We start from the raw sequence: 56,215 nt of genomic DNA, 5'->3' as shown, positions 1-56,215 counted from the left end.
GCGGACTACGCCCTAACCCCGAGCGTGGCCATCGTCGACCCCGCGCTGACCACCGGCCTGCCGCCGCACGTCACCGCCGACACCGGCTTCGACGCCCTCACCCACTGCATCGAGACCTACGTCTCCGTCTACGCCAACGACTTCACCGACGGGCTCGCCCTCCAGGGCATCCGGCTGATCTTCGAGAACCTCGAGGAAGCAGTCGCCCACGGCGCGGACAACCCGCTCGCCCGCGAGAAGATGCACAACGCGGGAACCATCGCCGGGATGGCCTTCGGCTCCGCCTTCCTCGGCGCCGTGCACGCCATGGCCCACACCCTCGGCGCCACCTTCCATGTCGCCCACGGCCGCACCAATGCCCTGCTGCTGCCGCACGTCATCCGCTGGAACGGCTCCGCCCCGGCCAAGGTCACCGGCTGGCCCAGGTATGGCAGCTACCTCGCCCCCGAGCGCTACCAGGCGATCGCGCGGATGCTCGGCCTGCCCGCCGCCACCCCCGGGCAGGGCGTCGCCTCCCTCGCGGCGGCGGTCGAGGAACTGCGCGACAGGGTCGGCATCCCGCGCTCCTTCAAGGACGCCGGGGTCGACGAGACGGCCTTCCTGGCAGCCCTGCCGCAGCAGGCCATGAACGCCTACGAGGACCAGTGCGCCCCCGCCAACCCCCGGATGCCGCTGCTCGCCGACCTGCAGCAGCTGATGCGCCGGGCCTACTACGGCGACCAGGCGTGAGCCTCCGGACAGGAGAGAGGACGATCCGATGACCACCTCGCAGAACCACGAGCGCACCGCCGGCGCCTGGGACGGCTTCCACGGCGGCCTGTGGCGCGACGCGATCGACGTCCGCGACTTCATCCAGCACAACTACACCCCCTACGAGGGCGACGCGGCCTTCCTCGCCGGACCGACCGAGCGGACCCTCGCCGTGTGGCGGCAGATCACCGACCGCTTCCCCGAGGAGCGCGCCAAGGGCGTGTACGACGTCGCGTACGACGTCCCGGCCGGGATCACCGCGTTCGCGCCCGGATACATCGACCGGGAACGGGAGTTGATCGTCGGCCTGCAGACCGACGCCCCGCTCCGGCGCGCGATCATGCCGTACGGCGGCTGGCGGATGGTCGCCGGCGCGCTGCGCACCTACGGCTACCCCGTCGACCCGGGGCTGGAGAAGGTCTTCACCCGGTACCGCAGGACCCACAACGACGGCGTGTTCGACGCCTACACCCCCGAGATCCTCGCCGCGCGCAAGGCCGGCGTCGTCACGGGCCTGCCGGACGCGTACGGCCGGGGCCGGATCATCGGCGACTACCGCCGCGTCGCCCTGTACGGCGTCGACCGGCTGATCGAGGCCAAGCGCGCCGAGAAGGCCGAGCTCGACCCGGCGCCCGCCGACCCCGCCCGGCTGGAGGAGACCATCCGGGAGCGCGAGGAACTCGCCGAGCAGATCCGGGCGTTGGGCGAGCTCAAGCAGATGGCCGCCGCCTACGGGTACGACGTCTCGGGGCCGGCCGCGAGCGCCCGCGAGGCCGTCCAGTGGCTGTACTTCGCCTACCTCGCGGCGGTCAAGGAGCAGAACGGCGCCGCGATGTCGCTCGGCCGCACCTCCACCTTCCTCGACGTCTACCTCCAGCGCGACCTGGAGCACGGCGAGTTGACGGAGAATCAGGCTCAGGAGCTGATCGACGACTTCGTCATCAAGCTGCGGATCGTGCGCTTCCTGCGCACCCCCGAGTACGACGAGCTGTTCTCCGGCGACCCGACCTGGGTCACCGAGTCGATCGGCGGCATGGGCGCTGACGGCCGCACCCTGGTCACCCGCACCTCCTTCCGCTACCTGCAGACGCTCTACAACCTGGGCCCGGCCCCCGAGCCCAACATGACCGTCTTCTGGTCGCCGAAACTCCCGTACGGCTTCAAGGAGTTCTGCGCCCGCGTCTCCATCGACACCTCCAGCATCCAGTACGAGTCCGACGAGCTGATGCGCCCGCGCTTCGGCGACGACACCGCCATCGCCTGCTGCGTCTCCGCCATGGAGGTGGGCAAGCAGATGCAGTTCTTCGGCGCCCGGGTCAACCTCGCCAAGACCCTGCTCTATGCGATCAACGGCGGCCGCGACGAGCGCACCGGCGCCCAGGTCGGCCCGGCCACCGCCCCGGTCGGCGAAGGCGTCCTCGACGACGGGGAGGTGCTCGCCCGGCTCGACCGGCAGATGGACTGGCTCGCCGAGACGTACGTCCACGCGCTGAACGTCATCCACTACATGCACGACAAGTACGCCTACGAGCGCCTGGAGATGGCCCTGCACGACCGGGACGTCCGGCGCACCATGGCCTGCGGCATCGCCGGACTCGCCGTCGCCGCCGACTCGCTGTCCGCGATCAGGTACGCGAAGGTCACGCCCGTACGGGACGGGACCGGCCTGGTCACCGACTACCTGGTCGAGGGCGAGTTCCCCGCGTACGGCAACAACGACGACCGGGCGGACGAGATCGCCGTCCGGCTGGTCGAGGACTTCATGGCCAAGGTGCGCAAGCACCCCACCTACCGGGGCGCCGAGCACACCCAGTCCGTGCTCACCATCACCTCCAACGTCGTCTACGGCAGGAAGACCGGCAACACCCCGGACGGGCGCCGGGCCGGCGAACCGTTCTCGCCCGGCGCCAACCCGATGAACGGGCGCGACCGCCACGGCTACGTGGCCAGCGCCCTGTCCGTCGCCAAACTCCCGTACGACCACGCCGAGGACGGCATCTCGCTCACCAACACCGTCACCCCCGACGCCCTCGGGCGCACCCCCGACGATCGGGTGCGGAACCTGGTCGGCGTGCTGGACGGTTTCACCGCCTGCCATGGGTTCCACATGAACGTCAACGTCCTCGACCGCGACACCCTGCTCGACGCCATGGAGCACCCCGAGAAGTACCCGCAGCTGACCATCCGCGTCAGCGGCTACGCCGTCAACTTCGTCCGGCTCACCCGCGAACAGCAGCTCGACGTGATCGGCCGCACCTTCCACGACGCGCTGTAGCGCCGTCCTCGCCGTGTGGTGCCGGCACCCGCTGTCGGCACCACACCTCCACCGGAGACCCCCATGACCTCGCCACCGCCCGCCGGAAGGCTCCACTCCTGGGACCTGTCCACCGGAGTCGACGGCCCCGGTACCCGCTTCGTCGCCTTCCTGTCCGGCTGCCCGCTGCGCTGCCTGTACTGCCACAACCCCGACACCTGGCGCCGGCGGGACGGGCGGCGCGTCGAGGCGGAGGAGATCGTCGCCGAGGCGGCCAAGTACGTCCCGTTCATCCGCGCCTCCGGCGGCGGCGCCACCGTCAGCGGCGGCGAACCGCTGCTCCAGTCCGCCCTGACCGGAGAGCTGCTGCACCGCTTCAAGCACGAACTCGGCCTGCACACCGCGCTGGACACCTCCGGCTTCCTCGGCGTCCGGGCCACCGACGACCTGCTCGCCGACACCGACCTCGTCCTCCTCGACATCAAGTCCTGGGACCGCGTCCTCTACCGGCACCTCACCGGCCGGCCCCTCGCCCCCACCCTGGCCTTCGCCCGCCGCCTGGCGGACCTCGGCAAGGAGGTCTGGGTCCGCTTCGTCCTCGTCCCCGGCCTGACCGACCCGGCGGAGAACGTCGAGGGCGTCGCCGCCTTCACCGCCTCCCTCGGCAACGTCACCCGCGTCGACGTCCTGCCCTTCCACCGCCTCGGCCTCGCCAAGTGGCGCGCCCTGGGCCTGACCTCCACCCTGGCGGACACCCCACCGCCCACCGCTGATCAGACGGCCCGCGCCCGCGCCGCCTTCGAGGCCCACGGCCTGCGCACCGCCTGACCGACCCGGACGTAGGGGGGCGAGCCCTCGGCTTCGAGTCGACGGCGATGTACGGGGAGGAGTCCCGCAACCCCAAGCGGATCGTCCCCCGGGCGACGCTGGCGGTGGTGGTCGGGCTCGGCGTGCTCTACACCTTCGTGGCCTGGACGGTGGTGGCCGGCAACGGCGCCGGGGCCGTCGACGTCGCGGCCGGGGCAAGCCCGCTCGACCTCTTCCTCGCCCCCGCGCGGAGGCTCCTCGGCCCCTGGGCGGGGCCTCGCCGACCACCTCACCTGGGACGTCGACGACATCGATGCGCTGGCCTTCTGACAACGGCAGGTCGTTCGAAGGGTCGTGGCGGAAGGGTTTGAGAGTTCTCGCTCGGCCCGGCTTCCGGTTCCACCCCGTCGCGCGGGAGCCAAGAGCTGATGCGAATCTGGCACTGATGCTCCGAGCCGGAGGAGGATCGTCATGTCATCGGAGTCAGAAGATCCTCGGCAGGAAGCGGTGTCCGGAGGCGCCCGCCCCGAAGATGCAACCGAGGCCGAGGAGGGTGTCGAGGAGAAGGCCGAGCAAGGAGGCTCTGCCGACCGTGGGAGCCAGGGGAGTCCATCCAGCGAGCGGCGTCGGACACGGATTATCGAGTGGCTGAGTTCGATTGTAGGGTCAGCAATTGTCTCGGGTATTCCTATTCTGCTTTCCTGGAAGGCGTCAATTGGGGTGCATCCCGCTTCCGGCTTCCAGGTTGATTGGAGATGGCTTGTCATTGCTGCGGGGTTGATTGCTTTTCTGATATATGCGGCGGCGGCAGGGAATCCCTTCGGATTCCTTGGTGGAAGACTGTCGGAGGCCATTGGGAATTATTCGATCGTATCGGTGCTCTCTGTTTCATCTCTTGTTCTCACCGGTGTTGCATGTGCGCTTGTCGCCCTGTCGAACAGATTTTTTGCAGGCGTCGTCCTCATCTTTTTCGCCTTCCTTCGGTGTTGCGCCAGAATCATCTTCGATGGGCCTGTCGTGTGGCCATCACGGCTGGCCAGCCACCTGCGGATGGAAGTCTTCCTTCACATGGTCATGATCATCGCCTTGGCCATGGGCAGCTGCTTGATGATATCCGGCATTCCCCGTCCCGGGTTCACTTTCGCCAGTCGGGTCGCGATATGCGGGACAATCATGCTCGCGGCGTTGGTGGCGATCAACAAGGTCGCGTCTCGCGCACGGAAGGTGTGCACGGAGATTGTCCGCGAAGCCGACTGCGTGATGGCAGGCGTGCCTGGGATCAAGGCGCATCTCGAGGCGCCCGATCCTGCCGTCCCGAACGATCGGCGCCATGAGCTGTCGGCGGCGATTGATCGGCTTGACCTGGCTCTTGGGACGAGAATCAGCACCGGATTCAAGCGGCTCGGTGCCGAGGTGATCCATCCGGACAAGAAGGATGACCTTGTTCTGAGGTTGAAGGATATTGCTCAGGGCGTCCTGGCGGGTGGTGATCTTCGTACGGTCGCCCAGGTCAGGGGAATTCGGGCCGCGTGTGAGCCCTGGGTTGATGTCTCCCTTTAGAGGGGTCAGCGGACGAGGACCCGCTCGCCCGAGCGTGGCACCACGGCCGTCCAGCCGAGTTCGCGGTCGATCCGGTCGCGCAGCGCCTCCGAGCCCTCGGGCTCGCCGTGGACGAGGTAGTCGGTGCTCGGTGGCGGGGCGGTGCGCAGCCACTCGATGATCTCGGGGGCGTCGGCGTCGGCGTGGGCGGAGAAGGCGGGGACGTTGACGACCTCGGCACGCACCGGCACGTAGCTCCCGTACATCTTCAGCGCCCGCGCGCCACCCTCGGCCCGGAGGCCGGGGTCGGCACCGACGTCCGTTCCGAGCAGGGCCGGATCACCCTGACCGGCGGGCTGCCCGACACCGTCTCCGCCGCCGTCCTGGAGTGCTTGGTGCGTTCCGTGCCCGGCGTGGTGGGCGTCGAACTCCGGCTCACAGCCGCAGCGTGACCCGGGGCGGCCCAGAAGCCCTGCTCCTGGTGCCCGCCCAACGCCGTCCCGCACGGCCGACCCGGTGCGCCGAACGGCGGGGACGCGCAGAATCGGTGGTGTCACCGCCCGCGCATCCCAGGAGCAGGCCATGGACACGCCCCGGCCCGTACGGGTGTTCCTGCTGGACGACCACGAGGTCGTCCGGCGCGGCGTCCGCGACCTCCTGGAGGCCGAACCGGACATCGAGGTGGTCGGCGAGGCGAGCAGCTGCGCCCAGGCCCTGGCCCGGGTGCCGGCGCTGCGTCCGGACGTGGCCGTCCTCGACGTTCGCCTCCCGGACGGTGACGGGGTGACCGTCTGCCGGGACCTTCGCGACAGGATGTCCGAGCTCGTCTGTCTGATGCTCACCTCCTTCGACGACGACGACGCCCTGCTCGACGCGATCATGGCCGGGGCCGCCGGGTACGTCCTGAAGCAGGTCAAGGGTGCCGACCTGGTCAGCGCGGTGCGCACGGTGGCCTCCGGGCAGTCCATGCTGGACCCGGCCACCACCCGCAAGCTGATGGAGAGCCTGCGCCACCACGAGGAGAGCGCGACCGATGTCGCTCTCGCCGGGCTCACCCCTCGCGAACGCGAGATCCTCGTCCTCGTGGGGGAGGGCAAGACCAACCGGCAGATCGGCCAGGAGCTCTACCTCGCCGAGAAGACGGTGAAGAACCACGTCTCGCGGATGCTCGCCAAGCTGGGCGTCGAGCGCCGCCTCCAGGCCGCCGTCCTCGCCGCCCACGCCGAGACCGAGTCCGAGCAGCACCAGCGCCAGCAGCCACACCCACAGCCGCACCCGCGCTGAGCCCGTCCGGCCCCGGACGTTGAGTCGAACGGCCCACGCGCGGCCCCCGGCCCCGGCCGCACGGTGGAAGTGCCCCACTCCACCCGGTCGAGGAGCCCGCGATGATGTACTGGAACAACGGCATGAACGGCTGGGGCATCGGCCTCATGACCGTCGGCATGCTGCTCTTCTGGGGCCTGGTGGCCTTCGGCGTGGTCGCGCTGGTGAGGTACCTCGGGCGTTCCGAGCAGCACCGTGTGGCCGGTCCGCCGCCGCCCTCGACCCCACCGCCTCCGACGTCATCGCCCGAACGGCCCACACCGGAGCGGCTGTTCGCGGAGCGCCTCGCCCGCGGCGAGATCGACCCCGACGAGTACCGCAGCCGCCTGGCCACCCTGCGCGGCGACGGTCCGCCCGCCTGACGCCGTGGAGGCCGTCATGCCCACCCTCGCTCTCGACGCCGCCGCCCTGGAGAAGCTCGTCTCCGCCGCGGTCGCCGCACCCTCGATCCACAACAGCCAGCCCTGGCGCTTCCACCTCCAGCCGGCCACCTCGATCCTCGAGGTCCGGGCCGACCGCACCCGGGCCGTCCCCGCCGCCGACCCGCAGGGCCGGGCCCTGCACATCTCCGTCGGCACTGCCGTCCTCAATTTGCGGGTCGCCGCCCGCCGCCTCGGCTGGGCGCCCGAGGTGCGCCTGCTGCCCGACCCGGCCGAACCGGACCTGCTCGCCGCCGTCCGGCTCGACGGGGTGGCCGCCGCATCCGTCCCCGACACCGAGAAGCTGTACCGGGCGATCTTCCACCGGCATTCCATCCGCACCCCGTTCACCGGCGAACCCGTCCCGTCGGCCGTCCTCGACGAACTCGCCACCGCCGCCCGCGCCGAGGACGCCACCCTCCACCTGCCCGACCAAGCGGAGACCGCCCGCCTGCTCCACCTCACCGCCGAGGCCGAGCGCCGCAACACCACCGACGACGCCCAGCGCACCGAGAGCCGCAGCTGGATCCACACCGGTGACGCCCCGCCCTACGGCATCCCGCTCGCGGCACTCGGCCCGCAGGACCTGGCCGGCCACCTGCCGATGCGCGACTTCGCCGCCCTCCGCGCCGCCGAGCACCAGGCCCCGGCCCGCTTCGAACGCGAGCCGCGGATCGCCGTCCTCACCACGGAGCACGACAGCCCCGAGGACTGGCTGCGCGCCGGGCTCGCCCTGGAACACGTCCTGCTCGCCGCCACCGTTCACGGCGTCCGGGCCTCCCTGCTGCACCAGGCGATGGAGTGGCCCTACCTCCGCTGGGAGGCCCGCGACCCGCATCAGGGCCCCGGCCACGCCCAGATGCTGATCCGCCTCGGCTACGGCCCCGAGGGCGCGCCCACGCCCCGCCTGGCGGTCGGTGCGGTGCTGGACCGTGGAGAACCGACGCCCGACGCCTAATCGTCGGGTAGCGGGACCCGCCAGACCAGCTCGGTGCCGCCCTCGGGGCGGGTGCGGGCGGTGAAGGTGCCGCCCAGGGCGGCGGCGCGGTCGGCGAGGTTGGCGAGACCGCTGTGGCGGCCGTGTTCGGGCAGCCCGATCCCGTTGTCCGTGACGGCGAGGGTCAGTTTGTCGTCGGCGGTCGCGGAGACCTCGACGGCGTCGGCGTTCGCGTGGCGAGCGGCGTTGGAGAGGGCTTCCTCCAGGACGGCGACGGCGGCGTCCGCGATCTCGGCGGGGACGGTCGCGTCGAGCAGGCCGCTCATCCGCAGGGCCGGGGCGAACCCGAGGGAACGCGTGGCGCGTTCGACGACCTCGACGAGGCGGGCGCGCAGGCCGCTCGCCGCAGGGCCGGACTCGCGCAGGCGCAGGCCGAAGATGGTGGCGCGGATGGTCCTGGCGGTCTCGTCGAGGTCGTCGATCGCGCGCAGGACGCGGTCGATGGCCTCCGGGTGTTCGATGAAGCGGGTGGCGCCCTGGAGGGTCATGCCGGTGGCGAAGAGACGCTGGATGGCCAGGTCGTGGAGGTCGCGGGCGATCCGGTCGCGCTCCTGGAGGAGGGCCACCTGCTCGGAGTCGCGGCGGCGCTCGGCGAGTTCCATGGCCACCGCCGCCTGTCCGGCGAAGCCCAGCAGGGGCCCGGACTCGCCCTCCTCGAACAGCGGCGAGCCAGCTGCTCGGGCCAGCATCAGCACGCCCCGGACGCCGCGATCGGCGGTGCCGATCGGAACGGCGGCGGCCGGGCCCAGCCCCTCCCAGCGCGGCGGTCCGGCCGTGATCCTCGGGTCTTTCCGGACGTCCGGGCTGACCACGAGCCCGCCGGTACGGACGGCCGCGCCGACGAAGGACCCCTCCACCGGTAGCACCAGGCCCCGGTGCCGCTCCTCGCCGAGTCCGACCGCGATCCGCACCTCCAGCTCCAGGCCCTCGCGGAGTGGCACAGCGACGACGGCGAGGTCCGCGCCTGCGAGCTCGGTGGCCCGGGCGAGCAGCAGGTCCAGCACCTCCTGCTCCGCGCTGCCCGACAGCAGGCTGCTGGTGACCTCGGCGCTCGCCTCCAGCCAGCGCTGCCGCTGCCGAGCCCGGTCGTAGAGCCGGGCGTTGTCGATCGCCACCCCGGCGGCGACGGCGAGGGTGGCGAGCACCGATTCGTCCTCGGCGTCGAACTCGCCGCCACCGCGCTTCTCGGTCAGATAGAGGTTGCCGAACACCTTGTCCCTGATCCGGATCGGCACCCCCAGGAAGGAGCCCATCGGAGGGTGGTCCGCCGGGAACCCGTAGGAGGCCGGATGGTCGGAGATCCGGGCCAGCCGCAGCGGCTCGGGGTGGCGGATCAGCTCGCCGAGGATTCCGTGCCCGGACGGCAGATCGCCGATCTGCTCGACTTGCGCGTCCGTGACACCGACCGGGATGAACCGGGACAGCCGCTGGTCCTCGCCGATCACCCCGAGCGCGCCGTATTCGGCGTCCACCAGGGTGACCGCCGCCTCCACGATGTGCCGCAGGGCCTGGGCCAGCTCCAGGTCGCGTCCGACCGCCAGCACCGCCTCCAGCAGGCTGTGCACCCGGTCGCGCGTCCCCCGCGCGGCGTCCAGCCGCGCCTGGAGCTCCTCCAGCAGCTCGTCGAGCCGCAGCTTCGGCACGGGGGAGTCCGACTCCGATGCGCTGCTCTCCGGTGCGCCGGCCAAGGGATCCTCCGCGGCTCGCCCGATGCCTCTGACCAGCCTAGGGTCGGAGCCGGCGCCGCGTCGGGTGTGACAGGGCCCATCGGCCCAGCGGGAGGACCCACCGGGCCCCTGGTGAGCGGCCTTGCCGTGTCGAACGCTGGAGGAGTAAGCGGAACACCGAGCTCCGATGATCCGGGGCTCCACCTCCGGAGGAGTGAATACGGCATGAAGGCGCTCACCTACCACGGACCCGGCCGCCGTACCTGGGGCGACGTTCCCGACCCGGTCGTCCGCGACCCGGAGGACGCCGTCGTCCGGGTGGACGCGGTGACCATTTGCGGCACCGACCTGCACATCCTCAGAGGCGACGTCCCCGAGGTCGAGCAGGGCCGCGTCCTCGGCCACGAAGCGGTCGGCACCGTCACCGACACCGGCCCGGGTGTCCGTACGGTCGCGGTCGGCGACCGTGTCCTGATCTCCTGCATCTCCGCCTGCGGCCGCTGTGCATACTGCCGCACCGGGACGTACGGCCAGTGCACCGGTGGCGGCGGCTGGGTGCTCGGCCACCTCATCGACGGCTGCCAGGCCGAGTCCGTCCGCACCCCGTTCGCGGACACCTCCCTTTACAAGCTGGCGGACGGTGTCGGCGATGAGGACGCCCTGCTGCTCGCCGACATCCTGCCCACCTCGTACGAGGTCGGCGTACGCAACGGCCGGGTTGGCCCGGGCGACACCGTCGTGATCGTCGGCGCCGGGCCGATCGGCCTTGCCGCTGTCCTCACCGCCCGGCTCTACAGCCCGTCCCGGATCATCGCCGTCGACCTCGCCCAGAGCCGCCTCGACGCCGCCAAGCGCTTCGGCGCGGACACCACGCTGACCGTGGCCGAGGCCACCCCGGAGGCCGTACGCGCCCTGAGCAAGGACGGACTCGGCGTGGACGTCGCGATCGAGGCGGTCGGCGTGCCCGAGTCCTTCGAGCTGTGCGCCCGCCTGGTGCGGCCTGGCGGTCGGGTCGCCAACGTGGGTGTCCACGGCAAGCCGGCCGTCCTCCACCTGGAAGACCTCTGGATCCGCGACGTCACCATCACCACCGGCCTGGTCGACACCGACAGCACTCCGCTGCTGCTCGACCTGTTGGCTGCCGGCCGACTGGACGTCGCAGGGCTGGTCACCCATCGCTTCGGTCTTGACGAGATGCAGGAGGCGTACGACGTGTTCGCCGACGCGGCCGACACCGGGGCCCTCAAGGTCGCGCTCTTCCGGACGTGACTTCTCTTCAACTCATAGGAGCAGTTGCCATGGACGACCACCCCGACCCCGTAGGTGTCGCCCGTCGAATCCTCGAGCGCTGCCGTCAACTCGGCCTCAGCGAGCAGGTGCTGTGCCAGCGTGCCGCCATGGCTCCGTCCTATCTGCGGCTTCTGTTGCAATCCGGGCCGGAGTTCGATCCGGACGCCTTCGTCCGTATCGCCACCGCGCTCGGAACGACCTGGCCGGAGCTGGCCTCGGACCACCGGCCCGACGCCCCGCCGGGGCAGGCCGGGCCCGGCTCGCGCCCGATGCTCCGGCACCTCACGGAACCGGAATGCTGGGAGCTGATCGGCACCCACGGCGTCGGCCGGATCGGCCTCCCCGGCGGGCCGGCGCCGGTGGTGCTCCCGGTCAACTACGTGGTGGATGTGAGGACGATCGCCTACCGCACGACCCCCGGGGGCGCCGCCGCCCCGCCCGAGGGTTCGCCGGTCTCGTTCCAGGTGGACCACATCGACGACCGCCGGATCCGGGGCTGGAGCGTCCTCCTCCACGGTGAGGCCCACCGTATCGAGGACCCGGAGGAGGAGCAGCGCCTCTCGACGCTGCCGGGCGCCACGCCCTGGGCAGGCGGCTCCCGCCCGCTGTGGGTCCGCATCCGGTCGAACGAGATCACCGGCCGCCGGATCGGTACGGCGTGAACGCCATTCCGGCGGTCAGCAGCGTCCAATTCGGTTGACGGAAGCGGCGGTTCGCAAGGCGATCAACGGTGCTCCTGTGGCAGGGTCTGACGGGTGTTCTCGGACTACGCGGTTGTCCGTGACAACCCCATCTACACATGTGTGACGCCTGAGAGCCTTCGACGGCTGGCCGACTCCGCGTCGTACGACGAGCAGGCGGCGGCGTTCGCGTCGATCGCGCTGCGGAACGAGTCGGTTCGGGCGGTACTGGAGCGCCTGGCCGGGCTGGACGGCTTGCCGCCGTGGTACCTGACGGCGGGGTCGCTGTTCCAGACGGTGTGGAACACGGCGGCCGGCCGTGAGGACCTGCGGGCCGTGCGCCGGCACCGACCGGCACTACACATGCGCCACCTGCGGCAAGAGCGGCGACAACCGGCACAAGAACCAGTGCCACCGCTGTGCGATGCCCGGAGAACTGCGTGCTGCGTTCGGCGACACGGCGTGCGAGACGTTCCTCGCTCCACTCGTAGCGGCACTCCAGCAAGTCGCCAACCCGCCCTCGGTGATGAACCGGCTGCACCGGGAGAACAGCGGCGCCGCTCTCCTGCGCGAACTGCTCGCCGGCGGATACCCGCTGACCCGCGAACTTCTGGACACCTTCCCCAATCGGGTCTCCGCCCTGTATCTGCGCAACCTCCTGGTCCAGTCCGGCATCCTTCCCGGCCGCGACGAGCGGATGGCCCACCGTGATCGAGCAAGGCGCCAAGTTGGGCATCGATGTCGAGGTCGTCCAGCGGAATCCGCAGGTCAAGGGGTTCACGCCGGTTCCCAAGCGATGGGTGGTCGAGCAGACCCTGGGCACGCTGATGCTCCACCGGCGGTTGGCCCGCGATTACGAGGCCCTCCCGGCCAGTTCGGCCTCGATGATCTACTGGTCGATGACCGGCATCATGACCCGCCGACTCACCGGCGTAGCCGCACTGACCTGGCGAGATCCACCCAAAGCGAGTGGGGGCACGCATGCGCGAGCTGCTGGAGAAGATCGAGGCCCGGCAGGTCGCGGCCCGTGATCAGGCCGACCAACTCCGCGAACAGATCGCCTTCCACCGCCCACACGGCGCTCGCGGCGGCCAGACACCCTACGAACGCCTCAAGCAGAAGACCGAGACCCAGGTGTAACCGAGCTCCAGCAGATGCACACCTAGTGCCGCGTCAGGCGACCCCTGCTCGACGAGCCCCCCGACGGCCCGGAGGCCGGGCCGTCGGGGGGCTCGGCCGACGCACCGTCAGCCGATGCCGGTCACAGGATCGTGAACCCGGTTTCCGGAGAGCATGCGCGGCAGGTCATGCCTTGCCAGTCAGGCGCCAGATCTGGTTCCTCTTGTTGGCCAGGTTGCTCGCCGGGTCGCAGGTCCACTGGTGGATGAGGGCGCCCGGGGTGGCGGAGACGCCGCTGACGTCGACGCACTTGCCGCTGTGGACGGCCAGGAGCTGGTAGTCCTGGCTGTTGCCGAGTGCGGTGACAGGCTGGAGGGTGAACATCTGGTTGGTGCCGCCGCTGCAGGTCCACTGGATGACGGCGGCGTCGTCCGCCGTGGAAGCGCCCGAGACGTCGAGGCACTTGCCGCTGAGCTCGTTGACGACGGTGTAGGTGTTCGCGCGGCCGGCGACCGGCTTGAGGTCGAGCATCTGCTGGTAGCCGCCCTCGCAGTTGTACTGCTGGTACTGGGTGCCGTCGGTGGTGCTGAGGTTGGTGTCGTCCAGGCACTGGCCGCTGTGCTGGACGACGGCGACGGTGGAGACGGTGGTGTTGGACGGCGGCAGCAGGGTGACGGTGTAGCCGTCCTTGGCGTCCGTCCAGGGCACGTTCACCGAGGCCGAGTTGTTGCTCACGGTCAGGGTCTGATCGGAGACCGTCACCGGTCCGGTCACCGCGCCGCCACCGTTGTTCGGTATGCGCTGGACGATCGCGCGCACCTGGCTGTTCTCCACCACCGAGGTGGTGTCGAGGCGGTTGAGACTCACGGTGACGTTGCCGGTGTTGCCGTTGTCGCCCAGCAGGATCTTCGCGTTGCGCGCGGCGTTGTCCTTGGTCGCCAGCCCGTCGGTGTTGGCACCGGGGGTGAGGTTGACGATGTTTCCGGTCTGGGAGCCGTAGTACCGGTAGAGGAACCACTCGCCCTTCGGCAGGTACTGACCGGAGCTGTTCTTGGTGAGCAGGCCGGCCGCGTAGTCGTGCAGGCCGGGGCCCCCTCCCCAGTTGGAGCGCAGGCCATCGGCGCCGGCCCGCTCCAGGCGGCTGATGAACCAGCCGCCGCCACCGGGGTTCTGCTGCTCGGTCCCGGCGTACTCGTTGATCTGGTACGGGCGGGTGTTGGTCAGGCCTGCGGCGGCCAGGATCGCGTTGGCGTTGCTGACGGCCGGGACGGGGTCGTGCGGGATGGCGTGCCAGCTGTAGATGTCGGGGGCGACGTTGTTCGCCTTGACGTGGTTCAGGTAGGTGGTCCACCAGGAGTTGGACGGGTCGGGCGCGTTGGCCACGCTGGGGCCGACGATGAGCTGCCCGGGAACGTTGGCCCGCACGGCGGCGTAGAACCGCGACCACATCTGCAGGTACTGACTCTGGGACCGGCCCCAGAAGCCGCTGAGGTCCGGCTCGTTCCACAGGTCCCACTCCACCGTCATGTTGCTGGCCTTGACGTCGGAGATGAGCTGGCTGACGAAGCTGTCGAACTTGCTCCAGTCGCCGTTGTCACCCGGAAAGGGCTGAGTGGTGGTGCCGTCGGCGCCCCACAGGTCGTGCGGCAGGATGACGAACGTGCCGCCGAGGGCGACGGTACGCCGGTACTGGGCGAGGGTGGCGTTCCAGCGGGTCTGGTAGTCGGCGAGGCTGGTGGCGTAGCCGCCGCCGTTGAGCTGGGCGCCACCGGCCCGCTCGGCGTGCCACTTGATGTCTCGGAAGAAGTGGTCCGGCGGCAGCGACCCGTCCGGGGTCAGCCCGTAGATCGTGCCCGAGGCGCGGTAGCCAGGGGCGGCCCCGGTGGCGGAGAAGTCGACGCTCACGCCGGTGTCGGCGGCGTGCGCGCTGGTGACGGGGACGATCCCGGCGGCCAGGGTGGTGAGCAGGCCGACGAGGCTGACGGCCAGTCTGCGGCGGTGCGGTTGCATGGCGGCTCTCCCGACTGAATGGGGTGGGGGGTGGTTTCGGCGACCTACCGGTGCGGTGAGCTCCGGCGGTCGTCGCTCTGGGGGTGGCTGCGCCTGGTGCGGTCCTCGGCCAGGAGCAGGGGCAACCGCTGGCGGTGCGGGCGCTGAGGCAGGTGCGGGTGCAGGCGCGGTCGCGAAGTTCTTCGCCGATGGGGGTGTTGACGTCTCGGCGAAGCCGTTCTTCTCGCCGAGGGCGCGATTCCTTCACGGGGTGAGGCAGAGGAAGGAATGTGCCGATTGTTATCGCTAACAGCTAGCGAGGGCAACACGCCTGAGGCCTTGGAGGCTCTGGAGCGCCGCAACGGGCATCACTATGGTCACGCACCGACGCGGCGTCAAGACATCACACCTCACTATTGTTAACGCACACATATCCCCGATTCCAGGAACCCCGACACCGGGGCATGCGGAATCAGGGGCGGCGCGCGACCCAGGCGTCCCGCCACCGGTGACCGCACTGCTCCCGGCCGTGGGGCGCATCACTCCTGACGGATCATCGGCCCGAGCGAATCCGCGGGAGCCGCGCCGGTGCTGTGGCGCAGCGAGATCGGGGGGCTCATCAGGATGTGCTGGGCCGGAGTCGACGGATTGCCCATGATCTCGACGAGCAAGGACATGGCCCGTGCGGCCATCTGATCGCTCGGCATGTCCGCCGCCGTGAGTGGGGGGCGGAAGTCCTCCGCCCACTGGTTGGCGACGACGCCGGTGAGGGAGAAGTCTCTGGGGATTGCCAATCCCGCTTCCTCCAGCGCGCGTTGGACCCCCGGAAGTGCGGCCTCGTTGATCGTCGCGAGTGCGGTGACCTCGGGATGCTCTGCGAGCAGGCCGGCGATGCACTCCTGGCCGGAGCGGGCGTCATCGCCGCACAGCAGTTCGATCCCCCGAAGGCCGAGTTCGGTGATCGCCTGCTTGAAGCCGGCACTGGCCCGGTGACCCGGCGCGTAGCCGGCGGCGACGAGTTCGGGAGAGCGGTTCAGCAGGGCGATGTGGCGGTGCCCGAGGTCGGAGAGGTGCCGAACGCAGTGGTGGATCAGCCCGGCGTAGTCGACATCGACCCAGAACATGCCTGGGTCGTTCTCCGGGTGGCCGATGCCGACGAACGGCATGCGCGCCTCCCGTAGGCGGTCCACGCGGGCGTCCTCCAGGCGGATCTCCATGAGGATCACACCGTCCACGCGGCTCTCCGACACCAGCCGCTCGAAGGAGCGGTCGTGGTCACCGCCCGACGGGGAGAGCAGGACGTCGAGGTCCGCCTTCGCGGCCGCGTCGACCACGCTGCCCACGAAGTCCAGTTGCATGTGTGTGAGGCGGCTGCTGGCCGGCGGGATCACCAGGCCGATCGTGCGGGTCCGGCCTTCGGCGAGGGCGCGGGCCGAGGCGTTCGGGCGGTAGCCCAGTTCGTCGATGACGGACTGGATGCGCTTGCGCGTGGCCTCGGAGACAGGCCGCTTGCCGCTCAGCGCGTAGGAAACCGTGCTGCGTGACACTCCTGCGCGGCGTGCGATCTCGCCGATGTTCATTCCGCTCCCTCGTGGCCCTGTCGTGGCCGCCATCCTAGGGCTGAACGAACCGGTTCGACTACACGTGGCACAGATGCGTCCTGACCGGCGGTGTCACACGCCTACGGCGAGACCTAAACGGGACGGCCGTGCAATTGGTAACGCTCACATGTCTCTTGACGGCAGCCACAGCTCGGCCTAGGTTCCCAGTCGAACCGGTTCGCGAAACCGGTTCGACACCTCCGCGTAACGCATCCGGAGCTTCCGCCCGCTTCCTCTGACCCAGCAACGCCGCAGGTCGGAAAGGGACACGCGCCATGAACAGAACCGCCTCTCGCAGACTCGCACTCGCCTCCTTGGCCGTCGCGGTCGTCATCACCGGCGCCTCGGCCTGCAGCGGATCCGCGGGCTCGTCCGACGCGGCTTCGGGGACCTACACGATCTGGGACCCGTACCCGCAGTTCGACTCCGGCTCCGACTGGGCGAAGCTGCTGAACACCTGCGGCACGCAGGCCGGTGTGACGGTCAAGCGCACCGCGTTCGACACGAGCGACCTGACCAACAAGACACTCCTGGCCGCGCAGCAGGGCAAATCGCCGGACGTGCTGATCGTCGACAACCCGGTCGTGTCCACGCTGGCCGAGGCCGGTGTGCTCACCGGCACCGACGAGAACAGGATCGACACCTCGCAGGTCCTGCCCAACCTGCTGGGCGCCGGTCAGAACGGTGGCAAGACGTACGGGACGCCGATCGGCGCGAACACGCTGGCCCTGTATTACAACAAGAGCGTCCTCCAGGCCGCCGGGGTCGACCCGGCGGGCATCAAGGACTGGGCCTCGCTCAACGCCGCCCTGGAGAAGGTGAAGGCCACGGGCAAGAAGGGGATCACCTTCTCCGCCATCGGCACCGAGGAGGGCAGCTTCCAGTTCCTGCCCTGGTACTGGGGCTCCGGGGCGCAGCTGACCGACGTCTCCTCGGACCAGGCCGTGTCCGCCGTGTCGCTGTGGCAGAACTGGCTCAAGAGCGGCTACGCGCCCAACTCGGTCATCAACAACACCCAGACGACCAGCTGGCAGGAGTTCGCCACCGGGCAGTTCGCCTTCGCCGAGAACGGCACCTGGCAGCTCGCGAACGCGAAGAAGGCCGGCTTCGACTACGGGATCCTGCCGATCCCCGCCATGAACGGCGGCACCGCCGCGGCACCCACCGGCGGCGAGTTCGTCACGGTACCGGTGCAGGGCGACAAGGCCCGCTACGGCACCAGCGCCAAGCTGGTGTCCTGCCTGACCAGCGCGGAGAACCTGGTGGCCACCGACACGACGTTGTCCTACGTGGCTCCGGCCAAGGCCGTCCAGGACAAGCAGGTCGCCGCCGACCCCGACCTGACGGTGTGGGCGCAGGCGGTCGCCGCCGCCAAGGGCCGCACCAGCGACAACCTGGGCACGAAGTACCCCAAGATCTCCGAGCAGCTGTGGGGTGCCGTGCAGTCCTCGTTGACCGGTGCCAAGTCGCCGAAGGACGCCCTGAGCGCCGCCCAGGCCGCGGCCACCAAGTAATCCGGCAACCCCGGGTTCCGCCGCAGCCGCGCGGGCCCGTCCACGGAGGACCTCTCGCTGATGACCGACACCACGCAGACGGCGGCGGCTCCGCCCGGGCGGGCCCGACGGGGTGCGAGGACAGCCGCACCCGCACCGGCCGCCTCCTCCGGGAAGGCGCCGGGAGGCAGGCCGCGCTCGCAGCAGTGGACCGCCTGGGCGTTCCTGGCCCCGGTGGTGATCTACCTGGCCGTCTTCTACGCCTACCCGCTGTACCGCAACATCGACCTGTCCCTGCGCAACTACACCGTGCGGTCGTTCGTCCAGGGCGACGCCCCGTTCACCGGACTCCGGAACTACGCCGACGTCGTCCACGACCCGACGTTCTGGCCGGCCCTGGTGCACACGGTGGTCTTCACCGGCGTCTCGCTGTTCTTCCAGTACGCGATCGGGCTCGCGCTCGCGGTGTTCTTCGTCAAGCACTTCCCGCTGTCGTCCGTCCTGCGGGCGCTGTTCCTGGTGCCGTGGCTGCTGCCGCTGATCGTGTCGGCATCCACCTGGTCGTGGATGCTGAACAGCGACTCCGGTGTCGTCAACGCGGTGCTGCACACGTTCGGCGTCGGCCCGGTCAACTGGCTGACGTCGCCCTCGTGGTCGCTGCTGTCGGTCATCGTCGCCAACATCTGGATCGGCGTCCCGTTCAACCTGGTCGTGCTCTACAGCGGGCTGCAGACCATCCCCGATTCGCTGTACGAGGCCGCGGCCCTGGACGGCGCCAACGCCTGGCAGCGGTTCTGGCGCATCACCTTCCCCCTGCTGCGTCCGGTGTCGGCGATCACGCTGCTGCTGGGGCTGGTCTACACGCTGAAGGTCTTCGACATCATCTGGATCATGACGAAGGGCGGTCCCAACGACGCGTCCACCACCTTCGCCACCTGGTCCTACCGCCTCGGTTTCGGCAACCTGCTGCCCCATTTCGGCCCGGGCTCCGCCGTCGGCAACCTCCTGGTCCTGATCGCCCTGGCCTTCGGCCTGTTGTACGTCCGCGTCCAGCGAAAGCAGAACGCCTCATGAGCTCCGCGACCGCGCCGGGCCCGCGCCCCACCCGCACCGCGGCGTCCCGCCGCCCCCGCAGCCGCGGGTGGTGGAGGACCGCCCTGGGCGTCCTGTTCACCGCGGTCATGCTCTTCCCGGTCTACTGGATGGTCAACGTCTCGCTGACCCAGGACCGGAACATGCGCAAGGCCACCCCGGACCTGCTGCCCGTCCACGGGACGCTCGAAGGGTACCGGCTGGTCCTGAGCCAGCAACTCCCCTACCTGGCAACGAGCCTGCTCATCGGCCTGGGCACCGTGGTACTGACCGTGGCCCTTGCCGCGCCGGCCGGGTACGCACTGGCGAAGCTGCGGCCCCGCGGCGGCGGCCTGGTGTCGTTCCTGATGCTCGTGGCCCAGATGGTGCCCGGTGTCATCATGGCGATGGGCTTCTACAGCATCTACGTGAAGCTCGGGTTCATGGAGTCCGTGCCCGGGCTGATCGTGGCCGACTCCACGCTCGCGGTGCCGTTCGGCGTGCTGATCTTCACCGCGTTCATGTCCGGGATCCCCGGGGAGCTCGTGCAGGCCGCCCAGATCGACGGCGCCGGGCCCGTGCGCACGTTCCTGTCGATCGTGCTGCCGATGAGCCGGAACGCCGTCGTCACCGTTTCCCTCTTCGCCTTCCTGTGGTCCTGGTCGGACTTCGTCTTCGCGAGCACCCTCGACAACGGCGGCGCCGACCAGCCGATCACGCTCGGCATCTACCACTACATCGGCAACAACAACCAGCAGTGGAACGCGATCATGGCGACCGCCGTCGTGGCCTCCGTCCCCACCGCCCTGATCCTCGTCCTCGCCCAGCGCTACATCGCCGCGGGCGTCACCAGCGGAGCGGTCAAGGACTGACCGTCCGATGCCGCCTACCCGACCTCCGACCAAGAAGTGAGCTCTGCCTTGACCGACATCGCCCACGGCCCGGCGTTCGCCCTCGAGGACATACCGTTCAGTCACTACGGGTCCTGGTTCAACCTGTCGCCGGTCACCGCACTGCACACGCGCAGCCGCGACCTGCACCTGGTCTCCCACAAGAACGGCATGCACGCCGTCCTGCGCCTGCTGCCCGTCGTTCCCGACACCGGGAACCGGGCGCCGGCCGCCTGGCACCCCACGCCCGGCCTCCTCACCGTCGCCGCCGCGGAAGGCCTCGTCGAGTTCGCCTACGAGAACGCCCAGGCCCTTCGCGTACGCGGCCGGAACCTGTCCCTCGCCATCACCCCCGCCGAGGGGAAGCTGACCCCGTTCACGGGCACCTACCTCTACCGCGACCCGGTCGACGGCTCCTACCAGTTCAGTTCCTACGAAACCGGACGCCGCTACCGCATCACCCTGCTGTCCGGCGCCGTCGCCGACACCGCCGGCGCCGAGGGACTCGCCGACGCCGACCGGCGCCTGACCCTGCGCGGTGAGCCCGGGTGGGAGGCCGTGATCGAGGAGATGGACAGCGCCCGCGCCCCCTACGCCACCACCGGCGGCTTCGAGACGGTCACCGACCGCGCCCGGGCGGCCTTCCGCTCCTTCAACCGGGATCTGGCCGTTCCCCTCGCGGACACCGCTCCCGCCGCCGACCTCGCCGCCTACGTCCTGTGGTCCGCCACCGTCCGCCCCGAGGGCTTCCTGAAGCGCCCCGGCATCCTGATGTCGAAGCACTGGATGGACAAGGTCTGGAGCTGGGACCACTGCTTCAACGCCCTGGCGGTCGCCCCCGCCTCCCCTGAACTCGCCTGGGACCAGTTCCAGTTGCCGTTCGACCACCAGGACGAGCGAGGGGCCCTGCCGGACTCGGTCACGCACTCCGAGGTCCTCTACAACTTCGTCAAACCGCCGATCCACGGCTGGGCCCTGCACCGCATGCGCGAAGCACTGCCGCAACCGCTGACCAGCCGGCAACTCACCTCGGCGTACGAGGGCTTGAGGAACTGGACCCGGTTCTGGCTGGACGCCCGCCGCGTCCCGGGCTCGGCGCTGCCGCACTACCACCACGGCAACGACAGCGGCTGGGACAACGCGACCACCTTCGACTCCCGTCGTCTCGTCGAGGCGCCCGATCTGGCCTCGTTCCTCGTCCTGCAGCTCAAGGAACTCGCCAGGATGGCCGGCGAACTCGACCGCGCGGAGGAGGCCGACGAGTTCACCACCCTCGCCGACACCGTCCTCGCCGCCCTGCTCGACCGGCTGTGGGACGGCGACCGGTTCCTCGCCCGCTCGCCGCACACCGGCACCACCACCCACAGCCGCAGCCTGCTGGACCTGATGCCCATCGTGCTCGGCGAGCACCTGCCGGAGTCCATCGGCGCCAAGCTCGCCGACCGCATCCACGGCCACCTCACCGATCACGGCCTGGCCACCGAACACCCCGCCTCACCCTTCTACGAAGCGGACGGCTACTGGCGCGGCCCGATCTGGGCACCCTCGACCGTCCTGATCGAGGACGGACTCCGCCGAGCGGGCCACACCGACCTCGCCGACGAGGTCAGCGCCCGCTTCCGTGCGCTGTGCGAGACCTCCGGCTTCGCCGAGAACTTCGACGCCCTCACCGGCGCCGGTCTGCGCGACCGCGCCTACACCTGGACCGCCGCCGCCTACCTCCTCCTGGCGCAGGCCGACGCCCGCCGCCGCACGGCCGACCGGACCCCGGCCGAGCCCGTGCTCGGCTGAGCCGTCCGCTCCGGGACAGCCCCACACTTCCCGGGCCGCCCCGGCCCGGGAGCCCCTGTCCCCATGGGAGAGCACCAGATCTGGCGCCTCCTCGGCAAGAGGCGACGACTGCCCCCGGCCGGAGCTCACCGCACGCGGTCGGGACGAACAGCGCGCTCGGCACGCCGACGCCCTGGAAGATCTCGTACGCGACGGTCCTACAGCGAGGGCGCTGGTCAGCGCGAACAGCGCCGTCAGGCGCCAGCGCAGTCTGCGGATACGGGCTTCGGCGGTCAGCATCCGAGCGGGCTCACCGACCGGCCCCGGACCCGGTTATGTTCCGTCGGTCACGAGCCGGTAGCCGAGCCCGCGCACGGCCAGCGCGCGGGCCAGGTCCACGCCGACCAGTCGACCGATGGACGCGGGCTTCGCCGACGCGGCGGGCTCGGGCCCGGCAGGGGCGTTCGACGGTGGTGACGCCTGCGTGGGATCCATGGGTGTCATGGGCGCCAATCTCGCCGTCCGCGGCCCGCGCGAACCATCCGGCGGGCTTCCGTGCTTCCCCCGCCGACCGGCCGGGCGGCCCCCGCCGAACGCCTGCCGCAGCATCGCCCGGCGGCACCACGGCCACGGAAGACCTCCCGGCAACCAGCCACCTGGGCCGCCGCCGGGGACGGCCGCCGCTGCTCCCGCCGACCAGCGGAGAAGCGGCGGCCATCCGGCGGGGTCCCCCCGGCTTCCCGCCGGATGGGATCCGCGGCCGCCCGCCGCCAGGGTGGAGGCGTGTCTGCGAACCCCCTGCCCCGAGCCGCCCGCCCCACCGGCAGGCTGCGGCAGCGCGCCGCCGCCTCGACGGTCTGGTACCTGCGGCTGGTCGCCCTGCTGAACCTGGTGGCGGTGCTCGCCGCGCCCTTCCGCGACCAGGTGGAGGCGCACAACGACGGCGAGTACGTCACCCCGTACCTGGTGACCGCCGGGCTGACCTCGGCGCTCCTCTCGCTGCTGCTCGCGGTGGCGATGCGCCGGCGCAAGCGGGCGGCGTGGATCTTCAACACCGTACTCTCCGGCCTGTTCCTGCTGCTGTACGTGGCCGGGCTGGCGGTGCCCGGCGACCGGTTCGGGGCGCACGCCTTCAACTACCTGTCCACGGCCCTCACCGGCGCGTTCTTCCTGGCCCTGCTGATCGGCCGCCGGGAGTTCACGGCCAAGGGCGACCGGTCCAACCCCAAGGCGGCCGTGGCGGCCTTCGCCGGCGGCCTGCTCGCGGGCGGCACGGTCGGCGCGCTGCTGGTCCAGGCGACCAACGAGCTGAGCGGTGCCGGTTTCGCCGACCGCTTCGGGTACGCGGTCGCCGGCATGGTCACCGTCGAGCCCTCCTCGCACGCGGTCGACGTGATCTCCCTCCCCACCTGGTCGGACACCGCGATCAACGTGATGGGCGCGGTGCTGTTCCTGGCCGTGGTGTACGTCGCCTTCCGCAGTCCGCGCGGCACGGAGCTGCAGACGGCCGAGGACGAGACGCGGCTGCGGGCGCTGCTGGAGAAGCAGGGATCGAGCTGCTGCAGCGCGCCGAGGAGGTGGGGCTCAAGCGGGTCTCGCTGAACTTCGCGATGCTCCGTTCGGTCTTCGAGCGCGGTTCGCGCCTGGGCGCCGGGCCGGTGCTGCGGCTGTGGCGTTCGGTGCTCGGGTTCTTCTCGCGCTGGTGGCAGATCGAGTCGCTGTACCGGGCGAACGCCAAGTACCGGCCGATCTGGGAGCCGCGTTACCTGCTGTTCGAGAAGAGCGGCGAGATCCCGCTGATCGGCATCGCCAGCGCCCGCGCCGAAGGATTCCTGACCGTCCCCGCACTGCCGGGGCCTCGGCGCTCCCGACTTCGCGGGGAGCCGGGAGCGCGAGACCCGCGAAGCCGCGCCCGGGGGATGCGTCCGACCGGTGCCGGAGCGACGCGACGCCCCAACTCTGACTGCCCGCCGGGATCCGGCCAACCCGCCGGTCGGCCGTAGCCACCCGCTGGTCGGCGGGCCGAACCCGCCCGACCGGACGGGCCCTCATCCTCCTACGAAAGGAATCCCCTGGTGATAGCCGGACTTGTTGTCGCCGCTGCCGCGTCCGCCTGTTACGGCACCGGCTCCGTCCTCCAAGCGGTCGGTTCCCGCCGCGCGGCCCGCGAGGCCGCCGCCGAAGCCGACCCCGCACAGCTCACCGAACACGGCGGGCCCACCCTGTCCTCCACCGGACGGGCGGCGCGCACCTGGGAGTTCATCCTCGGCACCGCCCTGGACGTCGTCGGCTTCGGCCTCGGCGCCCTCGCCGCCCGGATGCTGCCGCTCTTCCTCTCCCAGACCGTCATCAGCGCCAACCTGGTCGTCACCGCCGTGCTCTCCATCAGGCTGCTGGGCATCCGCCTGCGCCGCCCCGAATGGGCCTCGATCGCCGTGCTGTGCGCGGCCCTGGTCCTGCTCGCCGTGGCCGCCGGACCGCAGGGCGGCCACCAGGCCGCACCGGCCTTCCACTGGTGGCTGCTGATCGCGACCACCGTGGTGATCGTCGGCGGGAGCCTGCTGGTGCGCCGGATGGGCTCGCGCGGCGCGATCGTGGCGGGCCTGCTCTCCGGCCTCGGATTCGGCGCGCTCGGCATCGGCGTGCGCGTCCTGAACGGCGTCGACACGCTCGACCTGGGCCGCATGCTCACCGACCCCGCCCTGTACGCCGTGCTCATCGGCGGCATCGGCGGGATGTACGTGCACACTGTGGCCCTGCAGATCGGCTCGGTCAACGGCGCCACCGCCGCCCTGGTGATCGGCGAGACCGTCGTCCCCGGCGCGGCCGGCGTGCTGTGGCTCGGCGACGTCTCCCGCAGCGGACTGGGCTGGCTCGCCGTCGGCGGCTTCGTCATCGCCGTGGCCGCGGCCGTGGCGGTCGCCCACTTCGGCCAGGAGGAGGACGCCGCCGAGGCACCCTCCGAGGACCGGGAACCCGTGGGTGTCTGACTCGACGTCAGTAAGTCGGCCGCACCTGCCCAGGTGCGGCCGACGCGGTCCCGGCCGCGCAGCCGTCCCATGCCGCCCCGAGCCTCGGCAACACCGGCCCCACGGTGATCAGTTACGGTAATGCCCTTGCGCGACGTCGCACAGCAGCACCGCGAACTTCACGGCTACGGCCGAACTCGCCTTCGTAGCCGACCGGTTCGTACCTCCTTCGGCCTGAAACGTTCACCTCACAGCGAAAGAGTCACATGAAGACCTTCACCCTGCCCGGCACCGACGTGGTGGTCCCCAACGTCGTCCTCGGACTGATGCGCATCCAGGACATGACCGACGAGGCGGTGCGCAGGCTCGTGAACACCGCACGCGACTCCGGCATCACGTTCCTCGATCACGCCGACATCTACGGCTCGGACTACCACGGTTGCGAGCGTCGGTTCGCCGAAGCCATGAAGCTCAGCCCGTCGGAGCGTGAGCAGTTCGTCATCCAGTCGAAGGCCGGAATCGTCAAGGACGCGGGATACCTCGACCTCTCTCATCACCACATCACCGAGTCCGTGAACGGTTCGCTCCGGGCACTGGGCACGGACTATCTCGACATCCTGCTGCTGCACCGTGCCGACGCCCTCGTCGAGCCGGAGGAGGTGGCCCGTGCCTTCGACGAGCTGTCGGCGGCGGGCAAGGTCCGTGCCTTCGGCGTCTCCAACCACACTTCCCGGCAAATCGACCTGCTGCGCAAGTACGTGACGCGACCGATCGTGGCGAACCAGCTCCAGCTGTCGATCACCCACGCCCCGATGATCGCGCAGGGCGTCGCCGCGAACATGCAGGACCTCGATCAGTCGGTCGTACGGGATGACGGAATCGTCGACTACTGCCGCCTGCACGACATCACCGTTCAGGCGTGGTCGCCCTTCCAGGCCGGATTCTTCAACGGCCCGTTCCTCGGATCCGAGCGCTTCCCCGAGTTGAACGCCGTCATCGACCGGCTGAGCGACAAGTACGGCGTGCCGGCCGAGGCGATCGCGGTCGCCTGGATCACGCGCCACCCCGCGCGGATGCAGGTCGTGCTCGGCACGACCACGCCGGAACGCGTCACGGCCGCCGCACTCGGTTCCGACCTCCCGCTCACCCGGTCCGAATGGTACGAACTGTTCCGTGCCGCCGGATACAAAGTGCCCTGAGGGCCGTCCCGCACGTTCTGTTAACGCTCACTCTTTCGCTGTTGTGCACCAACGATGTCGTGATCCGCACGGAGGTCGCCATGAGCACGAACGAGCCGTCCGTCCACCGCCGCACCCCGTTCCCGGCCGGAGCGGGCGTCGCCGCGATCGTCGCGTCGGGCGGGGTTCATGCCCGCACCCCGCCGGACGCCCGGCCCGACATCAACGGCGAGGCTCACCCGTTCGAGCTCAGCGAGGTGGGGCTGACGGCGGGACGCTGGCTGGACAACCAGAACCGGACGTTGGCGTACCTGAGGTTCCTCGACATGGACCGGCTGCTGCACACCTTCCGCCTCAACGCAGGCCTGTCCAGTTCGGCACAACCCTGCGGTGGCTGGGAGGCGCCCGACATCGAACTGCGCGGCCACTCGGGGGAGGGCGCCTCGTCGGCGATGACCGCCGTCAACTCGGGGCGGAGCTCCGGGACTTCGACGCTCCGGGCGCGGGACCAGTAGAGGCCGGGCGTGTTCTTGGGCGGCGGCGCGTCCTCGGCGAGCTTCGCCTGCGTGACGACCCGCGTCGAGCCGTCCTCCCGGAGGAGCTCGGAGGCCGACTGGGACAGCATCATGACGCCCAGCACGGCCAGGAGGGCCACGGCGACGGCGGCGACTGCTCTCCTAGCCGATGCCATGGCGGAACCCCCTCCTGGTCGTTGACTGTCCTTCGAAACGGAACCCCCGTGCCCGGCTCCGGCGCCGGCCGGTCGGATCAGCGGGCCGGGGTCAGCGTGCCGGGGCCAGCAGCTGGGTGGCCGCCAGTTCGGCGTACAGCTCGTCCCCCTCGACGAGTTCCGCGTGCGTACCGACGGCCCGGACGCGGCCCGCCTCCATCACCACGATCCGGTCGGCGCCGGTCACCGTGGACAGGCGGTGGGCCACCACCAGGACGGTGGTCTCCCGGGCCGCCTCGGCCACGATGTCGCGCACCGCCAGCTCGTTGACGGCGTCGAGCTGGGAGGTCGCCTCGTCGAGGAGCAGCAGCCGGGGCCGCCGCAGCAGTGCGCGGGCGATGGCGACGCGCTGGCGCTCGCCGCCGGAGAGCGTGGACCCGCGGTGGCCGACCAGGGTGTCCAGACCCTCGGGCAGACGGGCGACCAGGGTGTCGAGCCTGGTGCGGACCAGGACGTCGGCCAGGTCCTCCTCCGAGGCATCGGGCGCGGCGAAGAGCAGGTTCTCGCGGAGCGTGCCGGCCAGTACGGGGGCGTCCTGCTCGACGTAGCCGATGGAGTCCCGCAGCCGGGGCAGCGACCAGTCGCGCACGTCCCGGCCGTCCACCAGTACGCGTCCGCCGGTCGCCTCGTGGAAGCGTTCGAGCAGGGCGAAGACCGTGGACTTGCCCGCGCCCGACGGGCCGACGAAGGCGGTCATCCCGCCGGCCGGCACGTCGAACGTCACCTCGCGGTGGATCTCGGGCAGCTCCGGGCGGTAGCGGAAGGACACCTGCTCGAAGCGGACCGACGCCGGTCCCGTGCCCGGACGGGAAGGCGCGGGTGAGGTGAGAGAGCCCAACTCCTGATCTTCGGTGGAGAGTTGCTGTGCCCGGGTGATCCGGGCGATCGCGGCCGAGCCCTCCTGGTACTGGGTGGCGGCGTCGACCAGCCGGTAGACGGGGTCGGTCAGGTAGAAGACGTAGAGCAGGAAGGCGATCAGGGTGGACACCGGGATCGCCCCGGACGCGACCCGGGCCCCGCCGACGGCGAGCACCGCCAGGAACGCCAGCTCCACGGCGAGGACGTCCGCGGACTTCGCGAGTGCCTCCCACTTGGCGCTGCGCACGCCGTGCTGCCAGGCCCGCTGAGCGGCCGCCACCACCCGGGCGCTCTCGCGCTCCTCGGCGCCGGAGGCCTTCACGGTCCGGTAGGCGCCGAAGGCGCGTTCCAGCTCGGTGGAGATCTCGCCCACGGCCTCCTGGGAGCGCTCGGTGGCCTCGGAGATCTTCGGCATCACCAGGGCGACGGCCCCGCCGGCCACGGCCAGGACACCGAGCGTCACCCCCAGCAGGACGGCGTCCAGGACGGCCATCAGGACGAGAGCCGCGACCAGGGTGACCACGCCGGTGATGCCGGAGACCAGCTCACGGGTGGTGACCGCGCGCAGCAGGGTGGTGTCCGAGGTGACGCGGGACATCAGGTCGCCCGGCGGGATCCGGTCCACCTCCGAGATCCGAAGCCGCAGCAGCCGTCCGATCAGGCCGCGCCGGGCGGCCAGCACGACGGACTCGGCGGTCCGCTCCAGCACGTACCCGCTGAGCGCCCCGAACACCGTGCCCAGGAGCACCAGCGCGGTGAGGGACAGCACGATCGTGGTGATGGTCTGACCGGAGGAGAGACGGTCCACCAGTGCCTTGGTGGCCAGCGGTTGCAGGAGTCCGCCGGCCGCGCCCACCAGCGCGCACAGCAGGCCGAGCGCGACGGTCCACCGGTGCGGCCGGACGTATCCGTACAGCGCCTTGAACGTCGCCCGCGCGGACAGCGGCGGGGTGTCCGCGCTGTCCGTGCTCGTCGGGTCGGCTGCGGTGTTCACGGGATTCCTCTCAGTTGGTGGCGTACCGGTCCAGCGTCACGGCTCGCGGTGCCGTGCCCCATCCGGTGACCGTCCGGACCACCCCCGCCTTCCGGCCGGTCCTTCCCCGCCGGGTGGCGCGTGGCCGCACCGGCGCCCCCGTGTGCGCCGGTGCCGGGCAGGCAAGGGATCATGGGGCGGTACGGCAGAGATCCCGAGGCGGCGCGGAGGACATGTGATCCGGGTAGTGGTGGTGGACGACGAGGCGCTGATCAGGTCGGGATTCGGCATGATCCTCAGCGCGGCGGAGGACATCGAGGTGGTGGCGACCTGCGTCGGCGGGCAGGCGGTCACCACCGTCCGTGAGCACCGGCCGGACGTCGTCCTCCTCGACATCCGGATGCCGGACGTGGACGGGCTGACGGTGCTGCGCGAGCTGGTCGCCCTGCCGTCGCCGCCGGCGGTGGCGATGCTGACCACCTTCGACACGGACGAGTACATCCTGACGGCGCTGAACTCGGGGGCGGCCGGTTTCCTGCTGAAGGACACCGAGCCCGAGCACCTCGCCCCGCAGGTGCGCACCCTCGCGGCCGGCGGCGTGGTCCTGTCGCCCAAGGCCTCGCGGAGCCTGCTGCGCGGCCACCCCGGCAGCGGTCCGGCCGTGGTCGACGCCGAGGCCGGGCGGGTCGACCGGCTCACCGACCGGGAGCGGGAGGTGCTGGTGCTGCTCGCCGAGGGGCTGTCCAACGCCGACATCGGCGTCCGCCTCCACCTGGGGACCGGAACGGTGAAGGACCACGTCAGCGCGATCCTCACCAAGCTGCGGGTCGGCGGGCGGGTCCAGGCCGCGCTCCTCGCCCAGCGCGCGGGCCTGCTGGACGACGGCCCGCAGCGCCCGTAGCCCCTGCCCTCAGCCCTGTTGTGCTCCGCTCTGCGGCCGGTCGTCCCTGGCGCGCTCCATGGCCGACGCCTTCTCCGTACGGCCCCGGGGCCTGCCCCGCAGCGCGCGGGCGATGGCCAGCGACCCGCCGCCGTGCAGCAGGATGCTGCCGAGGACGACGACGACCATGGCGTCGAGCGCGCTGTTGGCGGCCACCCCGTCCGGGAGGGCGTTGAAGGCGAGCAGGCCGAACACGATCGAGGTCGTGCCGCGCGGTCCGAGCGCGCCGACCATCAGTCGCTCCGCCCGGCTGAACCGGGACCCGAGCAGGGACAGCAGGACCGGCACGATCCGCAGCACGGTCAGAGCCGCCGCGCACAGCACCAGCACCGACCAGTCGACGCCGATGACGAACGTGAGCACCGCGGCGTTGCCGAAGAAGAACCACATGACCATGGTCATCATGGCGCTCGTGTCCTCCAGCAGCTGGAAGTCCGAGCCGCCCTGCTCGGCGGCGCCCCGCTCGGCAGCGGCGCCATGGCGCTCCGGCGCCCGCCTCACGTACCGGAAGGCCACGCCGGCCACGAAGGAGGCGACGAAGCCGTTGCCGTGCACCGCGGTGGTCGAGGTGTAGGCCAGCAGCGGGACGATCAGCACCAGGATCCGCCGGGACTGGTCGGTCATCCACTGCGCCCGCTGCGCGAGGTTCATCAGCCAGGCGAGCAGGGCGCCGAGCAGGGCGCCGATCACCAATGCCTTGACCGCGAACGGCACGGTCGTGCCCAGCGCCTCCAGCGGCGTGCGCTTCTCGGCCGTCGACCCGGCCAGCACCAGCGCGAACAGGAACAGCGGCGACACGATGCCGTCGTTGTAACCGCTCTCCACGTTGAGGACGCTGCGCACCCGGGCGGGGATCCGCCGGTCGCGGACCAGGATCTCGGCGGGTGCGAAGTCGGTCGGAATGATGACGCACGCGATCAGCAGCAACGCCGCGAAGGACAGGTCCGGCAGCAGCAGCCCGCCGAGCAGGACCGTCGCGCCGAGGCTCAGCGGCAGGGCCACCAGCAGCACCCGGGCCGCCGAGCCCGGGTCGCGGCCGAACAGCCGCCCGCCCCGCAGCTCGGTGGCGTCCACGAAGAGGAGGACGGCCAGGATGATCTCCGCCACCCGCTGGGCGACCACGGAGTTCATGGCCGAGGCGATCTCGCTGTGCGTGAACAGGCCGGTGGCGACGCCCGCGAGCACCAGCACGAGCGGCGCGCGCACGTGCCGGCGCTCCAGCCGCCCGGCGACGAGCGACCAGACGGCCACCACCGCGGTGATCACGATCAGGACAGGAATCAACAAGGGAACTCGCTTCCGAACGACGACGGGTGGACACCTCCGCCGTCCTGACTACATGCCGGGCAGCGTCCGAGCACGGAGGTGCCCCGGTCCGCAGACCGGTGTCGCAGCCGCCGGCCACCATCCCACCCCGTGGGCCCTACCCGGTCACCCCGCCGACCGCCCGGAACACCCCCGCCGACCGGGCGGAGCGTCCGTGACGCCGCAGGGCCTGCCACCTCGGCGGCCTCCGTGCCCGAGTGCCCCTGCCGAGTGGATGTGAACACCCCGCCGGGTGGCCGGAGCCGCGGTGCGGCCACCGCCCCGAGGACACCGAAGCCGTAGGGTCGGCTTCGACGGAGCACCTGCCGGACCAGGTCGGCTCGGCGCAGCACACGCCGGGCGCCCCGGGGCGTCGTCCGGGATCAGGGCCGAGGCGGTGAGGACGGAACAGAGCGAAGGCGAGGCGGCACGGATGAGAACGAAGGCGGTGACGGAACCGGAGGCAGCGGTGAGCCGCACGGCGGCCGACGGGAAGCGGCCGCGGACGCGGGGGACCGGCCGGGCCCACGCGCTGTGGGCGCGGGTGCCGGCGCCCGTCGTGGACGGCGCCCTGGTCGTGGCGGCGGCCGCGGACGCCTGGGCGAACCTCGCGACGGACACGTGGGCCTTCGACCTGGCCGTGGCCGCGATCGCCTGCACCGCGCTGACACTGCGCCGCAGGTTCCCCCTCCTCGTCCTGCTGCTCACCCTGCCGATCGCCTTCACCCAGGAGGACATCGGCCTCGCACCGTTCGTGGCGCTGTTCAGCCTGGCCGAACGCTCCCGCAACCGCCGGCTGCTCGCGCTGTGCGCTGTCGGCACCGCGCTCGCCAGCTTCATCCCGTGGTCCCTCGGCGGCCCCTTCGAGGTCAGCCGGACCCTCACCCTCGTCACGTTCGTCTACAGCCTCGCCACCGCGGCCGCCGCCGTGCTCTTCGGGCAACTCCTCCAGACCCGACGGGACCTGGAGCGGCAGATCGCCGAGACCGAGGAGGCCAGGGAGCACGAGCGGATCCTGCACGCCCAGACCGTCCTGGCCCGTGAACGCGCCCAACTGGCCCGCGAGATGCACGACGTGGTCTCCCACCAGGTCAGCCTGATCGCCGTGCGCGCCGGGGCACTGCAGATGTCCACCAGGGACGAGGACGCCAAGGACGCCGCCCGTACGATCCGCTCCCTGAGCGTGACCACGCTGGACGAGCTGCGGACCATGGTGGGGCTGCTGCGCGCCTCCGGCGGCCGCCACACCGAACTGACGCCCCAGCCCACCCTGGCCGACCTGCACCGGCTCGTGGACTCCAGCGGCATCGAGACCCGCCTGAGCGGCGAGCTGCCGCCCGACCTCGGCGCCTCCGCCCAGCGGGCCGTGTACCGGACGGTCCAGGAGGCGCTGACCAACGCCCGCAAGCACGCCCCCGGCGCCACCGCGACCGTCGAGCTCTGGCAGGACGGGACGGAGGTCGGGGTGACCGTCACCAACAGCGCGCCCGCCCGCCCCTCCCTGGCCCTGCCGGGCTCCCGGCAAGGCCTGATCGGCCTGCGCGAACGCGCCGAGATCCTGCACGGGACCCTCGAAGCCGGCCCGACCGCCGAGGGCGGCTACCGGGTCGCCCTGCGCATCCCCCTCACCGCCAACGGCGGCTGAGAGGCCAGACCGCTCCTCTGCCCGCCGCTCCAGGCCCGAGGGACAAAGGTGTGTGCGGGCTCAGGCCGTCATCGGGACCAGACACAGCCGTCCGTTGTCCTCGAGGTGCGTCATGCGGGCCGCCAGCAGTGGCCACTGGCGGGAGTTCACCAGGAGGCCTGCCTCCCGCTCGTGCCCGGCCAGGGCCAGGTGTACCCATCGGACGTAGCGGGCGTTCTCGGCCTCGCTCACGCCCAGTTGAGCCAGTGCCTTTCGGCGGTTGGAGAGGTCGAGGTCCGGAGGGAGGTCCAGTCCGACCGTGAGCGGGCCGTAGCAGCGCTTCGTGTCCCAGCTCGGGCCGGCCGCCGCAGGGCGTTTGCTGGTGTTGGCCACGCGGGTGATTGCTCGGTCGACGCCGACGGCCTCGGCATGTGCGGCTGCCAGGATCTGCCCGACGTCGACGCCCCGTTCCCGCAGCGAGGTCATGGTGGCAGCGAGTTCGGGCCAGGCGGGCGAGGCCGGGATCGCTTCCCGAACCGGCCCTGCTGGCACGGTCGAGCGCAGCAGCCGCGCCCGTTCCGCCGACCCATCGGCGGCGGCTACCGAGTTCCGGACCAGGACCGCGATCTCGCCGACGCGCGGAAGGAACTGGTCCATGTCGACACCGGCTTGCCGGAGCGCGACCAACTGCTGCGCCATGACAGGCCAGTCCGCGTCCGACATCAGAGCCCACGCCACGTCAGGGGACACCCGCGCCTTCGGACCGCGGGCCGCGGCCGTGGCGGCGCCTGCTCCGATGGAGCCCGCCCCGGTGGGGCCCGCGCAGCCGCCGGAACCTCAGTGCACCGCCGACTTCCGGTACGTGTCCGGGGTGTGGCCCGTCCAGCGCTGGAAGGCGCGGCGCAGGGCACGCGGGTCGGCGTAGCCGAGGCGGGCGGCGATGGACTGGACGGGGAGGCGGGTGTCGCGCAGCAGGTGGGCGGCCTGTTCGTGGCGGACGGCGTCGATCTCCTCGCGCCAGGTGGTGCCGTGGTCGCTGAGTCGGCGCTGGAGGGTGCGCGGGCTGACGGCGAGGCGGCCGGCGACGCGTTCGAGGGAGAGCAGGTCGTCGGCCAGGGCTTCGGCGAGGACGGCGCGGAAGGTGTCGCGCCAGCCGGGGGCGGGGCGGGCTGCGGCCAGGCCCATCTCCACGTAGCGCCGCATGATGCGGGCGAGTTCCGGGTCCGCGGACGGGGCCTCCCGCCCGGCGTCCAGCAGGACGAGGGAGTTGGTGGGCTGGTCGAAGTCGATGCGGGCGGTGCCGAAGCCGTCGACCAGGTGGCGGTGGCGCGGCGGCGCCGGGTGGGCGAAGGCGACTCGGACGGGGCCGGCCGCGGCGCCGCCGACCCCGCGCATCCGTTGCAGGAGCGTGGCCAGGGCGAACACGCTGATCTCGCGGTCGACGCCCTCGTGGAAGGCCAACCCGTTGTAGTTGAGGGTGAGTTGGCGGCCCTCCTCGACCACGTCGAGGGAGACGGCCGGGTCGGTCAGCGCGCTGATCAGCCGCGCCCCCTCCCGCAGGCCCTCGGCGACGGTGGGGGCGGTGGTCACCAGGTAGTCCCAGGCGTGCAGGCCGCCCAGCGGCACGTTCCCGGCGACCAGGAGGCCCACGCCCTCCCCGCCCTGAACGAAGATCAGCTCCCAGATCCGGTTGATCGCGGCGGTGGGGACCCGTGCCAGGTCGTCCTCCAGCGCGCCCGGTTCAAGCCCCGTCACCAGCGCGATGTCCTGCGGGGTGATCCCCAGCCGAAGCGCGCTGTCGCGGACGAGCCGCACCAGGTGGGCGGGAACGGTGTCTCTGTGCACAGCGCGCGAGTCTAATCGAACGCCGGAAGTCAAGGCCCTGGCGCCCGTCCGTCGCGAGCGGTCCCCCTCGTGGCGCGAACGGTCCCCCTTGGCGCCGAACGTCCCCCCGCTGACGCGTACGGCCTCCCGCCACCGGTGCCCGCCGCCCCTACGGTCGAGGTCGGGGGCCGGTGGGTGCCCCACCGATTCCTGCGAAAGGGACCAGTCATGACCGACCTGAAGATCCTCGCCATCTCCGGCAGCCTTCGCGCGAACTCGCACAACACCGCGCTGCTGCACGCCGCCCGCAAGCTCAACCCGGGCGGCATGGAGATCGAGGTCTACGAGGGTCTGCGGGAGATCCCGCCGTACGACTTCGACCTGGACACCCCCGACGCCCGGCCGGCTGTGGTGCAGGACCTGCGCGACCGCATCACCGCGGCCGACGGTCTGCTGATCGCCACGCCGGAGTTCAACTACTCCGTCTCCGGCGTGCTGAAGAACGCGATCGACTGGGTCAGCACCGACTGGACCAAGGCCGAGGGCCTGCCGCTGCAGCACAAGCCCACGGCCATCCTGGGCGCCGCCCCGACCAACATGGGCTCCGTCCGGGCGCAGCTCGCGCTGCGGCAGGTGTTCGTCTGGACGCACAACGACGTCGTGGTCAAGCCCGAGGTCATCGTCTTCCGCTCGCACGAGCGCTTCGACGCCGAGGGCAACCTGACCGACGAGATCACCGCCGGGCTCCTCCAGGACCTCCTCGTGGCCCTGAGGGACAAGATCACCGCCGCCCGCACCCAGGGCTGATCCGGCAACGAGCCCGACGGGGCGGGGGCGGGCCGTCACCCGCCTCCGCCCCGTCTGCCACGGCCGTTTCGTCTCGCAACGGGGGCGCCACACCGAACTCGTCCCCGGCGGCCCGGGGATCGTCCTGCGGGGCCCTCTCCGGCGGCAGCGCCCGGTGCGCCGCCGCCGAGGCTGAAGGCGCCCACCCTCCCGCCCGTCGCCGTGCTGCCACGGGGGCGGCCGTTTTACCACCGGGTGACCGGCGCAGTGGTGGTTACTGGTGGGCGTCCTTGGTGTTGGGCTGGGTCTTCTGGTTGTAGATCTCCTTGCCGTCCGCGGTGAAGGCGTGGACGTAGGGGCTCGGGGAGCCGGAGTTCCCGGTGGGGCCGGTGGTGACGGCCGCGGCGTAGGCGAACGCACCGTCCGCCATCACCGCCGGGTACTGGGTCGGGTTGTCGCCGTAGCTGATGGTGACCTTGGCGACGTCGGGGGTGTAGTGCCCGGCGCCCACGGTGAGGGACTGCCCGGCACCGGCGGGCGTGCTGAAGGTGTCGAAGAACGAGATCTTGTGACCGACGCCCCACAGGCGGTCGTTGATGAACGTCGCGGGGACGGCCATGCTCCGGCCCTTGTCGCCCTTCGACTCGCACTGCACGTACTGCTTCGCGGAGTTGACGGCGATGACCACGCCGTCGGTGTCCGAGGAGGAGATGGGCGTGCGGACCGCGATCACCGAGTGGTACTGCGACGCCTCCGAGCCCAGGCAGGAGGCCAGGATCTTGGCGGTGGTCCCCGCGTCGATCGGGGTCGTCGCCGTGCTGGCGACGGTGAACGGGGTCGGCGGCCGGGGGGATGCCGACACGGCGGGGGCGCCCGTGGTGGCCGCTCCTTGTTGGGGCCCCAGCGGTTGCTGCGGTCCCGACGAGGGCAGCACGGACGGGAGGGCCAGGCACAGGGCCGCCGCCGCGGTGCAGGCCGTGGTCGCGCCCAGGGCGCGTCGTCGGTGGCGGCGCCGGTCGGCGCGGCGGCGGATCTCAGCGGCGGGCAGGGTCGGTGCGGGCGACTGCTCGCCGAGCAGCCGCAGCCGGTCGGCAAGGGTGTCGTGGTGGGGGTCAGACACGGAGCTTTCCTTCCTCGTCGGCCGGGGTCCGGTCGGCGAGTCTGACCGCGAGCGCGGCCCGGCCGCGGGCGAGGCGGCTCTTGACGGCGCTGACGGTGACGCCGGTCTCGGCTGCGACCTGCTCGACGGAGAGGTCGCACATGTGGTGCAGGACCAGGGCACTGCGCTGTGCCTCGGGCAGGTCGCGCAGCGCGGCGATCAGCACCAGGTGCTCCTCGGTGGGCGGCTCGACGGTGGGTGGTTCCTGGTGGTGGTGGCGTCCGGCCAACTGCAGGCCCCGGGCCAGACGCCGCCAGCGGGAGACGGCCAGCCGCCGGGCCGTCGTCCGGATCCACGCCTCCGGGGCGTTGACCGAGCCGAAGGCGTGCCTGCGGTCCCACGCGCGGACGAACGCCTCCTGGACCACGTCCTGTGCTTCGGACCAGTTGCCGGTCAGCGCGTAGAGCTGCCCGGTCAGGCGGGAGAAGGACGCCGCGTAGAACGCGTCGAACTCCTGTGGCGTCATCAAGGGCCTCTCCTCTGGGGCTCTCCGTCGGTTCACGGGACAGCCGGTGCGCGGAAGCACTCCTCGACCGCGGCGGTGGAGCCGTGCCTTCTGACGGAGCGTCCCGCCCTGTACGCACGAGCACCGTCCCAGGGTCGCGCCGGCGGCCTATGACCTGAATCACGTGTGCGGGGCGCGACCTGCCGGACGCAAGGGGGCGTACAGGGGTGCTGGCATCAACCGGACGCCCGCAGGAAAGGACAACGGATTCATGCGCATCCGCCCGATCATGCTCATCGCCGCCACCGCCGCGGCCCTCGCGACCGTGGGGGGAATTGCCACCGCCGCAACCGGCACCGCCACGCCCGCCCCCGCGGCAGCCCAGGGCAAGCCCTCCGCCACGCCCACCGCCACGCCCACTCCCGGGGCCCCCAAGGCCGCCGAAGCCGGCACTGCGGCGGTCCCCGGCAAGGGCCCGTCCGCCGGCTCCGTGACCGCCGTCACCCCGACCCCGTTCACCGTCGCCAGCACGGCGACGACCCCGATCGACGCGGGGACCACCGCCAAGATCCTGGCCTCCTGCCTGGGCTCGGAGGCGTCGCAGTACCACTCGGTGATCGCGGTCCGCACGCCCATCTCCTCCTCGGACACCGACGGCGTGGTCATCGCCGTCAACTCCGCGAAGCAGTACGTGCAGTGCGAGTCGAAGGGCGACAAGGGCCGGAGCATGGCCGTCCCCGCGACGTTCATCAACGACCGCCTGTGGGGCGTCGGTCACAAGATCTCGTTTTTCGACACCTTCAGCACGCCCGCCGGTGCCGGGCAGTCCCTCACCGTGGGCGCCGGGCACTACACCCCCGACGTCGCCAAGGTCACCATCAGCTACGGCGACAACCCGACCCAGTACCCGGCGGTGATGGCGGACGGTGCGTTCGCCTACGCCGCGGCCGTCACCACCGGCCCCACCGGGAACTCCGGCCCGCCGAGCCCCTACGTCCACGCCTTCACCGCGGACGGCAAGGAGATCTACAACCAGAAGACCCAGCCCAACATCAAGGGCGCCCACCAGTAACCACCACTGCGTAACCACCACTGCGCCACCCGCCGGCCACCACTGCCGGACGGGCAGACCGTGTGCGGGATCGGCGCGGTAGCGGGCGGTCATGGCCGGGGAATCAGCGAACCGCTCACCGCAGACCGGCGCGGTGAGGCGGAATCCGAGGCCGTGACCGCCCTTGTCGATGCAGCCGTGACCGCCGTCGGCGGGGTCAGGGGCGGTGGTCGAGCCTGGCGAGCAGGGCCCGGTGGGCGTCGGACCGGGCGTCGGCGGTGTGCCGTCGCGCGGCGTCCGCGTCGGGGTGGCCGAGGGCGGTGGCGATCGTGTCCCAGGGGTGGCCGGAGGCCCGCATGGCGTTGACCGAGGCGCCGAGGGCGATGGTGGCGGAGGCTCGGGCCCGGCCGATCTCGGTGAGGGTGTGCAGGAGGTCGGGTTCCGACTCGGCGGCGCGGAGGTGTTCGCGTGCGGCGACGGAGGCGCGGTCGGCGGTCACCCACCAGTCGGCCGGGGTGTGTTGGACCTCGCGGCCTGGACCGAACCCACGCCCGACGTCCTCCCGCAGAAGCAGCGGCTCGTCCGCGACCGGGTCAACGCCACCGCCGCGCCGCTCGCCGAGGACCTGCTGCACGAACCCTTCTGGCGGCAGGCCGCCCGCACCCCCGACGCCGTCGCGGTCATCGACGCCACCCGGACCGTGATCTACGGAGAACTGTGCGCGGCCGCAGCCGAGTTGGCCGATCAGCTACCCGAGGGCGGAGCCGATCCGGCGATGGTCGCCGTCGTCCTGGACAAGGGCTGGGAGCAGGCCGCCGCCGTCCTGGGCACGCTCGTGGCCGGCGCGGCCTACGTCCCCGTCCGCTGTCGTTGCGCTCCGGTCTTCGAGATGGCCGGACGCTCGCGCTCCGGGGGGTTCGGCGGGGCCTGAATCGTCCCCCGGAGAGCGGCAGTGCTCATTGGTGCGAGGCTGTGTTCGCGCAGGTCAGCGCACGCGTCCCCGCGGCTTGAGCGGGATCGACGGGAGCTCCGGGGCCGGGAGGCGGTCGCCCGGGTAGCCGTTTACCTCGCCGAAGCGGGTGCTGCCGCTCTCCCAGTCGAGGCGGGCTTGTTCGATCTCCTCGCCGGATCGGGCGATGAAGTTCCACCACATGACGATCTGTTCGTCGAAGGGGGTGCCGCCGAGGAGGATGGCGCGGGCGGGGGTGTCGGCGGGGTTGGTGAGGGTGAGGGTGGGGCGGTTGGGGGAGGCGTAGGCGAGGTGGGCGGTGGGGACGGGGGTGGCGTCGAGGTGAACTTGGCCCTGGTCGACGAGGAGGGCGTGTTCGTAGGTGGGGTCGACGTCGAGGGTGACGGTGGTGTGGGGGGCGAGGGTGAGTTCGGCGCCGAGGAGGGGGGTGAAGGTGGGGACGGGGGAGGTGTCGCCGGCGAGGGTGCCGAGGAAGACGCGGGCTTCGCCGCCGCCGTCGAGGGGGATCGGGCGGGGGGTGTGGTGGTGGAAGTCCCGGGCGGTGTCGCGGTGTTGTCCGGGGAGGGCGACCCAGAGCTGGACGCCGTGCAGCTGGGTGGTGGCCGGGGTGGAGACCTCGGAGTGGCAGATGCCGTGGCCGGCGGTCATGAGGTTGATGTCGCCGGGGCGGACGTAGGCGTGGGTGCCGAGGCTGTCGCGGTGCTCGATCTCGCCGCTGAAGAGCCAGGTGACGGTCTGCAGGCCGCTGTGCGGGTGCGGGGCGACGTGCATGCCGCCGCTGAGGGTGACCTCGTCGGGGCCGTAGTGGTCGACGAAGCACCAGGCGCCGACCAGGCTGCGGTTGCGCTGGGGGAGGGTGCGACGGACGGTCATGGCGCGGGGTCCGCCGAGGGGGACGTCCCGGGGTGTGAGGATCTCGATGGCCTCGGTGGGCTCTATGGTGAGGTCGTCGCCGGGGGTGCTCATCGCCGGTGTGTCCTTCCGCCTGCAGATCGTTCGAGTTTCAACTATTATGCACGGGCATGCTGATCAGCGGAAGCGATCCAAGCGATCATGTCGAGGAGGAGCGGTTCGTGGACGAGGTGACGGTGGTTCCGGCGAAGTGGCGGGTGTTCATCGACAAGCAGACCCCGGGAGCCTACAAGGCTCTGGTGGCCGCTGCCGAGGCGTCGCGGACGGCGGCGGCCGAGGCCGGGCTGGACCGGGTGCTCGTCGAGCTCGTCAACCTGCGGGTGTCGCAGATCAACGGCTGCGCCTTCTGCCTGGACGTCCACACCCGCGCCGCGCTGCGCGCCGGGGAGACCACCCAGCGGCTCGGGGTGCTGGCGGCCTGGCGGGACACCGAGGTGTTCACCGCGCGCGAGCGGGCGGCGCTGGAGCTGGCGGAGGCGACCACCTCGCCCGCCGACGCGGCCTTGCAGGAGTCCGCGTACGCGGTGGCGCGTGAGGTGCTGACGGAGGACGAGCTGTCGGCGGTGATCTGGGTGGCGATCACGATCAACTCGTTCAACCGGGTGTCGATCATGAGCAAGCATCCGGTGAGGCGCCCGGCTTCGCACTGATCGCCCAGGGGGCGGGTGGCATGCCGGTGCCCGGCGGCCGGGGGTGGGGCCCCGACTGCCGGGCAGGCGTGATCAGTTGATCGGACCGCAGCTGCGGGACAGGAGGACGGTGTTGTACCAGCGCTCGGCGCACGCCTTCATGTGGTGCCCGGGGCCGTCCGGCTGCCAGCCGGACCCGGCGCCGGAGGAGCGCCAGATCTCGTGGTCGTTGTCGATCAGGGTGAAGAGGCAGTGGTACGGGTCCGTCGCGGATGCCTGGGTCGGATTGTTCTCCATGATGTCGTGCCAGCCGCCGTCGACCCACGTGGGCTGGATCTCCTCGAGGGCCGTACAGGAACCGCTGCCGATGGGGTACTCGACGTATCCCTGGACGGCGGAGGCCGGGCCGGCGCCCAGCGCGATGACGGCGGCGGTGCCGATGGTGGCGACCAGGCCGACCCTGGTCTTCCTGCCGATGCGCATGCTGTTTTCCCTTCGAGGTTCTGGCCGTGGTGGCGTCTGGGGTAGATGCTGGTCGCCTTGTCCGAGGACGGACAGCTCTTAAGGTCTGGCCTTAAACGAACCGGGGGAGCGGCGGCATGAGGGTGGCTTTGGCGTTCGGGGCAAGGGACTTGGCCAACGTGCGGTTCGCGGTCTCACCGGTCCAGCACCTGCTGATCGGGCTCCAGCAGGACAGCGGGGCGCCGCTCCCGGCACGGCGGTGGTGGCGGGCGGTCCGGTCCCGGGTGCCGGGCCGGGTGCGGCCGCTGATCGACCTGGTCATGGCCAACCCGCTCTACTTCCCGGACTTCCTGACCCCGCCGATGCCGTTGGACGCCGCCGGCATCTCGATCGCCGACGAACTCGACGTCATCGGCGCGGTCGGCGCCGACCAGTTGCAGGGAGAGCTGGCCCGGTACGCGGAACTCGGGCCGGTGCCGAAGCCCGTCGCGCAGCTGCTCGATGGTGGCGCCTCCCAGCTGAGACGTTTACTGCGTGGGCTCCATGCCCTGTACGGCGCCTGTCTGGCCGAGGACTGGCCCGACATGCTCAAGCTCCTCAACGCCGACATCTGCATGCGCCGGGGCGTCGTCGGCGAGCAGGGGACGGGCCGGATGCTGGCCGGCATCCACCGGGCCTTCAGCGATCCGACGCGCTTCGAACTCACCCTGGGGGGCATCGCCCCGGGGGTCCCGGAACGCCTGGAACGGACGGCGGAGGCCGGGTTCGTCCTGTCCCCGAACCTGTTCCTCGGGGGGATGCTCTCCCCGGCCATCGCCAGCCCCTGGCAGAAGCCGCTCTTCGCGTACACGGCCTCGGAGGCCGTCCAGCCGCCGCCCGCCCGGGTGGACGGCCTGACGGCGCTCATCGGCAAGGGCAAGGCCGCCGCCCTGCGCGCGATCGGTACGGGCTGCACCACCACCGAACTCGCCACCCGGCTGGGAGTGAGCGCCCCCGCCGCCTCCCAGCACGCGACCGTCCTGCGCGCGGGCGGGATGATCACGTCCGTCCGGGACGGGCAGCGGGTCGTCCACTCCCTCACGCCGCTCGCGGTCGGGCTGCTCGCGGCCAACCCGGTGTGACTCTCAGGCGGTCGGCATCGGGTCGACTCCGGTGAAGCGGCAACTGGCGTCCCAGAGGTGGGCGGCGACCACGGGGTCCGCGAGGTGGGCCCACACAGGCTCGCGCCTGGGCCTGCCACGAAGGCCGAAGGCGCGCGGCGCCCACAGTTCCCCTCCCCGGACGGTCGGGTCGAGGACGGCTCGCACGGCGGGCCAGGCGCCCGCGTCCTTGCCCTGGACGAGGACGCCGGCGGGCGCCGCGCGCAGGTGGGCGCCCGGTGTGCGGGTGTGCACGGGCGGGCGCGAGGGGGTGAGGCCGTCCAGGGCGCCGCCGGGATGGACCACGATGCTCGCGACCGTGCTGCCGGCGGCGTGGAGGCGGCGGTCGAGTTCGAGGCCGAAGTGCATCTGGGCCAGCTTGGACCGTCCGTAGGTGCGCTTGGGGCGGTAGTCGTCCCGGGACTGGAGGTCGTTCAGGTCCAGGCGTTCGGACTTCGCGGCGAAGCTGCCCATGGTGACGACGCGGCCGGCCGGGGCGGCTTCGAGGAGGGGCATCAGCCACCGGGTCAGCGCGAAGTGGCCGAGGTGGTTCGTGCCGAACATCAGCTCGTGGCCGTCGGCGGTCTCCTGGCGCGGCGGGTCGTCCAGCGCGACCCCGGCGTTGAGGACGACGGCGTCGAGGGAGGTCGTACCCAGGGAATCGGCGACGGTCGCGAGGGAGGACAGGTCGGCGAGATCCAGCCGTACGGCGCGTAGGCGGGCGTCGGGCACGTGGGTGCGGACGGAGGCGAGGGCGGCCTCCGCCCTGGCGAGGCTCCGGCTGCCCAGGACGACGGTCGCCCCGGTGGCGGACAGCTGCTCGGCGACGAAGTAGCCGATGCCCGCGTTGCCGCCGGTGACGAGGACGGTGCTTCCGTCCGCACGCGGCAGGTGGCGGTGGTCCCAGGGGGTGGTGGGCGATGTGGCTGACGGCACGGCGGTGAGCTCCTCTGTGGGGCAGGCCGCTCACGGTCGGGCGGCCTGCCATCGAGAATTGCAGGAGCCGCCGTCAGATCACCCGCAGATCACCGACAGCACGGTCTCACGCTGTCAGCAGCGGTTCCCCGTAGTGCTCGACCGTGGGGAACGGTGCGTAGAAGTGGTGCAGCAGCGCCCGCCACTGCTCGTACTCGGTGGAGCGGCGGAAGCCCTCGGTGTGGTCGGCCAGCGTCTCCCACTCCACCTGGAGCAGGAAGCGCGAACCACCCCCCTCGTCCAGGCACCGCCGCAGCTCCAGCGACCGGAAGCCCTTCTGGACCGAGATCAACGGCCGGGCCTGTGCGAAGGCGGCGAGGAACTCGTCCTCCCGCCCGGGCCGGACATCGAGCAGTGCGCTTTCGAGGATCATGGAACGCATCCTAGAGGGGCTTGCCCGACGGGCCCGGGCCTGGTCAGGGCCGCAGGTGGCGGTCGTCGAGGAGGCAGAGGTGGACGGTGCCGTGCGGGTCGGCGGGGACGGAGCGGTCGAGTCTTCTCCGCCTTGGCGAAACGATCCGTCAGCAGAGCCTCGGTGCCGCCTGGTCGGCGCGCGGCGTCGTCGGCGGGAGGGCCGCCGGGAGGGCCGCCGGGAGCGGAGCCCGTCTGCTGTAACCGTCCGATGGCATGGCTGTCGGCATCAGATCCCCGTCCCCCGGTTGTGTGGCGTGCGGATCAGCTCTGCCCGCTCGGGGCGATGCCAACCGTGCTGTTGCCCGATCGACTTCCGGCGCCTCCTGGCGTCAGGAGGTGAGGATGCGGGCCAGGCGGGTGGCCTCCGTTCGGACGCGGCGGGGTGCGGTCGGGGCGGTGAGGATGTCGAGAGCGGGGAGGGTGGTGCGGATGCCACTGGCCGCCGCGCACTCGGCGGCCAGGGTGAGGGCGTCGGGCAGGCCCCGTACGGCCGGGTCGGTGACGACCTCGGCGATCAGGGTGGCGAGCACCTCCCAGACCGGCTGGGCGGCACCTCCGCGTGCGGCGTCGGCCAGGACGGGGAGGAAGCGGTTGGGCTTGGCGGCGGTCAGGCGCCAGAGCTCGGCTGTCCACTTGCCGAGCTGCTCGGGGTGCAGCCGGCTGCGGGCGTGGAGCGTCAACAGGGCGTCGAGCGCGGCGGTTCGGTGCTCCGTCCGGGCGGCCGTCAGGCCGTACGCGAGCGCCAGGTGGGTCAGCGGCCCGGGCCCGCCCGGGGCCTCCACGAGTCGGGGGAGCAGGGGGTTGAGGGCGTGGAGGTGGTCCTTGGAGGCGATCGTCTGGTGCACCAGGGAGGGGAGGCCGTGCGCGGCCACCGTCTCGGCGTGCCAGGGCGTGGTCCAGGGCAGCAGGGTGAGCTCGACGGCGTTGGGCGTCCGCATGCCGCTGAAGTGACTGACGTCGGCCGGGTCGGGGAGGGCGTGCATGAGGCCCGTGGCACCGGCGGGGGCGGCGGCGGGTTCGGTGGCGCGGACGTACGGTGCGATGCGCGGCAGTGGCGCGGGCGTCCCGTCGTACGGGGTGCGCTTCTCGCGCTGGCCGGGGTGCTGGGTGTGGAAGGCGTCCGGGACGGGTGGCGGGGTGTCGGACGGCAGTTCGCAGCCGAGTTCGGCGGCTGCGGCGCGGGCGGCCGGCAGCGCGGGTGGGGGCAGTCGGAGCAGGGACTGGGCCAGGTCGGTGGGCCAGGGGAGTACCCCGGCGGCCCGGTGCGCCGCGAGCCGCTCGGTGAACACGGCCGGGTCGACGGTGCCGTCGGGGGCCGTCGGAGTGGCGAGCAGGAGCGGTACGGGCGCGTCGGCGATCCGGGCGGCGGCCTCCAGCACACGCAGGGCGGGGAACGACGCCATGGTGCGGAGGTGCGCGGGGCCGTCGAGTATCTCGGCCGTGTGGAGCGCGGATTGGTGGTCCCGGCCGGTCAGGGCGTCGAGCAGGCAGAGGAGAGCCCCGTTGGGGTGAACTGCCCGCCAGGAGGGGACCGATTCGTCGTCCCGGTGGGAGTTGAGCGGGGCGAGGGCGCTGCGGAGGGCCGGGGCGTCGCGGTGGTGCTCGGTGACGAGGGCGGCGAGCAGCACCTCGAACTCGCCGGGGTCGGGCATCCGGTCGGCCAGGACGGCCGCCAGCCGCTCGGCGAGGTCGAGCGGACCGGTGGGGGAGGCGGGGAGCGCGGTGCGGCTCGCGTGCGGGGCCGCGAACGGCGCGTCGGACGTCGGGTTCGGGGCGCTCGGGTCCGGGGCGCTCGGAGCCTCGGCTGCCAGCAGACGCTGGGCATCGGGCTGGAGCGCGGGGCCGAGGGCGGCTGCCGCGGTGCGTACGGCCTCGGCGGTGGCCGGGGCGACGTCGGGCAGGTGCCGGGCGGCGAGGTGGAGGGCGCGTTCCTGGACGGCCGGAGCCGGGTGGGTGAAGGCGACGCAGACGGCGGGGAGCAGGTCGTCGGCCGTGGCCGGGTCGCGGCGCAGGGTGGTGTCGGCGCGGCTCAGCTGGGTGGTGGCGAGGCCCTTCTCCGGGCGGGCCAGGACGGCGGCCGTCAGCTCGGCGAACACGTCGACGGGGAGGCGGTCGTCCACGGACACCAGCGCGGTCTGGGCCGCCTTGGCGGCGGTCGGTGCTCCGTCTCCGGCCAGCCGGACGTGGTCGCGGGCCCGGGAGAGGACCTCCTCGGCGTCGAGGGCCAGGGCGGCGTACAACTGGAGGAAGCCGCGCAGGTTGCCGGGCCGGTCGCCGCGCAGCAGCGTGCCGAGACAGAGGTCGATCAGTTCGGCGCGCTCGAGCAGACCCTCGCGGGCTACGGAGGCGAGGGCCGTCGGCCAGGCGTCGTCCGGCGCGAGCCCGGGGTGGGAGAAGCGGATGAACTCGCCGCCGACGTCCGGGACTTCGAACAGACGGCGGACGAGCTCGGCCAGCCGGGGCTGGGCACGCAGCCAGGAGAGCAGGGTCGTGTGGTGCGGCACCGGCTCGCGCAGGCCCTGCTCGGCGAGCCACTCGCCGATCTCGCTGTGGGGAGAGCGCATCCCGTTCCCCTCGCGCACCCAGCCGATCACGTACCCGTCGGTGGCGGGGACTTCGGCGCCCGACCGGAGGGCGAGGCCGCGGACGATCAGCCAGCGGTCGCGGTCGCCGCGGGCCGGCAGCCACTCGGCGAGCCGCACCGCGAGTTCCCGGTGGAACGCCTGGTCACGGTGGGGCGGGAGCAGGGCCAGCAGGTGGGCGCGGCAGTCGGGGTTGGTGGAACCGCCGGAGGGCAGGGGCCAGGTGACGTCGAGCAGGCGGCGGTGCGTCAGCCAGTCCAGTGCCTGGGCCGGGGTGGCGGCGGCGGAGAGCCCGGCGAACTGGAGCGCGGCGAGCTGGTCGTAGGCCGCGGAGTACCGGTTCGGGGAGCCGTGGGAGAGCTCGCGCGAAAGCTCCGCGCGGAGCTCCCGCAGCGGGGCGCGGACATGGCTCAGCTCGGCGGCGGGCACGCCGGAGAGCCGCTCGATCACCCCCTGGGGCACCCGGGCGGCGATGAGCGCGCGCAGCTCCTCCCAGCTGATCGCCTCGGTCTTGAGATCCGTCACCGCGCCTCCTCGTCCGGTCCGACTGATGCCCGTGAACATAGCGGTCGCCACTGACAGGCGTGCCTGCGGGCAGCCTTGCCCGGATACCGACTGACCGTCAGGGGGGTTTGAGCGCCCGCATCTCGTCCGAGCGGCGTAGGCGGTGCTCCGCTGGAGGGCGGAGAAGTGCCTCCTCCCGGCGATTGATGACCGTCGGGGAGGCAGCGGAGAGGCTGGGCGGAGACGGCAGGCGGGGAGCCTGCCGCAGTGATGGGGGGATTCATGGCGCGTCGTAGGGTGTCCGTGCTGGTGGCGGCGATCTGTGTGGCGCTGGCGGCGCCCGTCGCCTCGGCGTCGGCGGCTCCGGTGCCGACGCCCGGGCCGGTGCAGGCTCTGCCGACCTTGACCGTCCCGGGGCAGGACGCCCTGATCGGTCTGGACGGGTACAGCCAGGGAGCCGACAGCCAGGGCGCCGACAGTCTGGCGGCGGACAGCCAGGGCGGCAACGGCCAGGGCGACCTCGGTGCCCGGCTGCGGGCGGGCCTGCGGAAGGTGACGGCGGCCGGGGCGGCCGCCTCCTTCGGTGAGGTGGTCGACGAGGACGGGGTGCGGCGGGCCGGCTCCGGCGTCTCCGACCTCCGTACCGGCGCGCCGGTACGGACGGACGGGCGGTACCGGGCGGGCAGCATCACCAAGGTGTTCACCTCGACGACCGTGCTGCAGCTCGTCGGCGAGCACCGCATCGGCCTGGACGACCCGGTGGAGAGCTACCTGCCGGGGCTGGTCCCGAACGGCGCGCACATCACCATCCGCCAGCTGCTCAACCACAGTTCCGGCGTCTGGGACCCGACCAACGAGCCCGACGGGGGCGTCTTTCCGACGTTCACCAACGTCGCCGACGCCCGCAAGTGGATCGAGGGCGGCGGCTTCAAGGACAGCGTCCCGCGCGACAAGGTGATGGCCGCCGCGACGGCGCACGCGCCGTACTTCGCGCCCGGCACCTCCTTCCACTACTCCAACACCAACTTCATCCTGCTCGGCATGGTCATCGAGAAGGTCACCGGGAACACGTACGCCCACGAGATCGAGGCCCGCATCCTGCGCCCCCTCGGCCTGACCAGGACGTACTTCCCCGGCGCCTCGACCGACATCCGCGGCCCGCACGCCCACGGCTACCTCACGCTGGTCGACGGCACCGGGCCGACCGCGCCGCGCACCGACTACGACATCAGCGAGCAGAGCGTCACCTGGGCCACCTCCGCCGGTGAGCTGATCTCCACCACCGACGACCTCATCCGCTTCGAGAGGGCCCTGCTGGGCGGGCGGCTGCTCAAGCCGGAGCAGATGGCGGCGATGAAGACCACCATCCCGATGACCCCGGACGGCTCGCCGAGCAGCGCCAACTACGGGCTGGGGCTGGCCCGGGTCGACCTCAGCTGCGGGCCGGTGTACGGGCACGACGGGTCGATGCCCGGGTACCTGTCGCAGATGTGGTCCTCGGGCAACCGCTGGCTGGCCGTGTCGACGACGCCGAAGGGCGACCCGCAGCAGGTCTACGCGCAGATGGGCGCGCAGTTCGGGCTGATGGAGGACGTGTTCTGCGGCAAGGGCGGCGAGGGTGGCAAGGGCGGCGAGGGCAGCGAGGGCAAGGGCTGACGGCGGTGCCGCCGCGCCCCGGTCGGGCGCGGCGGCCTCCGGCTCAGCCCTCCCCGTCGTCCTCGCCGAGGAACTCCTCGATGGCGCTGATGAGTTGCAGCGGTGTCTCCTCCATCGGGTAGTGCCCGGTGGCGGGCAGGTCGACGGCGGTGGCGTTCGGGTAGTGGCGCAGCCACGTCCCGCGGAGGAACTCGCCCGTCAGCGCCTGGTCCAGCTCGCAGACGAACACCCGTACCGGCAGCGGCAGTCCGGCGATCTCCTCGTGGAAGTCCTCCAGCGCCCAGGAGTCCAGCCACGCGCGGAACGCCTTGACGTCGCTGCGCCCCAGCGACTGGGCGAGCATCCGCGCCACCCACGCGCGCGGCCGCACACCGCTGGTGGTGATGTCGATGACGGTCGCCCGGTTCTCCGGCAGGTCGGCGGCGCCCGCGAACAACTCCCACTGCTCGGGCGGCATCGGGACGCCGGAGGCGGGCACCGGCGCGATGCCGACCAGCCGCCGTACGCGCTCGGGCGCGAGGGTGAGGACGCGCTGCACGACGCAGCCGCCCATCGAGTGCCCGATGAGGGAGAAGCGGTCCCAGCCGAGGGCGTCCGCCGTCGCCAGCAGGTCCGCGCCGCCCTCGGCGGTGGTGTGCCGGCCGGGCAGGTCGCGGGCCTCGCCGTAGCCGCGCAGGTCGACGAAGGCGTAGGTGAAGGCGTCGAGGTCGAGGTCGGGCAGCATGCGCTCGTAGGCGCCGCGGTCGGCGAACCAGCCGTGCACGGCGATCACGTGGTGCGGGCCGTGGCCGATGAGGGTGTGCGGGAGCGGGACGGCGGTCAAGGGCGGCTCTCCTCGGTCGGGTTGTCGGGCACGGCGGTGGTTCTGCCTCGCCGGGCGGGGCGCCAAACGCGACACACCGGACCTCACCCGAACGATCGTTCCGTACAGTGGGCGCAGCCACCGGCCGGTGGTGGGAGGCCGAGGTGGGGACGAGGATGAACGACGGCACGGACGTGGTGCTCAACCTGTGGCGGCAGCCGCTCGAGGCTGTGCCCGCCGGGGTGTGGGACCGTACGGACCTGACCGTCCTCATCCTCGCCGACACCGGGATCGAGGAACTGCCGCCCGGAATCGGCAAGTTGCGCAACCTGAGGACGCTCGACCTCGGGCACAACCTGCTCACCCGCCTCCCCGGGGAACTGGGCGATCTCACCGGGCTGCGCGACTTCCTCTACCTGCACGACAACGCGCTGACCTCGCTGCCGGAGAGCCTCGGACGGCTCACCTCTCTGCGCTACCTCAACGTCGGCGACAACCCGCTCGCCGAACTCCCCGACGCCATCGGTGAGATGGCGGCCCTGCTCGAACTGCGCGCACAGAACGGAAAGCTGACCGCCCTGCCCGAATCGATCGGCCACCTGTGCAACCTGCGCGAACTGTGGCTGCGCGGGAACGCGTTGACCGCCCTGCCGGAGTCCGTGGCGGAGCTGACCGAACTGCGGGAGCTGGAGCTGCGGGACAACGCCCTGGCCGAACTCCCCTCCGTGCTCGCCCGGTTGCCGCTGCTGCGCCGCATCGACCTTCGGTCCAACCGGATCACCGCGCTGCCGGACTGGCTCGCGGAGCCCGGCGCGCTGCCGGCGCTGGAGAAGCTGGACCTGCGGTGGAACGACGTCAGGCTGCCGGTCGCGCTGCTCGACGCGCTGGCGGCGCGCGGGTGCGTCGTCCTGCACTGACCCCCGAACTGCACTGACCCCCGAACTGCGCCGACCCCCGAACCGGCCTGCGGAAAAAGATCGCCAAGCGGGCGCGCGGCCTGCTAGCGTGGAAGGCATGAAGCGCGCTGCACTCGTCACGACGACGCCGGAGAGAGTCCCGGTGCGCTGACTGCTGACCTAGTCCGAAGCCCCGGGGCCGAGTGCCCCGGGGCTTCGTCGTTCCCGCTCCCGCACTCGCCCTGCGGCACACCCGAGCGGAGACCACCCTCATGAACCACCACGACCACCGCAAGCTCGGCCGCGAGTTGGACCTGTTCGACACCGACCCCCTGATGGGCTCGGGCCTGCCGTACTGGCTGCCCGACGGCGCCGCGATCCGGCACGCGCTGGAGGAGTTCATCCGCGAGCGCGAACGCCTGGCCGGCTACCGGCACGTCTACTCCCCGGTGCTCGGCAAGCGCGACCTCTACGAGATCTCCGGCCACTGGGAGCATTACCGCGAGGACATGTTCCCGCCCATGCGGCTCGGCGCGGAGGAGATGGTGCTGCGGCCGAGCCTGTGCCCGCACCACGCCCTCATCTACCGCTCCCGCTCGCACAGCTACCGCGAACTGCCGCTGCGCATGGCGGAGTTGGGCGGCATGTACCGCTCCGAACTGTCCGGTGTGCTGGGCGGGCTGACCAGGGTCCGGGCGATCCAGCTGAACGACGCGCACGTGTTCTGTACCCCGGAGCAGGCGGCCGACGAGGCCGTGGCCGCACTGGAGCTGATCCGTGAGGCGCACCGCGCGCTGGGCGTGGTACCCGTGCGCTACCGGCTCTCGCTGCCTGGCGAGGGCGGCAAGTACGTGGCCGATCCGGCACTGTGGGAGCGGGCGGTCGCGCTGCTGACCGAGGTGCTGGAGCGCTCCGGGGTGCCGTTCGAGGCGGCGGAGGGCGAGGCGGCGTTCTACGGGCCCAAGATCGACGTGCAGATCGCCGACGGCGCCGGGCGGGAGTTCACCCTCTCCACCGTCCAGATCGACTTTCACCAGCCGGAGCGGTTCGGCCTGCACTACATCGGCCCGGACGGGCTCAAGCACCGGCCGGTGATGGTGCACCGCAGCGTGATCGGCAGCGTGGAGCGGGTCGTCGCCCACCTGATCGAGCTGTACGGCGGGGCGTTCCCGGCCTGGCTGGCGCCCGTCCAGGTGGTTCTGGTGCCGATCTCCGAGGCGGAGGTGGAGCAGGCCGAGCGGCTGCGGCGCCGATGCCTGGAGCTCGGGCTGCGGGCCGAGATTGCCGGGCCCGAGTACGGGAGCCTGGGTGCGCGGATCCGGGAGGCCAGGCTGGTGCCGTACCAGGCGGTCATCGGGGCGAAGGAGGCCGTGGACGGCCGGGTCGCCCTGCGGCTGAGGGACGGCCGGCGGCTCGACCCGATGCCCGCCGAGGAGGCCCTGGCGCGGATCGGCGCGCTGGTGGAGGGGTGCGCGCCGCAGCTGTGGGAGGGGGACGGCGCCGGTCAGTAGGACTGGAGCTCGATCAACTGGCCCTCCGGGTCCCGCAGATGGGCGCTGCGCAGGCCGGGGCCCCACTGCGGGCGGTCGGTCGCCGGGGCGACGAGGGAGGCACCGCTGCGCAGGCACAGGTCGAGCGCGGCGTCCACGTCGCCGACGCGCAGGACGAGCATGGCGGCGTCCTGCGCGTCGGCGGCCGGGCGCGCGGGCAGGTGGGCGGTGCCGAGGTCGGCGGCCATGGCGGCGCGGTCGTACAGCGCGAGGACGGCCCGGTCGGCGACGTCCCAGTTGGCGTACGGGCCTTCGGGGGCGCCCTTGGCGAGCTCGGCGCCGGTGAGGGCGGGGAGGACGGCGCGGTAGAAGGTGAAGCACTCGGCGAAGCGGGTGACGAGCAGGCGGGGGTAGGGGGCGTCCACGGGCGAACTCCTGGGTCGGGCGGTGCGGGTGCGGCCGCCGGGGCGAATTAGTGGGTCAGCACCCACTATAGGGATGAACCCTAGACTGTCGCCATGGTTTCCGACGCCCCGCCCCCTCACCAGGACCTGCCGCCCACGCTGCTGGACCTCAGCACGTACCTGCTCTCGAAGGTCGGCAAGGCTTCGCGCACCAGGCTCACCGAGCGGCTGGCCCAACGCGGCCTGCGGCTCTGGGACATGGCCGTGCTGGCCGCGCTGGCCGACTTCGGGCCGCAGGCGCAGCGGGACCTGGTCGGGCGGCTCGGGATCGACCCGAGCGACCTCGCGAAGGTAGCGGACCAGCTCGCCGCCGCCGGGTACGTCGAACGGGCGCGCGACGCGGCGGACCGGCGGCGGGTGTCGGTGTCCGTCACCGCAGCGGGGCGGGCGCTGCTCGCGGAGCTGGATCAGCAGGCGCGGGAGGTGCAGGACGAGGTGCTGGCGCCGCTGGACGCGGGGGAGCGGGAGGTCCTGCAGTCGCTGCTGCTGCGGGTGCACGCGGGGCTGGGGGAGCGGCGCGGGGCGGTGTAGGCCCCGCCTGCCCCCCGGCTGCGAGCGTGACGGCTCATCAGTGTGTCCCGGCGAGGCTTTCAGAGCTGATCGCCCTTCCCTCCCGGGCAGGAGTACGGTCTGATGTCTGGTCAGGAGCGAGGTGCGGGGGCGCGGATGACTGGTGCGGAGATCGCGGTCGGGTATGTGTCGGCCTGGAAGGTCCGTCAGGCGAAGCGGGTGGCCGGGCGGGCCGACGAGGAAGTCGACCGGACCCTCGACGCCGCGATGGACGAACTCCACGGCTTGGTCAGCCGCAGGCTCGGCGCGGACCCGGCGCTGCGCCGACTCTCCGAGGAGGCGGAGCGGGACGAGATCGGTGACCGCACCCGGCAGCGGGTACGGCTCGCACTGGAGGACGCCGTCGAGGAGGATCCCGCCTTCGGCGAGGCGCTGCGCCGTGCGGTGGAGCAGGTGCGGACCCTCGACCACGACTCCCGGGCGTCCGGCGGGGTGTCGGCGGCGGACGGCGGGCTGGCCGTCGGTGGGAACCTGCATGTCGAGGCCGACCACGGGTCGTTCGCGGCCGCAATGGTCCAGGGGGATGTGACGCTGGGAAACCCTTCCCGGCCGGGTCCGCAGCGCCACTGAGCGGGCCCGGAGACAGCACGACCGCATCACTGCACGGCATCACCAGCGTCTACGGCGACCGGGGCGGCGTCGCCTTCGGCTACGTCGGCCAGGTCCACCACCACGCCGCGCCCCGCACACCGGCCACCTGGCCGCACCAGATCGGCGTGATCCCGCCCCGCGCCCTGTCCTTCCAGGACCGGGCCGAGGCCCACCAGCTCCGTGCGGTGGTCGACTTCGGGGGCACGACGGTCCTCAGCCAGGTGCTGGCCGGGACCGGCGGCGTGGGCAAGACCCAGCTGGCCGCCGACTACGCCCGCACCGCCTGGGAAACCGGCAGCGTGGACGTGCTGGTGTGGATCAGCGCGAGCAGTCGCCAGGCGATCACCGCCGGATACGCCCAGGCCGGCATCGAGGTCCTCGCCGCCGACCCGAGCGACCCGGAGCAGGCCGCCCGCGCGTTCCTGGCCTGGCTGGAGCCCAAGCACGGGCAGGAGCCGTGCCGGTGGCTGGTGGTCCTCGACGACCTCGCCGACCCGGCCGACCTGCGCGGCCTGTGGCCGCCCGGCGGGCACGGCCGCACCCTGGTCACCACCCGCCGTCGCGACGCCGCCCTCAGCGGGCAGGGCCGCCGCCTCCTCCCCGTCGGACTCTTCACGCCCGGGGAGGCACGCGCCTACCTCACCGCCGTGCTCACCGCCCACGGCCGCACGGAGCCGGAACAGCAGATCGACGCCCTGGCCGACGACCTCGGACACCTGCCCCTGGGCCTCGCCCAGGCCGCCGCCTACATCGTCGACACCGCCGTCACCTGCGCCCGCTACCGCCGTCTGCTGGCCGACCGGCTCAGGAACCTGGCCGACGTGCTCCCCGAACCCGGCTCCCTGCCCGACGACCAGAGCGCCACCGTGGCGGCCACCTGGTCCCTGTCCATCGAACACGCCGACCGGTTGCGCCCGGCCGGCCTGGCCCGGCCCATGCTCCGACTCGCGGCGATGCTGGACCCCAACGGCATCCCCACCGACGTCCTGACCAGCCGGCCCGCTCTCACCCATCTCACTGCCAACACCGGGCAACCGGCCCCCGCGACGGCCGAGGACGCCGAGGGCGCGCTGCACGCCCTGCACCGGCTCAGTCTGGTCACGTACGTGCCGGGGCAGCCCGTTCAGGTCCACGGTCTGGTGCAGCGAAGCGTGCGCGAGCAGCTTCCGCGGGACCTGGTGGCCCGGACGCTCCGGGCGGCGGCCGACGCCCTGCTCGACGCATGGCCGGAGACGGAACCCGACTTCGTCACCGGCCAGCGGTTCCGAGCCAACACCGAAGCGCTGCGCTCCCATGACGAGCACCTGCTGTGGTCGGACCGCGATGTGCACTACGTCCTGCTCCGGACCGGCCAGAGCCTCGCCCGCGCGCAGCTGTTCCAGGCGACGACGGACCACTACCGGCAACTCGCGGCCATCTCCGCGCAGAAGTACGGCGCCGGCTACGTCCGCACCCTCGTCTGCCGCAGCAACTCCCTCCGCTTCCTGTGGCTCACCCGTCCCGCAGAGGCCGTATCGGCGTACGAGGAACTGGCCGCGGACTGCGCCCGCCTGGTCGGGCCGGACCACTTCGCCACCTTCGACGCCCGTGGTGCCCTTGCCGCCGCCCGCGACCACCGGGGCGATCTGGCCGGTGCGCTGGCCGACTACGAACACCTGCTCGCCGACCACCGGCGCGTCCAGGGCCCGTACCACCGGCACACCCTCGCGGTCCGCTCCAAGATCGCCTCCTTGCACGTCAACAGGGGAGACGAGCCGCGTGCCGCCGCCGTGTACGAGGAACTGCTCGGCGACTGCAGGACCCACCTCGGGCCCCTCGACGACATCACCATGGACGTACGCATGGAGCTCGCCCGCCTGCTGGGTCGGGCGGGCGACCCTGCCGGGGCCCGCGAGCGGCTCGGAGAGCTGCTGAGCGACCATCTGGCGGCGTTCGGCCGCAACGACCTCCGCACCCTGGTGGTGCGGCACGAGCTCGCCAAATGGCGGGCCGCCGCCGGAGACCCGGCCGGAGCCGCCGCCGATCTGGAGGACATGATCGACGAGGCCGTGCCGGTTCTGGGGCCCTACCACGCCGACCTCTCCGCCGCCCGTTACACCCTGGGACTGCTGCGCGATCAGGCGGGCGACGCCACGGCGGCACCGGCCGGCATCAACGAGTCCACCCGTGTGTTCGAGGAGCTCCTCGGGCCCGACCACCCACTCGTCGTCCAAGGCCGCGCCGTGAGCCTCGGGTGGCAGCACGCCTTGCTGGAGAGCGATCCGGTCACCGCCCTCCGGGTCGTGAGGGAGGAGACCGCCGCCCTGTGCGCGCTACTGGGCCCCGACGACCCCCAGGTGCTGATGCTCCGGCGTTTCGCCCTGGGCATCGAGGGCGCGATCGGCGACCCCGGGCGGGCAGCCGAGGAGTTCGCCCTCCTGGCCGCCGACTACGGGCGGGCCCTGGGCCCCGACCACCCCGAGACCCTGGTGACCCGCGTCAAGCTGGCCGACTGGCGAGGAGAGGCGGGCAACCATGCCGAAGCGGTCACCGAGCTTCGCGTCCTGCTCGCGGACATGGCCCGGATCCTGGGACCGCACCATCCGGAGACCCTGAGCGCCCGAGCGCTGCTTGCCAGGAAGCTGCACGCGGCGGGGGATGCCGAAGCGGCCGTCGCGGCCTACGAGGAGCTGATCGTCGTGCACCGCCAGGTGCTGGGCGCCGACCACCCGGACACCCTCGCGACACGTATCGCCCTCGCCGACCTCCGTGCCACGGACGCCGAGGCGGACGAGATGCTCCCCGTCTACCAGGAGCTGACCACGGACTGCACGCGCATCCTGGGCCCCGACCATCCGCGAACGCTCGACCTGCGCGGCCGCCTGCTGACCTGCCGGTCGGAGGCAGGCGACCCGGCAGGGGCAGTCGAGGACTACCGCGAACTGCTCCACGACTACCGGCGGCTCATGCCGCCCGACCACCTCGAGGCCCTGCCCGTCCGTGTCACCTACGCCGCGCTGCTCGCGGTCAGCGGAGACTTCGTCGGGGCGGTCGCCGCGTACGAGGACCTGCTTCCGGTCTCCTTGCGGATCGTGGGCCCCGACCACCTCCTGTCCCTGGCGGTCCGCGGCTGCCTGGCCGAGGCGATGGCCCGGCGTGACCGTGCCCCGGCCGACTGCCGCGTCGCCTTCGGCGCGCTCCTCGACGACTGCACGCGCGTCCTGGGCCCCTCCCACTACCTCACCGGGGCCACGCGGGCCTTCCGGGACGCGCTGTCCCCGAGCGGCTCGGCAGTCCCGTCCACCACGTACGACAAGCTGATCAGCCGGTACGCGAAGGCCGAACGCTCCGGCCGTGCGGCGCCGCCGGCAGCCGGGTGCTGAACGAACCGGCGACTCCCGGCCGGAGGGAGGGCTACGGGATTGTCGAGGCGGGCGGCGCGGGGCGTCGTGCTCCGGCGAACTCGCCGGCCCAGCGGGGTACGTCGAGGACGTGCTCGACGCGGGCGATCAGGGTGCCGGTGCGCTCGGCGTGGATCATCGCGCCCTCGCCCGCGTAGATGCCGACGTGGTGCAGCGGGGCGTCCGGGCGGGAGAAGAACAGCAGGTCGCCCGGGGCGAGGTCGGTCCGCTCCACCGGGGCGCTGCGGTGGAACTGGGCGACGGTGTAGTGGCCCAGC

The 56,215-nt window shown here is 72.0% G+C and carries 51 protein-coding genes and 2 pseudogenes (2 of these 53 only partly in view); 33 read left to right on the top strand and 20 right to left on the bottom strand.

The genetic code is table 11. From position 1 onward, the window contains the following. From adhE to ACIBCA_RS01280, 5 genes are all read left to right on the top strand, one after another. Positions 1-729 carry the end of a bifunctional acetaldehyde-CoA/alcohol dehydrogenase gene (adhE, locus tag ACIBCA_RS01300; RefSeq protein ID WP_396280682.1) on the top strand. 1,935 nt of this gene lie to the left of the window's left edge, so the window shows 729 of its 2,664 coding nt (coding positions 1,936-2,664); the start codon falls outside the window, past its left edge; the stop codon is at positions 727-729. A gap of 28 nt (positions 730-757) precedes the next feature. After that, positions 758-3,025 carry a formate C-acetyltransferase gene (gene pflB, locus ACIBCA_RS01295; protein WP_396280681.1) on the top strand — a complete coding sequence of 756 codons (2,268 nt, stop codon included), beginning with the start codon at positions 758-760 and terminating at the stop codon, positions 3,023-3,025. Between the two features lie 63 nt (positions 3,026-3,088). Then, the gene (gene pflA / locus ACIBCA_RS01290; RefSeq protein WP_396280680.1) at positions 3,089-3,832 is read left to right on the top strand and encodes a pyruvate formate-lyase-activating protein; all 744 of its coding nucleotides are present in this window, start codon (positions 3,089-3,091) and stop codon (positions 3,830-3,832) included. Then, on the top strand, positions 3,829-4,182 hold the full coding sequence (locus tag ACIBCA_RS01285) for a hypothetical protein (RefSeq protein WP_396281218.1): 354 nt from the start codon (positions 3,829-3,831) through the stop codon (positions 4,180-4,182). The genes pflA and ACIBCA_RS01285 overlap by 4 nt, the downstream gene beginning before the upstream one ends. 100 nt (positions 4,183-4,282) lie before the next feature. Continuing rightward, entirely contained in the window at positions 4,283-5,371 is a 1,089-nt protein-coding gene (locus ACIBCA_RS01280; protein ID WP_396280679.1) for a hypothetical protein, read from the top strand. 5 nt (positions 5,372-5,376) lie between these two features. Here the strand turns inward: ACIBCA_RS01280 and ACIBCA_RS01275 are convergent, their stop codons facing one another. Continuing rightward, positions 5,377-5,616, bottom strand: a complete 240-nt coding sequence (locus ACIBCA_RS01275; RefSeq protein WP_396280678.1) for an MBL fold metallo-hydrolase RNA specificity domain-containing protein — start codon at positions 5,614-5,616, stop codon at positions 5,377-5,379. A gap of 316 nt (positions 5,617-5,932) precedes the next feature. On the opposite strand from ACIBCA_RS01275, the gene ACIBCA_RS01270 reads away from it, so the two are divergent. From ACIBCA_RS01270 to ACIBCA_RS01260, 3 genes are all read left to right on the top strand, one after another. After that, positions 5,933-6,634, top strand: coding sequence for a response regulator (locus ACIBCA_RS01270; protein ID WP_396280677.1), 702 nt, complete (start codon positions 5,933-5,935; stop codon positions 6,632-6,634). A 101-nt stretch (positions 6,635-6,735) separates the two neighbouring features. After that, the gene (locus tag ACIBCA_RS01265) at positions 6,736-7,035 is read left to right on the top strand and encodes an SHOCT domain-containing protein (protein ID WP_396280676.1); all 300 of its coding nucleotides are present in this window, start codon (positions 6,736-6,738) and stop codon (positions 7,033-7,035) included. 16 nt (positions 7,036-7,051) lie between these two features. Then, a complete protein-coding gene (locus ACIBCA_RS01260) occupies positions 7,052-8,050 on the top strand; it encodes an Acg family FMN-binding oxidoreductase (RefSeq protein ID WP_396280675.1) in 999 nt (332 codons plus the stop codon). On the opposite strand, the gene ACIBCA_RS01255 is transcribed toward ACIBCA_RS01260, so the two are convergent. Beyond that, entirely contained in the window at positions 8,047-9,777 is a 1,731-nt protein-coding gene (locus ACIBCA_RS01255; protein WP_396280674.1) for a GAF domain-containing protein, read from the bottom strand. The two genes, ACIBCA_RS01260 and ACIBCA_RS01255, sit on opposite strands and share 4 nt — an antisense overlap. A gap of 204 nt (positions 9,778-9,981) precedes the next feature. Between ACIBCA_RS01255 and ACIBCA_RS01250 the strand changes: the two genes are divergently transcribed. The 4 genes and pseudogenes from ACIBCA_RS01250 (at position 9,982) to ACIBCA_RS01235 (ending at position 12,866) form a co-directional block, all read left to right on the top strand. After that, positions 9,982-11,025 (top strand): zinc-dependent alcohol dehydrogenase family protein, encoded by a 1,044-nt coding sequence (locus tag ACIBCA_RS01250; RefSeq protein ID WP_396280673.1) that lies wholly within the window; start codon positions 9,982-9,984, stop codon positions 11,023-11,025. Positions 11,026-11,054: 29 nt separating this feature from the next. Next, positions 11,055-11,708: a pyridoxamine 5'-phosphate oxidase family protein gene (locus tag ACIBCA_RS01245; RefSeq protein ID WP_396280672.1), complete on the top strand. Its 654-nt coding sequence runs from the start codon at positions 11,055-11,057 to the stop codon at positions 11,706-11,708. A gap of 725 nt (positions 11,709-12,433) precedes the next feature. Continuing rightward, positions 12,434-12,757 (top strand): annotated as a pseudogene (locus tag ACIBCA_RS01240) (hypothetical protein); the annotation flags it as partial. Beyond that, on the top strand, positions 12,708-12,866 hold the full coding sequence (locus ACIBCA_RS01235) for a hypothetical protein (RefSeq protein WP_396281241.1): 159 nt from the start codon (positions 12,708-12,710) through the stop codon (positions 12,864-12,866). The pseudogene ACIBCA_RS01240 and the gene ACIBCA_RS01235, both read left to right, overlap by 50 nt. 165 nt (positions 12,867-13,031) lie before the next feature. On the opposite strand, the gene ACIBCA_RS01230 is transcribed toward ACIBCA_RS01235, so the two are convergent. Both ACIBCA_RS01230 and ACIBCA_RS01225 read right to left on the bottom strand, forming a co-directional pair. Further along, on the bottom strand, positions 13,032-14,855 hold the full coding sequence (locus ACIBCA_RS01230; RefSeq protein ID WP_396280671.1) for an RICIN domain-containing protein: 1,824 nt from the start codon (positions 14,853-14,855) through the stop codon (positions 13,032-13,034). A gap of 518 nt (positions 14,856-15,373) precedes the next feature. Continuing rightward, complete coding sequence (locus ACIBCA_RS01225; protein WP_396280670.1) at positions 15,374-16,414, bottom strand: LacI family DNA-binding transcriptional regulator; 1,041 nt, start codon at positions 16,412-16,414, stop codon at positions 15,374-15,376. A gap of 296 nt (positions 16,415-16,710) precedes the next feature. Between ACIBCA_RS01225 and ACIBCA_RS01220 the strand changes: the two genes are divergently transcribed. The 4 genes from ACIBCA_RS01220 to ACIBCA_RS01205 are packed head-to-tail and all read left to right on the top strand — an operon-like array spanning position 16,711 to position 21,680. Continuing rightward, positions 16,711-17,949 (top strand): extracellular solute-binding protein, encoded by a 1,239-nt coding sequence (locus ACIBCA_RS01220; protein WP_396280669.1) that lies wholly within the window; start codon positions 16,711-16,713, stop codon positions 17,947-17,949. 60 nt (positions 17,950-18,009) lie between these two features. Further along, positions 18,010-19,002, top strand: coding sequence for a carbohydrate ABC transporter permease (locus ACIBCA_RS01215; protein ID WP_396280668.1), 993 nt, complete (start codon positions 18,010-18,012; stop codon positions 19,000-19,002). Next, positions 18,999-19,871 carry a carbohydrate ABC transporter permease gene (locus ACIBCA_RS01210; RefSeq protein WP_396280667.1) on the top strand — a complete coding sequence of 291 codons (873 nt, stop codon included), beginning with the start codon at positions 18,999-19,001 and terminating at the stop codon, positions 19,869-19,871. The genes ACIBCA_RS01215 and ACIBCA_RS01210 overlap by 4 nt, the downstream gene beginning before the upstream one ends. Before the next feature lie 48 nt (positions 19,872-19,919). After that, positions 19,920-21,680 carry an amylo-alpha-1,6-glucosidase gene (locus tag ACIBCA_RS01205; RefSeq protein WP_396280666.1) on the top strand — a complete coding sequence of 587 codons (1,761 nt, stop codon included), beginning with the start codon at positions 19,920-19,922 and terminating at the stop codon, positions 21,678-21,680. 312 nt (positions 21,681-21,992) lie between these two features. Here ACIBCA_RS01205 and ACIBCA_RS01200 read toward each other — a convergent pair whose 3' ends face one another. Next, positions 21,993-22,163, bottom strand: a complete 171-nt coding sequence (locus ACIBCA_RS01200; protein ID WP_396280665.1) for a hypothetical protein — start codon at positions 22,161-22,163, stop codon at positions 21,993-21,995. 243 nt (positions 22,164-22,406) lie between these two features. Between ACIBCA_RS01200 and ACIBCA_RS01195 the strand changes: the two are divergent. From ACIBCA_RS01195 to ACIBCA_RS01180, 4 genes and pseudogenes are all read left to right on the top strand, one after another. Next, positions 22,407-23,662 (top strand): annotated as a pseudogene (locus ACIBCA_RS01195) (phosphatidylglycerol lysyltransferase domain-containing protein). 72 nt (positions 23,663-23,734) lie between these two features. Continuing rightward, positions 23,735-24,649 carry a hypothetical protein gene (locus ACIBCA_RS01190; RefSeq protein WP_396280664.1) on the top strand — a complete coding sequence of 305 codons (915 nt, stop codon included), beginning with the start codon at positions 23,735-23,737 and terminating at the stop codon, positions 24,647-24,649. A gap of 245 nt (positions 24,650-24,894) precedes the next feature. Continuing rightward, a complete protein-coding gene (locus ACIBCA_RS01185) occupies positions 24,895-25,827 on the top strand; it encodes an aldo/keto reductase family oxidoreductase (RefSeq protein WP_396280663.1) in 933 nt (310 codons plus the stop codon). 80 nt (positions 25,828-25,907) lie between these two features. Next, a complete protein-coding gene (locus ACIBCA_RS01180; protein ID WP_396280662.1) occupies positions 25,908-26,321 on the top strand; it encodes a beta-L-arabinofuranosidase domain-containing protein in 414 nt (137 codons plus the stop codon). Between the two features lie 267 nt (positions 26,322-26,588). Here ACIBCA_RS01180 and ACIBCA_RS01175 read toward each other — a convergent pair whose 3' ends face one another. Next, a complete protein-coding gene (locus ACIBCA_RS01175; protein ID WP_396280661.1) occupies positions 26,589-28,388 on the bottom strand; it encodes an ABC transporter ATP-binding protein in 1,800 nt (599 codons plus the stop codon). A gap of 214 nt (positions 28,389-28,602) precedes the next feature. On the opposite strand from ACIBCA_RS01175, the gene ACIBCA_RS01170 reads away from it, so the two are divergent. After that, positions 28,603-29,268 (top strand): response regulator, encoded by a 666-nt coding sequence (locus tag ACIBCA_RS01170; protein WP_396280660.1) that lies wholly within the window; start codon positions 28,603-28,605, stop codon positions 29,266-29,268. A 9-nt stretch (positions 29,269-29,277) separates the two neighbouring features. On the opposite strand, the gene ACIBCA_RS01165 is transcribed toward ACIBCA_RS01170, so the two are convergent. Further along, complete coding sequence (locus ACIBCA_RS01165) at positions 29,278-30,594, bottom strand: cation:proton antiporter (protein WP_396280659.1); 1,317 nt, start codon at positions 30,592-30,594, stop codon at positions 29,278-29,280. Between the two features lie 550 nt (positions 30,595-31,144). Between ACIBCA_RS01165 and ACIBCA_RS01160 the strand changes: the two genes are divergently transcribed. Continuing rightward, positions 31,145-32,257 (top strand): sensor histidine kinase, encoded by a 1,113-nt coding sequence (locus ACIBCA_RS01160; protein WP_396281217.1) that lies wholly within the window; start codon positions 31,145-31,147, stop codon positions 32,255-32,257. 60 nt (positions 32,258-32,317) lie between these two features. Here ACIBCA_RS01160 and ACIBCA_RS01155 read toward each other — a convergent pair whose 3' ends face one another. Both ACIBCA_RS01155 and ACIBCA_RS01150 read right to left on the bottom strand, forming a co-directional pair. Then, the gene (locus ACIBCA_RS01155) at positions 32,318-32,935 is read right to left on the bottom strand and encodes a hypothetical protein (protein WP_396280658.1); all 618 of its coding nucleotides are present in this window, start codon (positions 32,933-32,935) and stop codon (positions 32,318-32,320) included. Between the two features lie 138 nt (positions 32,936-33,073). Then, positions 33,074-34,081 (bottom strand): AraC family transcriptional regulator ligand-binding domain-containing protein, encoded by a 1,008-nt coding sequence (locus ACIBCA_RS01150; protein ID WP_396280657.1) that lies wholly within the window; start codon positions 34,079-34,081, stop codon positions 33,074-33,076. A gap of 207 nt (positions 34,082-34,288) precedes the next feature. Between ACIBCA_RS01150 and ACIBCA_RS01145 the strand changes: the two genes are divergently transcribed. Next, positions 34,289-34,867, top strand: a complete 579-nt coding sequence (locus ACIBCA_RS01145; RefSeq protein WP_396280656.1) for an NADPH-dependent FMN reductase — start codon at positions 34,289-34,291, stop codon at positions 34,865-34,867. 253 nt (positions 34,868-35,120) lie between these two features. Here the strand turns inward: ACIBCA_RS01145 and ACIBCA_RS01140 are convergent, their stop codons facing one another. After that, positions 35,121-35,966, bottom strand: a complete 846-nt coding sequence (locus tag ACIBCA_RS01140) for a hypothetical protein (RefSeq protein ID WP_396280655.1) — start codon at positions 35,964-35,966, stop codon at positions 35,121-35,123. After that, positions 35,959-36,471: a SigE family RNA polymerase sigma factor gene (locus ACIBCA_RS01135; RefSeq protein WP_396280654.1), complete on the bottom strand. Its 513-nt coding sequence runs from the start codon at positions 36,469-36,471 to the stop codon at positions 35,959-35,961. Before ACIBCA_RS01135 ends, ACIBCA_RS01140 begins: the two co-directional genes overlap by 8 nt. Positions 36,472-36,721: 250 nt before the next feature. On the opposite strand from ACIBCA_RS01135, the gene ACIBCA_RS01130 reads away from it, so the two are divergent. Beyond that, a complete protein-coding gene (locus ACIBCA_RS01130) occupies positions 36,722-37,522 on the top strand; it encodes a hypothetical protein (protein WP_396280653.1) in 801 nt (266 codons plus the stop codon). A 196-nt stretch (positions 37,523-37,718) separates the two neighbouring features. Here the strand turns inward: ACIBCA_RS01130 and ACIBCA_RS01125 are convergent, their stop codons facing one another. Further along, positions 37,719-38,000 (bottom strand): hypothetical protein, encoded by a 282-nt coding sequence (locus tag ACIBCA_RS01125; protein WP_396280652.1) that lies wholly within the window; start codon positions 37,998-38,000, stop codon positions 37,719-37,721. Positions 38,001-38,018: 18 nt separating this feature from the next. Between ACIBCA_RS01125 and ACIBCA_RS01120 the strand changes: the two genes are divergently transcribed. Further along, positions 38,019-38,432, top strand: coding sequence for an AMP-binding protein (locus ACIBCA_RS01120; protein ID WP_396280651.1), 414 nt, complete (start codon positions 38,019-38,021; stop codon positions 38,430-38,432). A gap of 54 nt (positions 38,433-38,486) precedes the next feature. On the opposite strand, the gene ACIBCA_RS01115 is transcribed toward ACIBCA_RS01120, so the two are convergent. Next, complete coding sequence (locus ACIBCA_RS01115; RefSeq protein ID WP_396280650.1) at positions 38,487-39,437, bottom strand: pirin family protein; 951 nt, start codon at positions 39,435-39,437, stop codon at positions 38,487-38,489. 56 nt (positions 39,438-39,493) lie between these two features. On the opposite strand from ACIBCA_RS01115, the gene ACIBCA_RS01110 reads away from it, so the two are divergent. Beyond that, the gene (locus ACIBCA_RS01110) at positions 39,494-40,033 is read left to right on the top strand and encodes a carboxymuconolactone decarboxylase family protein (protein WP_396280649.1); all 540 of its coding nucleotides are present in this window, start codon (positions 39,494-39,496) and stop codon (positions 40,031-40,033) included. A 72-nt stretch (positions 40,034-40,105) separates the two neighbouring features. Here the strand turns inward: ACIBCA_RS01110 and ACIBCA_RS01105 are convergent, their stop codons facing one another. Continuing rightward, positions 40,106-40,495 carry a hypothetical protein gene (locus ACIBCA_RS01105; RefSeq protein WP_396280648.1) on the bottom strand — a complete coding sequence of 130 codons (390 nt, stop codon included), beginning with the start codon at positions 40,493-40,495 and terminating at the stop codon, positions 40,106-40,108. A 116-nt stretch (positions 40,496-40,611) separates the two neighbouring features. Here ACIBCA_RS01105 and ACIBCA_RS01100 point away from each other — a divergent pair, with 116 nt between their 5' ends. Further along, positions 40,612-41,595 carry an ArsR/SmtB family transcription factor gene (locus ACIBCA_RS01100; protein WP_396280647.1) on the top strand — a complete coding sequence of 328 codons (984 nt, stop codon included), beginning with the start codon at positions 40,612-40,614 and terminating at the stop codon, positions 41,593-41,595. A 3-nt stretch (positions 41,596-41,598) separates the two neighbouring features. On the opposite strand, the gene ACIBCA_RS01095 is transcribed toward ACIBCA_RS01100, so the two are convergent. From ACIBCA_RS01095 to ACIBCA_RS01085, 3 genes are all read right to left on the bottom strand, one after another. Continuing rightward, entirely contained in the window at positions 41,599-42,549 is a 951-nt protein-coding gene (locus tag ACIBCA_RS01095) for an SDR family NAD(P)-dependent oxidoreductase (RefSeq protein WP_396280646.1), read from the bottom strand. 106 nt (positions 42,550-42,655) lie between these two features. Then, positions 42,656-42,961: an antibiotic biosynthesis monooxygenase family protein gene (locus ACIBCA_RS01090; RefSeq protein WP_396280645.1), complete on the bottom strand. Its 306-nt coding sequence runs from the start codon at positions 42,959-42,961 to the stop codon at positions 42,656-42,658. A 370-nt stretch (positions 42,962-43,331) separates the two neighbouring features. Continuing rightward, positions 43,332-46,109, bottom strand: coding sequence for a DUF6493 family protein (locus ACIBCA_RS01085; RefSeq protein ID WP_396280644.1), 2,778 nt, complete (start codon positions 46,107-46,109; stop codon positions 43,332-43,334). A 261-nt stretch (positions 46,110-46,370) separates the two neighbouring features. Between ACIBCA_RS01085 and ACIBCA_RS01080 the strand changes: the two genes are divergently transcribed. Continuing rightward, positions 46,371-47,744: a serine hydrolase domain-containing protein gene (locus tag ACIBCA_RS01080; protein ID WP_396280643.1), complete on the top strand. Its 1,374-nt coding sequence runs from the start codon at positions 46,371-46,373 to the stop codon at positions 47,742-47,744. A 43-nt stretch (positions 47,745-47,787) separates the two neighbouring features. Here ACIBCA_RS01080 and ACIBCA_RS01075 read toward each other — a convergent pair whose 3' ends face one another. Then, entirely contained in the window at positions 47,788-48,567 is a 780-nt protein-coding gene (locus tag ACIBCA_RS01075) for an alpha/beta fold hydrolase (protein WP_396280642.1), read from the bottom strand. A 155-nt stretch (positions 48,568-48,722) separates the two neighbouring features. Between ACIBCA_RS01075 and ACIBCA_RS01070 the strand changes: the two genes are divergently transcribed. Together ACIBCA_RS01070 and thrS are read left to right on the top strand one after the other, a co-directional pair. Continuing rightward, entirely contained in the window at positions 48,723-49,463 is a 741-nt protein-coding gene (locus ACIBCA_RS01070) for a leucine-rich repeat domain-containing protein (RefSeq protein WP_396280641.1), read from the top strand. Between the two features lie 251 nt (positions 49,464-49,714). After that, the gene (gene thrS, locus ACIBCA_RS01065) at positions 49,715-50,953 is read left to right on the top strand and encodes a threonine--tRNA ligase (protein WP_396280640.1); all 1,239 of its coding nucleotides are present in this window, start codon (positions 49,715-49,717) and stop codon (positions 50,951-50,953) included. Here the strand turns inward: thrS and ACIBCA_RS01060 are convergent. Then, positions 50,947-51,357, bottom strand: a complete 411-nt coding sequence (locus tag ACIBCA_RS01060) for a VOC family protein (RefSeq protein ID WP_396280639.1) — start codon at positions 51,355-51,357, stop codon at positions 50,947-50,949. The genes thrS and ACIBCA_RS01060 overlap by 7 nt on opposite strands. 93 nt (positions 51,358-51,450) lie before the next feature. On the opposite strand from ACIBCA_RS01060, the gene ACIBCA_RS01055 reads away from it, so the two are divergent. The 3 genes from ACIBCA_RS01055 (at position 51,451) to ACIBCA_RS01045 (ending at position 55,919) form a co-directional block, all read left to right on the top strand. Further along, positions 51,451-51,927 carry a MarR family winged helix-turn-helix transcriptional regulator gene (locus tag ACIBCA_RS01055; protein ID WP_396280638.1) on the top strand — a complete coding sequence of 159 codons (477 nt, stop codon included), beginning with the start codon at positions 51,451-51,453 and terminating at the stop codon, positions 51,925-51,927. Positions 51,928-52,062: 135 nt separating this feature from the next. Then, entirely contained in the window at positions 52,063-52,536 is a 474-nt protein-coding gene (locus tag ACIBCA_RS01050) for a hypothetical protein (protein WP_396280637.1), read from the top strand. A 146-nt stretch (positions 52,537-52,682) separates the two neighbouring features. Then, on the top strand, positions 52,683-55,919 hold the full coding sequence (locus ACIBCA_RS01045) for a tetratricopeptide repeat protein (RefSeq protein ID WP_396280636.1): 3,237 nt from the start codon (positions 52,683-52,685) through the stop codon (positions 55,917-55,919). A 31-nt stretch (positions 55,920-55,950) separates the two neighbouring features. On the opposite strand, the gene ACIBCA_RS01040 is transcribed toward ACIBCA_RS01045, so the two are convergent. Next, positions 55,951-56,215, bottom strand: partial view of a C40 family peptidase gene (locus ACIBCA_RS01040; protein ID WP_396280635.1) — the 3' portion only. The gene runs 404 nt beyond the window's last position; only the last 265 of its 669 coding nucleotides appear in the window; its start codon lies off the right edge, out of view; its stop codon occupies positions 55,951-55,953.

The organism is Kitasatospora sp. NPDC051170, from assembly GCF_044455705.1.
GTDB lineage: Bacteria > Actinomycetota > Actinomycetes > Streptomycetales > Streptomycetaceae > Kitasatospora.
The sequence above is the reverse complement of the archived record's forward strand: the minus strand, read 5'-3'. Positions and strand labels throughout refer to the sequence as shown.

Bases quoted from the DNA above. Each gene is read 5' to 3' on its own strand.
- pflB (WP_396280681.1), top strand. From the start codon at position 758: ATGACCACCTCGCAGAACCACGAGCGCACCGCCGGCGCCTGGGACGGC.
- pflA (WP_396280680.1), top strand. From the start codon at position 3,089: ATGACCTCGCCACCGCCCGCCGGAAGGCTCCACTCCTGGGACCTGTCC.
- ACIBCA_RS01280 (WP_396280679.1), top strand. From the start codon at position 4,283: ATGTCATCGGAGTCAGAAGATCCTCGGCAGGAAGCGGTGTCCGGAGGC.
- ACIBCA_RS01275 (WP_396280678.1), bottom strand. From the start codon at position 5,616: ATGTACGGGAGCTACGTGCCGGTGCGTGCCGAGGTCGTCAACGTCCCC.
- ACIBCA_RS01270 (WP_396280677.1), top strand. From the start codon at position 5,933: ATGGACACGCCCCGGCCCGTACGGGTGTTCCTGCTGGACGACCACGAG.
- ACIBCA_RS01265 (WP_396280676.1), top strand. From the start codon at position 6,736: ATGATGTACTGGAACAACGGCATGAACGGCTGGGGCATCGGCCTCATG.
- ACIBCA_RS01260 (WP_396280675.1), top strand. From the start codon at position 7,052: ATGCCCACCCTCGCTCTCGACGCCGCCGCCCTGGAGAAGCTCGTCTCC.
- ACIBCA_RS01250 (WP_396280673.1), top strand. From the start codon at position 9,982: ATGAAGGCGCTCACCTACCACGGACCCGGCCGCCGTACCTGGGGCGAC.
- ACIBCA_RS01245 (WP_396280672.1), top strand. From the start codon at position 11,055: ATGGACGACCACCCCGACCCCGTAGGTGTCGCCCGTCGAATCCTCGAG.
- ACIBCA_RS01235 (WP_396281241.1), top strand. From the start codon at position 12,708: ATGCGCGAGCTGCTGGAGAAGATCGAGGCCCGGCAGGTCGCGGCCCGT.
- ACIBCA_RS01230 (WP_396280671.1), bottom strand. From the start codon at position 14,855: ATGCAACCGCACCGCCGCAGACTGGCCGTCAGCCTCGTCGGCCTGCTC.
- ACIBCA_RS01225 (WP_396280670.1), bottom strand. From the start codon at position 16,414: ATGAACATCGGCGAGATCGCACGCCGCGCAGGAGTGTCACGCAGCACG.
- ACIBCA_RS01220 (WP_396280669.1), top strand. From the start codon at position 16,711: ATGAACAGAACCGCCTCTCGCAGACTCGCACTCGCCTCCTTGGCCGTC.
- ACIBCA_RS01215 (WP_396280668.1), top strand. From the start codon at position 18,010: ATGACCGACACCACGCAGACGGCGGCGGCTCCGCCCGGGCGGGCCCGA.
- ACIBCA_RS01210 (WP_396280667.1), top strand. From the start codon at position 18,999: ATGAGCTCCGCGACCGCGCCGGGCCCGCGCCCCACCCGCACCGCGGCG.
- ACIBCA_RS01200 (WP_396280665.1), bottom strand. From the start codon at position 22,163: ATGACACCCATGGATCCCACGCAGGCGTCACCACCGTCGAACGCCCCT.
- ACIBCA_RS01185 (WP_396280663.1), top strand. From the start codon at position 24,895: ATGAAGACCTTCACCCTGCCCGGCACCGACGTGGTGGTCCCCAACGTC.
- ACIBCA_RS01180 (WP_396280662.1), top strand. From the start codon at position 25,908: ATGAGCACGAACGAGCCGTCCGTCCACCGCCGCACCCCGTTCCCGGCC.
- ACIBCA_RS01155 (WP_396280658.1), bottom strand. From the start codon at position 32,935: ATGGCGCAGCAGTTGGTCGCGCTCCGGCAAGCCGGTGTCGACATGGAC.
- ACIBCA_RS01145 (WP_396280656.1), top strand. From the start codon at position 34,289: ATGACCGACCTGAAGATCCTCGCCATCTCCGGCAGCCTTCGCGCGAAC.
- ACIBCA_RS01135 (WP_396280654.1), bottom strand. From the start codon at position 36,471: ATGACGCCACAGGAGTTCGACGCGTTCTACGCGGCGTCCTTCTCCCGC.
- ACIBCA_RS01130 (WP_396280653.1), top strand. From the start codon at position 36,722: ATGCGCATCCGCCCGATCATGCTCATCGCCGCCACCGCCGCGGCCCTC.
- ACIBCA_RS01115 (WP_396280650.1), bottom strand. From the start codon at position 39,437: ATGAGCACCCCCGGCGACGACCTCACCATAGAGCCCACCGAGGCCATC.
- ACIBCA_RS01110 (WP_396280649.1), top strand. From the start codon at position 39,494: ATGCTGATCAGCGGAAGCGATCCAAGCGATCATGTCGAGGAGGAGCGG.
- ACIBCA_RS01105 (WP_396280648.1), bottom strand. From the start codon at position 40,495: ATGCGCATCGGCAGGAAGACCAGGGTCGGCCTGGTCGCCACCATCGGC.
- ACIBCA_RS01100 (WP_396280647.1), top strand. From the start codon at position 40,612: ATGAGGGTGGCTTTGGCGTTCGGGGCAAGGGACTTGGCCAACGTGCGG.
- ACIBCA_RS01090 (WP_396280645.1), bottom strand. From the start codon at position 42,961: ATGATCCTCGAAAGCGCACTGCTCGATGTCCGGCCCGGGCGGGAGGAC.
- ACIBCA_RS01080 (WP_396280643.1), top strand. From the start codon at position 46,371: ATGGCGCGTCGTAGGGTGTCCGTGCTGGTGGCGGCGATCTGTGTGGCG.
- ACIBCA_RS01070 (WP_396280641.1), top strand. From the start codon at position 48,723: ATGAACGACGGCACGGACGTGGTGCTCAACCTGTGGCGGCAGCCGCTC.
- thrS (WP_396280640.1), top strand. From the start codon at position 49,715: ATGAACCACCACGACCACCGCAAGCTCGGCCGCGAGTTGGACCTGTTC.
- ACIBCA_RS01055 (WP_396280638.1), top strand. From the start codon at position 51,451: ATGGTTTCCGACGCCCCGCCCCCTCACCAGGACCTGCCGCCCACGCTG.
- ACIBCA_RS01050 (WP_396280637.1), top strand. From the start codon at position 52,063: ATGACTGGTGCGGAGATCGCGGTCGGGTATGTGTCGGCCTGGAAGGTC.